Consider the following 57671-nt stretch of genomic DNA (forward strand, 5'->3'; position numbering starts at 1 on the left):
GGAGCCACGCGCAGCGCCCTCTCTTGGGGAGGGCGCAAGCATGGCGAGGACCGGCGCTTGACGCTGTCCGGCGTCCTCTCACGCTGGACATGGTGTTCAGAGGGAGGATCGCCTTCGATCCTCACACTGAACGCCTGCCCGTCGGCGAGACCCGACTGCGCTGTTGCGCAGCCGGGCATCATGGATGCCGAAGTCGGCAACAGCCGACTTCGGAGGGGAGCGCGAGGGGGGGAACTCCCCCTCGCCGCGGCGCTCCAACCGGAACGACGCCACGGATCCGGCACGGGGGCGCCGCATGAGCCGCCATCTCAACGTGCCCCCGGAAGCGGATGCGGCGCAGCGGCGGTCGTCGGACCCGGCGGCGTCGGTGTGGGTGTCGGCGAATGCGGGGGCGGGCAAGACCTACGTCTTGTCGCAGCGGGTGGTGCGGCTGCTGTTGTCGGGCGCGCCGCCGCGGACCATCCTGTGCCTCACCTACACCAACGCGGCGGCGGCGGAGATGGCGCAGCGCGTCTACACCGCGCTCGCCCATCTGGCGGCGTTGCCGGACGAGAGGCTCGCGCGGGAGGTCGCTAAGCTCGCCCCGGACGCTGACCCGGCGCTGGCGGCGGCCCGCGCGCGCACCCTCTTCGCCGATGCGCTGGAGACGGCGGGCGGGCTGAAGGTGCAGACCATACACGCCTTCGCGGCGGCGCTCCTCAGGCGCTTCCCGCTGGAGGCCAACATCTCCGGCTCGTTCCAGATTCTCGACGATCCGATGCGCGAGGAGCTGACCGACCGCGCCATCGCCAAGGTGCTGGCGCGCGCGGTGACGGACCCCGCCGGCCCTGTGGCGCAGGCGATCGACGCGCTATTGCCGCACGTGTCCGACTTCAGCCTCGCCGACAGCCTCAAGGCGGCGCTGCGGCAAAGGCGGCGGCTGACGCGCTGGCTCGGCATGGGGAGCTCGGCACAGCGCCTGAAGGACGCGCTCGCCACAGCGCTCGGCGTGGCTGACCCTGGCCCGCCGCTCGGCGACGACGTCTGCCGCCAGCTTCACGATGCGCTGATCGCCAGCGGCGCGGGCAAGGCTTCGGCGGAGCGGATCGCGGCGGCGCTGGGCTGTCCGGCGGACGACCGGGCCGAAGCGTGGGCCGACGTCTTCCTCACCAAGGCGGGCGAGCCGCGCAGCCTCTCCGGCATCGTGCCGAAGAAGGTGCTGACCGGGTGGCCGGAGCTGGAAGACCTCGTCACCGCCGAGCAGGAACGCCTCGCCGTGGCGGCGGACGGGGCGCGGGCGGAGGCCGCCATCGCCGCCACCATCCCGCTGGTGCAGCTCGCCTACATGGTCGAGGAGGAGCTTGCCGCCGACAAGCGCCGCCGCGGCCTCATCGACTACGACGAGCAGATCGAGACGGCGATGCGGCTGGTGCGCTCGGGCACGGCGGCGGCGTGGGTGCGCTACAAGCTGGACGAAGGCATCGACCACGTGATGGTGGACGAGGCGCAGGACACCTCGCCGCCGCAGTGGCAGCTCGTCGAGGCGCTGACGGGCGAGTTCTTTGCCGGGCGCGGCTCCAAGGACGGTGTCCACCGCACACTCTTCGTGGTGGGCGACGAGAAGCAGTCCATCTACTCCTTCCAGGGCGCCGCGCCGGAGCTGTTCGGCACCAAGCGCGGCATTTACCGCGAGGCGGCGGAGGAGGCGGGCGTCACCTTCCGCGCGGTCGACCTCGCCCATTCCATGCGGTCCGCGCCGCAGGTCCTGTCGGCGGTCGACAGGGTGTTCGCGGGCGAGGGTCTGGCGTCTGCCGTCGGCGCCGCGGCGGGCGCGGTGCGGCACGTGGCGGTGAAGGACGGCCCCGGCGGGGTGGACCTGTGGCCGCTCTTCGCCGACGAGGAGGCCGAGCAGCCCGAAGCCTGGGACGCGCCGTTCGACCGCGCGCCGGAGAACGCGGGCGCGGTGAAGCTGGTGCGCGCCATCGCCGACGCCATCGAGGAGTGGACCGACCACCGCGGCACCGGGACGGCGGGGCCCGGCGGCGGCGCCCCGGTGAGGCCGGGCGACATCATGATCCTGTCGCGCAAGAGGGGCGCCTTCGCCACGCTGATGAACCGCGAGCTGAAGAGCCGCGGCATCCCGGCGGCGGGGGCGGATCGTCTGTCGGTGACGGCGCACATCGCGGTGCAGGACATGGTGGCCCTCGCCCGGTGCCTGATCTCGCGCGACGACCTTTCGCTGGCGGCGGTCTTGAAGAGCCCGCTCTTCAACTTCTCCGAGGAGCAGCTCTTCGCCGTCGCCCACGGGCGCCCCGGCGCGCTGATCGAGGCGCTGGGCGCGGGCGACCTCATCGCCCGCTCCGCCTACGACACGCTGGTCGGCTGGCGCGGCCTCGCCCGCACGCTGCGCCCGTTCGACTTCTTCAGCCACATCCTCATCTCCGAGGGGCGGCGGGCCGACTTCGCGGCGCGGCTCGGCACCGAGGCGGAAGACGCGCTGGACGCCTTCCTCGACGAGGCTCTCGCCTTCGAGGGGCGCGACGTGCCGACCCTCGAAACCTTCCTGATGCGCCTGTCGAAGACGAAGACGGAGCTGCGGCGCTCGTCGGACGGCAGCGCCAACGCGGTGCGGGTGATGACCGCTCACGGTTCCAAGGGGCTGGAAGCGAAGGTCGTCTTCCTGGCGGACGTGGGCAGCCAGGTGACCAACCCGTCGCGCGATCCGGTGGTGGCGCTCCCGGCCGCAGCGCCCGGCTATGACGAGGTTCTGGTCTACGCCCCCAACAAGGCCTACCAGCCCGAAGCCGTGCGCGCCGTGCTGGCGGCGAAGGCGGAGGCCGAGCTCGCCGAGCATTACCGCCTCCTTTATGTGGGCATGACGCGGGCGGAGGCGCATCTCGTCATCTGCGGCAGCTACGGCAAGAAGACCCCCGCGTCCGGCATGTGGCACGAGGTGGTGGCGGCGGCGCTCTCGGCGGAGGGCGTGCCGACCGCGATGCCGGGGGGCGAGGGCCTCTCATGGCGCCATCCCGCCCCTGCGCCCGCCCCCGCCGCCGACGAGGAGACGCGCGACGAGGCCGCAGCGCCCGCCCCGCCGCCGCGGTGGCTGACGACGCCCGTCGCCATGGTCCGCCGCACGCCTGAGCCGATCGTCCCCTCCGAGGGCGATCATCTCGCTTCGGCGGGTGTGCCGGTGGTCGGTCGCCGGCCGCTGGACCCGGTGGCCTTCGGCACCATCATGCATGCGCTGCTGGAACGGTCCGAGGATGAGGCGGCGATGAGCGCCCGCGTCGCCCGCGCCCATCCGGCGCTATCCCCTGAGGACTGCGCGGCGATCGCACGCGAGGCGGCGGCCGTGCTCGCCCTCCCCGCCCTCGCCGGATCCGGCCACGTCGAGATCGACGTGATGGGCGACGTCGTCGTGGCGGGCGAAGTGCGGCGCGCCTCGGCGCGGATCGACCGGTTGCAGCTGTCGCCCGGCCGCGCCCTCATCGTCGACTACAAGACCGACCGCGTGGTACCGCGCACGCCCGCCGAGGCGCCGGAAGCCTACCGCACCCAGCTCGCCATCTACCGCGCGCTGGTCGCCGAGATGCTGTCCGCGGCGATGCCGGGGCTCACGATAGAGACAGCGATCGTCTGGACCGCGAATGCGAGCTTCATGCCCATGGATAAGGTGCTGCCCGCTGTGGGCATAGCGCCCGCTGCTTGACGCTGTGCCGGGCACTCCATACGTAGGCTTCACACTTCAGCGCACAGGAAGGTGAGACATGTCCTCCACAGCGGTCACGGACGCGACCTTCGACAGCGACGTCATCAAGTCGGATGAGCCCGTCGTCGTCGATTTCTGGGCAGAGTGGTGCGGTCCGTGCAAGATGATTGCGCCCGCGCTCGACGAGATCGCGGCGGAGATGGAAGGCAAGGTGAAGATCGCCAAGCTGAACATCGACGAGAACCAGGAGACCGTCATGAAGTACGGTATCCGCTCGATCCCGACGCTCATCATGTTCAAGAACGGCGAGCCCGCGGCGACCCAGGTCGGCGCTGCCCCCAAAGGCAAGCTCTCCGATTGGATCAAGTCCTCCATCTAAGGACCGTCAATGTCTGACGAGACGAACAAGAAAGAGTACGAGGGCGAGACCCTCGTACCCGACGCCGCCGAGATCATGGGCGCCGGCGAAACGCCGGGCGAGGCCGATGCCGCGCCCGCGTCCGACGCCGCCCTTGCCGAAGCGCGTGCCGAGGCCGAGGAGATGCGCAATCAGATGATGCGCGCCCTGGCCGAGGCCGAGAATGTTCGCCGCCGTGCCCAGCGTGACGTTTCGGACGCGCGCCAGTATGCGGTGACGAGCTTCGCGCGTGATCTCCTCAACGTCGCCGACAACTTCGCCCGTGCGATGGACACGCTGAAGGACGCCGATCTCGACAGCCTGCCGCCGGAGGTGAAGGGCATGGTCGAGGGCATCCAGATGACGGAGCGCGAGCTGAAGTCCGTGTTCGAGCGTCACGGCATCAAGACGATCGACCCGACGGGCCAGAAGTTCGACCCGAACCAGCATCAGGCGATGTTCGAGATCGAGAACCCGGACATCGCGTCCGGCACGGTCATTCAGACCGTGCAGCTCGGCTCGATGATCGGCGAGCGCGTGCTGCGTCCGGCGATGGTCGGCGTGTCCAAGGGCGGCCCGAAGGCCGCACCGAAGACCGAAGAGGGCGAGGCCCCGGCCGCCGGCGGAGACGCGGCCTGACCGCACGGTCGGTCCTTCTCCTGCAGGGGCCGCTCTCTCCGCTCTACCGCCAGATCGCCCGCCGGCTCGAGGCGGCGGGTGTCACAGTGTACCGGATCAACCTTTGTCCGGGCGACCGTGCGGCGTGGGGCTTCGGCCACGCGACGGCGTATCGCGGCCGCTTGTCCGCATGGCCGGCCTTCGTCGCCGCGTTCATGCAGCGGCACGGCATCACCGACATCGTGATGCATTCCGAACAGCGCCCCTATCACCACGAGGCGGCCCGCGAGGCGCGGCGCCTGGGCGTGCGGGTGATCGTCACCGAACTCGGCTATCTGAGGCCGGACTGGATGACGGTGGAGCTTTACGGCAACTCCCTCGACAGCTTGTTCCCGGCCGACGCCGCCACCATCCGCGCGCTCGCGGCCGACGCGCCGCCGGTGGACACGTCCGTCCTCTACCCGCGTGAGGCGGGGCTGGAGACGGTCGACGATCTGAAGACCAATCTTTCCAACGTCTTCCTCTGGTTCCTCTACCCGCATTATCGCCAGCACGGGCTCTACCACCCGTTCGTGGCCTATGCGCGCTTCCTGTGGCGCGAGGGTCATCTGAAGGCGCGCACGGCCGCGGCGCAGGCGGTGCGTGACAGGTTGGCGGCTCCCTTCTTCCTGTTCGCGATGCAGACGGATACGGATTTTCAGATCCGCACCAACTCGCAATATGCCGACACGACCGAGGCGTTCGGCGAGGTGTTCGCCTCGTTCGCGGCGCATGCCCCGCCGGGCACACGGCTCGTCTGCAAGAAGCACCCCGGCGATCTTGGTCCGGTGAACTGGGCGGCGCGCATGCCGCAGCTTGCGGCAGCGCACGGCATCGCGGACCGGGTGGATTTCGTCGACGGCCTGCCGATGTCGGCGTGGACACGGGACGCGCTCGGCCTCGTCACCATCAACTCGTCCGCGGGGCTCGACGGTCTCGCGGCCGGTATCCCGACGCTCACCCTGTCGCCGGCGATCTACGACGTTCCCGGCCTCACCGCGCAGCAGCCTCTCGATGACTTCTGGACCGCGCCCCAGCGGCCGGACCCGTCGCTGTTCGACGCCTTCCGCCGGGCGCTCGCCGCGTCGATCCAGGTGCGCGGGACGATCTACAACCGGGCGGGCACGCGCGCCGCGGCGGAGGCGATCGCCCACCGCATCGCCACCGGCACCGTCAACGCGCCGGACACCGCCGACCGTCTGCCGCCGCGCCATGGGCGCGCCGCCGCCCTCGGCATCCGCCCCCGCTGACCCTCGTCCTCCTGGTGGCGGCACGGCTACACGAGCCTTCGTCTTTCGCCGAAGCGCCCAGGGTCGGGGTGGCTCGCCGCTTGTCCTTGCGCGCAAGGCGCGGGATCTGCCATGCGCTGCGGGAGGATGGAGGCGCCCGCGCTGCCCATCATCGTCCTCGCAGGGTGAACTACCATGACCATGCTGAATCCCGGCCGCCCGGCGAAGGGCCTTCCCGATGCGGAGCTTCGCGACGCCACCGCCCGCGCGGCGCTCGCCTACTTCTGGGACTTCGCGCACCCGGACAGCGGCATGGCGCGCGAGAGGAGCGCCGGCAGCTTCGGCTATGACGCGGCGCAGGTCGTCACCTCGGGCGGATCGGGCTTCGGCATCATGGCGCTCATCGTCGGCGCCGAGAGGGGCTGGCTGCCGCGCGCCGCTGTGGCGGACAGGATCGCCAAGATCGCCGCCTTCCTGGAACGGGCCGATAAGCACCGCGGCATCTTCCCCCACTTCATGGACGGCACGACGGGCAAGACGGTCCCGTTCTCACCGACGGACGACGGGGGCGACCTCGTGGAAACCTCGTTCCTGATGGCGGGGCTGCTCGCCGCGCGGCAGGCCTTCCCGGAGCGGGAAGATATCGTGATGCCGGTCAACCGGCTGTGGCGCGCGGCGGACTGGGCGGCGCACGTGCGGGCCGAGGACGGCGGGCTGATGTGGCACCGCAGCGAGGCGCATCCATGGCAGCCGACGAGCCTTCCAATCCGCGGCTGGAACGAGAGCCTCATCACCTTCGTGCTGGCGGCCGGGTCGCCCACGCACCCGATCGCGCCCGCGATCTATCACCAGTCGTGGGCGAAGGCGGAAGAGTTCGTCAACGGGCGGGACTATGACGGGATCCGCCTTCCGCTGGGGCCGGAGAAGGGCGGGCCGCTCTTCCTCGCCCACTATTCCTTCCTCGGCATCGACCCGCGCGGCCTGAAGGACGATTACGCCGACTATGGCGAGCAGGTACGCGCCCACGCCCTCGTCAACCGCGCCCACTGCATCGCCAATCCGGGCGGGTTCGACGGTTACGGCCCGGCCTGCTGGGGGCTGACGGCATCGGACTCCACGGTGGGTTATTCGGCCCACTCCCCCACCAACGATATCGGCGTGATCACCCCCACGGGAGCGGTCGCGTCGATGCCGTTCGTGCCCGAGGAGGCGATGGCGGCGCTGCGCCACTTCGTCGACGACCGGGGCGACGCGCTGTGGGGGCCGTTCGGCCTTGCCGATGCGTTCGCGCCGGGGTCGGATTGGGTGGCGCCGGGGACCCTCGCCATCGACCAGGGGCCGATCGTGGTGATGCTGGAGAATTATCGCAGCGGGCTGATGTGGGACCTTCTGATGTCTGCCAGCGAGGTCCGCGCCGGACTGACCAGGCTCGGCTTCACAAGCCCGCGCCTCGCCTCAGCCTAAGGCCCGCCGGGCGTGGAGTGCGGCGATGAAGGCGGCGTGGCTCCACGTGAGGTTACGGCAGGAGCGTGGGGCGCCGGTGTGGCGGTCGACCTGCTCGGGCAGCGCTCCGGGCGCAGGAAAGAGCCGGGCGGCGACGGCGAGGATGGCGTCGCCACGTGCGACGAGGGCGGCCCGGTCAGGCTCGACTGCGGCGCGGCGGTAGAAATATTCCGCGAAACCGAAGCTCGTCGGCAGCCAGGGGTGACCGTCGAAATAGACGTCGCCGGGCCAGCGCCCGACGAGGCCCGCGTCCGCTGCGACGGGAAAGCGCGCCCGCGACCAGGCGGTCACGTGATCGGCCGTGGCGGCGATGCGCGGATCGCCGATACCGAAGGGCGCGGCGGGGTCCGCCTGCAGCAGCGCGCCGAGGACTACGTTGGCGTCGCTCTCGCCGGGCGCGGCTCGGTCGGAGGCGCGCATGTGCGGCGGCTCGTCCACCCACAGGTCGGCGAGCGCTGCGTCGATCCGGTCGACGGCGGCGGCGCGGGCCACCGGGTCCAGCCGTGCCGCCCCGGCCTCCAATGCCGCCCGCTGGGCGATGAGGGTGAAGGCGTGGCGCGCGGCCGGAGGGTCCTCCCATGGGCCGATGGCGGGCTCCGCGGCGTGGGCGAGGACGTGGGCGAGGTCCAAGCCCAGCAGCCGCTCGCCCCCCTCCGGCAGCGCGGCGGGCCAGGAGAGCAGCGAGAGGGCGCGCAGGGCCGGCCCGTCGAACTGCGGGCGGTTCCAGTCCTCGAAATCGGGCCGCCCGTCGGCGTTCACGCGCGGCTCGGCGCGGATCGATGCGGCGCTGCGGCCCGCAAGGTCCGCGTCGGCGCGCAGGAAGCGGGCGTGCTGCGCATCGGTGGTCGCGCGCCAGGGGTTTGGCGCCTCCCAAACGGCTTCGGCGATCCTCAGGCTGAACGCCACATAGTCCGCGAAGCGCCGGTCCCAGGCGGCCGGATCGCGCCGGCGCAGCAGCGCGGCGGCCATCATCACCACCCCGGCATCGCGCGCCCAGTGGTAGAAATAGTCGGGCTCCGGATCCCACCTTGCATATTCGGGCGAGGCGAGGACCGACCCCGGAAGCGGCGTCACCGCAGCGCCGAAGCCGGGGCGCGTGTGCGTCAGGTGGGTGGCGGAGATCGCGGCGGCGATGGCGGCGGCCGATGCCTCCTCCTGCGCGGCCAGCCAATCCTCCATCCGGCCGCCAGGCCAATCCCCTGACCCTTCCGCCGCGGCGTTCACGCGGCGATGAGCCGGTCGAAGGCCTCGCCGAGGCTGAGCCCATAGGCAGCGCCGAGCGGGCAATGATGCTCCTCCGCCAGCACCGAATGCCACACGCAGTTCGGCACCGCCGCCGCAAGTCGCGCGGCGTCCCGCGGCGGCGTCACCGTGTCGATTTCGCCGACGATGACCGCGACCGGCATGGTGATGCCACCCGCCAGCGGCAGAAAATCGTGCTGCGGCCACTCGTCGAAGGCGCCGGGCAGCTCCCCGCGCAGGTGGGCGACGACGTGCGGCCCCTCCGCCTCACGCGCGGCGATCAACGCGGCGCCGGAAACCACCGGCGACACGGCGACGACACCCGTAGCCGCGAACGGCCCGCCCTCCGCGGCGAGGCGCAGGCTGGCATAAGCGCCCATGGAGTGGCCGACGAGGATGCGCGGCCCCGCCGGCTCGGCGGCCAATTCCCCCGCCGCCCACGCGGCGACCGCCCGAAGGTCCGCGAGGTGGCCGCCCATGGTGAAGTCCGCCGCCGCGCCCGCGCTGAGATTGTGAGCCGAAGCGCAAAGATCCGGCGCCACCACGCCGAGACCACGCATCAGCGCCGCGGTGATGATCGGCGTCATGTGCGGCGCGTCCGCCGCGCCGTTGCGGCCGTGGGTGACGAGCGCCCACCCCTTGTGCCCCTCGGACAGGCGGTGGACGTGCACGCGCATCGGCCCGGCCGAACCGTCCAGCATCACCGTGGTGGTGGTGGCGAGCGGCACAGCCGGACCGTCGCTCAATGCTGCGCCGTCTTGATCATGCGGCCGGGCAGAAGCTGGCCGATGAACGTCTCGGACAGCGCCTCGCCGTCCTTCTCCATGTAGGCGCGGACCTCGGCCGGCTCGTCGCCGTCGAGCTCGAAGTCGAAGGCGAGACGCCAGAAGTCGGTGTCGACGATCGGCCAGGCGGCGGGCTCGCTGAGAAGCTTGCCGCGAGCGATGGAGACCACCGCCTTCACGCCGCTGTCACGCGCCAGCCCGTTCAGGATCTCGCCCTCGAAGTCGATGACGAGCTTGTCGCCGTTGCCGAGTCGCCCCTGGCCCGGAACACCCGAATGGCCCTGGCGGGTGGCGATCACCGTGGCGACGTTCGGCACCGGATCGCGCTCGACCCAGTGGAGGCGGTAGGCGAAGTCCATCTCCACGCCCTCGCCGCCCTTCTGCGCCGGCGCCCAATAGGCCACGATATTGTCCATCGTCTCGTCGTCCGTCGGCAGCTCGACGAGTTGGACGGCGCCTTGGCCCCATTCGCCCAGCGGCTCCACCCAGACGGAGGCGCGCCGGTTATAGAACACGCCATCGTCCTGATAATGCAGGAAGTCACGGTCACGCTGGGAGAGGCCGAAACCGCGCGGATCGGTGTCGGAGAAGCTCGACGTGGTGGGGAAGAGCGGGTTGTTGAGCGGGCGCCACAGGCGCTCGCCCGCGCCGGTCGCCAGCGCCAGACCGTCGCTGTCGTGAATCTCGGGCCGCCAGTCGGTGCCGAAGCGCTCGTCACGCTCGGAATACCAGTACATGGAGGTGAGCGGGGCGATGCCGAGACGCTCCACCGCGCGGCGGAAGAAGAGCCGGCACGAGACGGTGGTGGCGTGGCCGCCGCCCACCGCGTCGCGGCGCAGGCCGAACTTGTAGGCGCCCGTCACCGAGCGGCTGTCGAGCAGGGCGTAGACGGTGAGGTCGTCGCCCTCGTCCTCGGGCGCGGCGAGGTAGAAGTGGCTGAAGCGGGGGAACTCTTCGGGCTGCGACAGGCCCGTGTCGATGGCGAGGCCGCGCGCTGACAGGCCATATTGCCCCTCCGGCCCGTCGGTCCGGAAGTAGGACGCGCCGAGGAAGGACACCCAGTCCGGCTTCAGCCCCGGCCGCATGACACGGAAACCGGCGAAGCCGATGGTGTTCGGAAGCTGCTGTGCCGGGCTGTCGTCCGGCATCTCGAAATAGCTCTTGCGGTAGAGGATCTCGCGCGCCTCCACCCCGTCGACGACGAACATGTGGACCGGCTCGCGGAAATAGCGGCCCTGGTGGAAGAGCTGCACCTCGGCCGTGGTGCCGGGCGGGCTGAAGGTGGCGCCGTCACGGTAGCGGATCTGCCAATGGGCGTCGTAGTCGATCGCCTCCAGGACGTCTCCGGCGATGATGTGGGGCGGCTCGTAGGGGCGGCCGGACATCTCACGCGCACGATCCACCAGCGTATCGAAGCGGAAGGTCTCCGCCGCGCCGAGATCCAGCGCATCGGTGCTGTCGGCCGACACGCGCAACGGGAAGGCGCTGGCGCCCAGCAGCGCGAGGGAACCTGAGACGATTGTCCGCCGTGTCGGCATGAGAAGACCCTTCAAGCTGTCGATAGCTCATCCGCATGCCCAAGTAGGTCGCGCGGGGCCATTGGGAAATGCGCGAACGCGCATGTTTGTGTCCGGCCGGCGACCTATCGCGTTAAATTGGGGCGATCCGGCGGACAATGCAGCGCTCGAAAAGGTCGCACGCGCGGCGGAGGCGAAGGGCGGCGCATCGCCGATGCGCCACGCGGCTCAGTCGCCGATCGACTTCACCGCGCCGTCGGCCCGCCCCTTCGCCCAGTAGCCCGCGGCCTTGATCCAGCTCCGCGGATGGCCGCGCTCCTCGATCAGCATCCGCCGAACGGCGCGCGCCACGTCCGCCTCGGCCGCGGCCCAGACGAAGGTGGCCGGCGTCAGCTCCACATCGGCGAGGGCGGCCAGAAGGGGGGCGGGGTCGGCGGAGGCGGCGGCGGGGCGGTGAATCCAGCGGGCATCCAGCGCGGCCTCGGTGGTGAAGGTCTGCTCCTCGCCGGGCCCTGTCACCGCGCCGATGCTGACGACGGGCGTTCCGGGCGCCAGCTCCTCGATGCGCCGCCCCATCGCGGGAAGCGCGGTCTCGTCGGCGACCAGCACCCAGCGCTCGACCGGCCCTTCGATGACGGCCGAGCCGCGGGGGCCGCCGATCGTCACCTCGTCGCCCGCTTTGGCGGCGCGGGCCCAGGCGGCGGCGGGCCCGGCCGCGTGATCCGCGACGTCGACCACCAGCTCGCGGCGCGCAGTGTCGAAGGCGCGGGGTGTATAGTCCCGTCCCACCGGCTCGCCGTCCGGCCCCGGCACGAAGATCTTGATGTGATCGTCGGGCGAGGCGCTGGCGAAGCTGGCGAGATCGTCGCCGGTGAGGCGCAAGCGGATCATCGCCGGTGTGAGGCGGGTCACCGCGGCCACGGTGAGCGTGCGGCGCATCAGCTCGTGCTTCACGCGGCGGATGGCGGGACCCTCGGGGGCGGCGGGAGAGGTCTGAGGAAGATCCAACTGGGGTGTCCTTGTGCGGCCGGCCATGCCGGGGCGGCGGGCGCATCCGCCCTCATGAGGGGCCTGGGTCTCGGGACTGGTGCGGTGAAAGACGGGGGTCAGTCGCGGTTGAAGCGGCGCAGGGTGCCCGTGCGGTCGAACTCAGCCTCCAGCTCGTGGCCGTCGACGGCGTAGCCCTCGATCTCCAGGCCGCCATCATCGTCAATGCCGACTTCGGTCAACCGGGTGAAGTGGGACAGCTCGGGATAGCGGCCGGTGGCATCCTCGACGAAGAGGTCGATCAGGGTCAGCGGCAGGGTCGCGTGCATGCCGCCGCGGACCTCGATGTCTTCGAGGCCGCCCTGGTCGTAGGTCACCTCGACGCGCGTTCCGTCCTTCAGCCGCCCCCAGGCTTCCATGTCGTCATCGTCCATCCGCTCGCCCTCGGCGGCGAAGCCCATCTGGTCGAGCACGGCCGGGCGCGGCGGCGCGGACTGCACCTGCGCCGAGGCGGCCGTCGCCGTGGCGGCGGCGAGGGCTGCGGAAAAGGCGGCGGCGATCAGCGCGGGAAGAAGCGGGCGAAGCTGGGTCAAGGGCTCATCCTCGTGAACGGGGACGGGCCCGCCGGCCCGCCGCGACGCAAGACAAAGGGATCACGGTCCCTCCGCCGATATGGCGCACCCGATCGCCGCTGTTAAGCCGCCGCGACCGACGGGCAGTCTCCCGCCCACCGCAGCCGCAACCTTTTCATTGCACGAGGTCCAGACCGGCGCGGCCCGCCCGCTCAGTCCGCCACGATGGAGGCGATCACCGCGAGGCAGTCGCCCATCTGCACAAGGCCCGGAAAATGGCGCCCGGCGAGGAGGCCGGAGCGGTTGGCGGGCACCGTGAGCGGCGCCTTGCCGGTCAGCGTGGTGGGCCAGATGTTGAGGAGAGGCGCCCCCTCCTCCACCATCTCGCCGAGGTCGACCAGCGGCTCCATCATCCCCGTCGTCTCGGCGAAGTGGAAGCAGCCCGCCGCCGTTGTGTCGATCGCGGTGGACGGCCCGGTTTCCAGCGCGCCCGCCAGGATGCCGGCGTGCTTCAACACGTTGCGCGCCCCCTTGCGGGCGATGCGCGCGGAGCGGGCCGAGGCGGTGCCGCCGCCGTAGATCTCGGTCGAGATGAAGGTCTTGCCGAGGTCCTCGACGGCGGTGTCGAACATGCCCACCGCGTCGATCTCGCGCAGCGTCATCGCGTAGGGCGCGTTGAAGGCCTCCATGGCGGCGACGCAGCGCGCCTGATGCTCCGGATCGTCCAACACATGGGCGGCGGCGAAGGGCACGAAGTCGAGCGTTTTGCCGCCGGAATGGAAGTCGAGCACGATGTCGGCCATCGGCACCAAGGTGCGGATGAAGTAGTCGGCGATCTTCTGCGTGACCGACCCGTCCGGCTTGCCCGGAAAGGCGCGGTTGAGGTTCACCCCGTCGAGCGGGGAGACGCGCGTTCCGGCCATCACCGCCGGGTGGTTCATGAACGGAGCGATGATCACCCGCCCGGTGATCTCCTCCGGCGCGAGCTCGTGCGCCAGCGCCTGCAGGGCGATCGGCCCCTCGTACTCGTCGCCGTGGTTGCCGCCGGTCAGGAGCGCGGTGGGGCCGTCGCCGTTCTTCACCACGGTGATGGGGATCATGATCGACCCCCACGCGGAATCGTTGCGGCTGTAGGGCAGGCGCAGGTGGCCGTGGTGCTTGCCGTCCGCATCCAGCGGGATGGTGGGGACGATGGGACTCGGCGGCAGGCTCATTTGACCACCAGCGCCCGCGGCACGTCGGCGAGGCACTCCGGCCCATCCGGCCCGATGACGATGCTCTCGGTGATCTCGAGCCCGTAGTCGCCCGCCCAGATGCCGGTCATGAAGTGGAAGGTCATGTTCTCTTCCAGCACCGTCTTGTCTCCGGGGCGCAGGCTCATCGTGCGCTCGCCCCAGTCCGGCGGGTAGGAGATGCCGATCGGATAGCCGGTGCGGTTGTTCTTCTCGATGCCGTACTTGCGCAGCACGCCGAAGAAGGCGTTGGCGACGTCCTCGCACAGGTTGCCGGCCTTGGCGGCGGCGAGGCCCTTCTCCATGCCCTCCAGCACCGCCTCCTCGGTGCGCTTCAGCTCGTCGCTCGGCGGCCCCAGCGAGACGGTGCGCGACAGCGGGCAATGGTAGCGGTTGAACACCCCGGCGATCTCGAAGAAGGTCGCCTCGCCCGCCAGCATCGGCCGATCGTCCCAGGTGAGGTGCGGCGCCGCCGCGTCGGTGCCGGACGGCAGAAGCGGCACGATGGCGGGATAGCCGCCGCCCGCGCCGATGGTGCTGTCGAACCGCAGCGAGGCATCGTAGATCTCGGCGACGAGGTCGCATTTCCTCATCCCCGGCTCCACCACCTCGGCAATGCGCTTGTGCATCCGCTCCACGAACTTCGCCGCGGTGCGCATGTAGATGAGCTCCTGCCGGCTCTTCACGGCGCGCTGCCAGTTGACGAGGCCCGTGGCGTCCTTGATCGCGGCGTTGGGGAGACCCTTCTGCAAGGTCACGTAGGCTTTGGCGGAGAACCAATAATTGTCCATCTCCACGCCGATGGCGCCGTTGCCCAGCCCGCGCGCGGCGATGTCGGCGGCGAGCACCTCCATCGGGTGCCGCACCTCGGACTGAACGTAATGGTCCGCGTAGCCGATGACGTTGTCCGCCCCCATGAAGACGGTGCGGTAGGCGCCCTGCGCGTCCTGCTCGCGCCCGAACCAGACCGGCGCTCCGGTCAGCCCCAGGAACACGCACTGGTGGACGTAGAAGGACCACCCGTCATAGCCGGTCAGCCAGGCCATGTTGGACGGGTCGGAGACGATGATGGCGTCGAGCCCCGCCTTCTCCATCGCCGCTCTCACCTTGGCGATGCGCGCCTCGTACTCGTCCTCGCCGAACTGCAGGCGGGGGATGATGTTGCTCGGGTCCTTCAGCGCCCCGTCGCTGACGCCGGTGTTGGGGGCGGTGGAGTCGATGTCTGGCTTGTCGGTCAGGAATGACATGGCGGAAACTTCGATGGGGTCCCGGAGGACGCGGGGGTGGGAGAGAAAGGGCGGTCCGCGCTGTCAGACATGGAGCGGAACGCCCATCGTGTGCGCCGCCGCCCGTTCGAGGGCGAGCGTGGCGATGGCGGTATCCTGTACGCCGGTGCCGGTGAGGTCGGCGAGGGTGATCTCGTCCGGCGAGACGCGGCCGGGCGCCGCGCCCGCACAGATGGCGCCGAGCTCGTCGAAAGGCGCGTCGGCGGCGATCAGCCCGGCGGCGACGGCGCTGCGCAATTCGCCCATCAGGCGCGTCTGCGACAGGCGGTCCGGGACGTAGCGCGCCCGCACGAGGGCGGCGGGTTCCACCTCGCACTTGGTGTGCTGGTCGGACCCCATGGCGGTGACGTGCTGTCCGGGCGCCAGCCAATCCGCCATCAGCACCGGCGCCGTCGCGGGCGTGGTGGTGACGACGATGTCGGCGGCAGCCACGGCGCCCCGCGCGTCGGCGGCGGCGACGGCCTCGCACAACCCGGCTTCGGTAATGCGCCGGGCCAGCCCCGCCGCCTTGTCGGCCGAGCGGCCCCAGATGAAGGCGCGGGTGATCGGCCGCACGAGGGTCAGCGCCTGAAGCTGCATGAAGGCCTGCATGCCGGTGCCGAGGATCGCCGCGGTCGCCGCATCCGGCCGGGCGAGGTGGCGGGCGGCCACGGCACCGGCGGCGGCGGTGCGCACGTCCGTCAGGTAGCCGTTGTCGAGGAGGAGCGCGCGCAGCTCGCCCGTTTCGGCGGAGAACACGACCATGAGGCCGGATGTGGAGGGAAGGCCCTTGGCGGGATTGTCGAAGAAGCCGGGCGACATCTTCACCGCGAAGGTGGAAAGGCCGGGCACGTAGGCGGTCTTCACGTCGATCTCGCCGTTGTGGGGGGCGATCGGCATGGAGAGGACGGGCGGCATGACCACGCCGCCCGTCGCCAGCTTGGCGAAGGCGCTGTCCACGCAATCGACCGCGGCAAGGTCCAGCGGGACGAGGTCCCGCAGCGCCGCCTGGTCCAGGATGCGCACATCGCCCATCAGGCCGCGCCCCGTGCCTTCGCGGCGGGCGCGGCGGCGGCCTCTGCGGCGACGTCCACCGTCTCGCCGCAGGTGATGCGGTGGTGGACGGCCATGTCGATGTTGCCGCCGGAGAGGACCGCCACGGTGGGGCCGCGCGGCCGGACCTTGCCCGCCAGGAGCGCCGCGATGCCCACCGCGCCCGACCCTTCGACGATCTGTCGTTCGGCGAAGTAGGCGTGGCGGATGCCGGCGGCGATCTCGTCCTCGGTCAGCAGCACCACCTCGTCCACCAGGTCGCGCACCATGGCGAAGGTGTAGCGGTTCTTCAGGCCGATGCCGCCGCCGAGACTGTCGGCCAAGGTCGGCAGCTCCTCCACCTCCACCGGTCGCCCTGCGGCAAGGCTCGCATGCATTGCGGCGCCGCGCTCCATGGAGATGCCGACGACGCGGCAGCCGGGCCGCACCGCCTTCACCGCAAGCGCCACCCCGGCGATGAGCCCGCCGCCGGAAAGCTGAACCAGAACCGTCGCGACCTCGGGCAGCGCTTCGACGATTTCGAGGCCCAGCGTCCCCTGCCCGGCGATGATGTCGGCGTGGTCGAAGGGCGGGATCATCACCAGCCCCTCGGCGGCGAGACGGTCGGCCTCCACCTGTGCCTCGTCCTGGCTGCGGCCGTGGATGACCACCTCGGCACCCTCGGCGCGGATCGCCTCCACCTTGTTGGCCGGCACCAGGCTCGACATGCACACCACCGCGCGCACGCCGTTTTCGCGCGCCGCACGGGCGACGCCGCGCCCATGGTTGCCGGTGGAGACCGCGACGACGCCGCGCGCCTTATCCTCCGCCGACAATTTCAGGATGGCGTTGGCCGCCCCGCGCAGCTTGAACGAGCCGGACCGCTGGTGATGCTCCAGCTTCAGATGCACCGGCACCCCCGCCCGCTCCGACAGGCTGGGCGAGGCCTCGACCGGCGTCGACCTGATGGTCCCGGCGATGCGGCGGGAGGCGGCGAGGATGGCGTCGAGCGTCACCGGTGGCGCGGCGCTCATGACGGCGCCCCTTGCGCGAAGAGGCGGCCCGGTCCCGGAGCGGTGACGCCGGCGTGGGCGAGCGCGCGCCACAGGCTCGCCTGGTTGGAGGTGACGACGGGTTTGCCGATCGCGGCCTCGATCCGGTCGATCACTCCGACCGCGGGAAGCGCGGTGCAGGAGAGGAACACGGCGTCCGCGTCCGGAACGTCCACCGCCTCGGCGGCGGCGACGATCGTCTCGTCGCTGACGCGGCCCATGTCGCGGTCGTCCTCCAGCCCCAGGCAGGCGGAGGCGGCGATCTGCAATCCGCGCCCCTCGAAATAGGCGAGCATCGGGGCCGTCGTCTCCGGCACGTAAGGGGTCAGGATGGCAATGCGCGTCACGCCCAGCGCGGCGAAGGCGTCCACCGCTGCATCGGGAGGGGTGACCACCGGCACCCCCGGCCGCGCGGCGCCGATGGCGGCGGCCACCGCATCGTCGCCGATGGTGACCGACGCGGCGGTGCAGCTGAAGATGATGGCGCCGAGCGGCAGGCCCGGCACCAGAAGGTCCGCCGCGCCGCCGAGCGCGCCTTCAAGCCGGCGCAGCGTTGCGGGCGTCGTCGGATTGTCGAACGGCACGCGCGTGGTGTGCAGCGCCACCGTCGGCGGCAGGATCCGCGCCGCGTCCCGCTCGGACGTGAGGTCGGTGGCGAGCGCCACCATGCCGATGCGTGTCACCGGTGCGGTGTCCAGGACGACCTCGACCGGCGAGAGCGGCACGGCGGGGCGGAGCATGGTCGTCATGGTGGCACCTTAAACGAGCAGCACGGGACACGTGGCGAGGCCGGTGACCTTGTGCGAGACGCTGCCGAGGAGATAGCCCTCGATCGACCCGAGGCCGCGTTTTCCGATGACGATGAGATCGCACCCGTGTTCGTCCGCGAAGCCGACGATGCTGCGCGCCACGGGCCCGTTCCTCACGAAGCTGCGCGGCGTCGAGGCCCCCATCGCGATCGCGCTCGCCTTGGTGGCCCGTGCGACCTCCTCGGCATAGGAGCGCATGGCGTCGTCCATTTTGGCCGGCGTATCGGGGCGGACCATGGAGAAGGCGTGCTCGAGGTGGCTGTAGTGACGGTAGACGGTGAGGAGCATGATCTCCGCCCCCGTCAGCCGTTGCAACTCGACCCCTTTGGCCAGCGCCTGGCTGGCGTGATTGGAACCGTCACACGGCACCAGGATGCGTTTGAACAAGGGGGGCCTCCATTCGCTTCTTATCCGTTATGGGGGTCCGGGCCGGTCATTTGCCGAACGCGATGTCACGCAGGAAAAGGGCGATCTGCGGGAAGAAGATCAGCGCCACGGACACCGACAGCAGAATGAAGATGAACGGCGGCGTGCCGCGGATCACCTCCATGTAGGGCCGCTTGAAGACGGCGATGGCGGTGAAGATATCGCACCCGAAGGGCGGTGTGGCCGAGCCGATCGCCACCTGCAGCGTGATGATCGTCCCCACGAGCACGGGGTCCAGCCCGACCGACTGCACCACCGGCGCGAAGATCGGCACCAGGATCAGGATGACGACGATCGGGTCCACGAACATGCAGCCGATGAAGAAGGCGACGGAGATGGTGAAGAGGACGCCGATGGCGCTCATCTCGTCGATGCCGATGCCGGCGAGCACCGATTGCGGGATCTGCGCGAAGGAGATGACGTAGGAGAAGGCCGCCCCGGCGCCGACCAGGATGAAGACGACGGCGGTGATGAGGCCGGTGGATTTGGCCGTGTCCCACACCTCGGCGGGCGAGATGGAGCGGAAGACGACGACCTCCAGGATCAGCGCGTAGAGCACGCACGCCGCCGCCGCCTCGGTCGGCGAGAAGACGCCGCCATAGATGCCGCCGATGATGATGACCGGGAAACCGAGCGGCCACAGTGCCTGCTGCACCGCCTTGGCGCGCTCGCCCCATGTGGCCGGGCGCTCGGTCGGCACGTCGTTCATCTTGGCGTAGATGATGGAATAGGTGGAGAACAGCACCAGGATGAGGAGCCCCGGCCCGATGCCGGCGATGAACAGCTCCGCGATCGATGTGTTGGAGACGACGCCGTAGATGATCATGCCGATGGACGGCGGGATCAGGAACGCGATGTCGGACGCGTTGACGATGAGGGCGAGGACAAACGAATCCTTGTAGCCCGCCTTCAGCATGCGCGGGCGCAGCGGCGAGCCGACCGCGACAACCGTCGCCTGGGTGGAGCCGGACACCGCGCCGAACATGGTGCACGCCGCCGCGGTGGAGACGGCGAGGCCGCCGCGGATGTGGCCGACGAACGCCATCACCATGTCGATCAGCCGGTTGGCGGAGCGGCCGCGGGTCATGATGTCGGCGGCGAAGATGAACATCGGCACCGCGATCAGCGAGGCGGGACGGATGCCGGCGAGCATCTGCTGCACCATCGTTTCGAGCTGGCCGACGCCGCCGAAGATGAGAACGAAGCCGAGCGTGCTGCCCGCGATCAGCGGGATCATCATCGGGAAGCCGATGAGGAGCAGCACGATCATGACGGAAAAGATGGTCAACGCCATGGGTCAGACCTCGATCTCGTCGCTGCCGTAGCCTTCCAGCGTGGAGGTCGACAGGTAGATGTCGGGCTCGATGATGTTCTTGATCGCCGTCAGCAGATATTGAACGCCGGTCATGAAGAAGCCGAGCGGCAGCCAGACGATGGTCCACCACACGGGGATCTGCAGCGCCGGCAGCACGCGGCCGCGGCTCATCTGCGCTTGCAGGTAGGTGAAGGCGAAGTAGCAGAGGCCGAACATGAAGGCCGCGGTGACGAGGGCGATCACCACCATCAGCCATTTGCGCGCGGGCGGCGGAAGCTGATCGTAGATCGCCGACATGCGGATGTGCCGGCCGTGCCGTGCCGCATAGGAGATCCCGGCGAAGGTGATGAGGATGATGAGGATCTGGTTCAGTTCCTCGGAGAAGTAGATGCTGTCACCGAGGATGTAGCGGCTGACGACGTTGGCGACGGTGTTGAGCGCCATGAGGAGCACGCCGAGCGCCAGGAAGACGGATTCCACCTTGGCGATGGCGAGGTCGACGAGGCCGAGCGGGCCGGGCAGCGCCGAGACGTCGGCGGAAAGATCCGGCGCCTTGGGGGCGGGCCCGGTGTCCGTGGTGGTCGGCGTCTGCGTCATCGGCATCGCTCCAACGGCATCGCATAAACTCTGGCTTGAAACATGATACGAAAAGGGCGGCGCAATGTTGCGCCGCCCAAGGTCTTACTCGCCCTCGGCGTTCTGAAGGTCCGTCTTCATCTGGTCGAGGATGGCCTTGCCGCTGTCGCCGGTCATCTCGATGAAGGCCTCTTCGACGGCGGACGCTGTTTCCATGAAAGGCGCACGCTCTTCTTCGGAGAGGATGTTGATCTCCATCTCCGGCTTGGCCTCTTTGATCTTGGCCAGCGACTCTTCCTGCAGACCCGACTGGTAGTCGAGGATGTAGTCGAACGCGGCGGTGATCGCGTTGTCCACGGCGGTCCGGTCCTCTTCGGACAGGCCGTCATAGAAATCCTTATTGGCCATCACCGCGGTGGTGAAGTTGTTGTGGCCGATGCAGGTGATGACGTCCGTCACCTCGTACATCTTCGTCGATTCCAGGAAGAAGCCGGGGTTCTCCTGGCCCTGAATGATGCCGGTCTGCAACGCGCCATAGACCTCGCCCCAGGGGAGCGGCGTCGGCGTCGCGCCGAAGGCCTGGTAGCTTTCGACCAGCAGCGGGTTGGTCATCACCCGGAACTTCACCTCGTCGAGGTCGGCGGGCGAACGCACCGGCTCCTGCGTGGTCATGCAGACCTCGCCTTCCGGGAACATCGTCAGGAGTTCCAGCCCCTGCTCGGCGTAGAGCTCGGGGAACATCTCGTTGATGGCGACGGAGGTCCGGAAGAATTCCTGCAGCGTGTCCTCGTCCTGCGGCAGCAGGTAGGGCACGAAGAAGACCTGCGCCTCGGGGATCAACGCGCCGGTGAAGCCGGGCGACTGGTCGACGAATTGCAGGATGCCCGACTGGGTCTGCTCCATGATGTCGTCCGACTCGCCGAGCGTGCCGAACGGGAAGAGCTGGACCGAATGGTCGGTGTTGGCTTCGATCTCTTCCTTGAATTTCTGGGCGAATTTGCCCTGCACCTCTTCGAGCGCCTCCTCGAAGGCATAGCGCCAGGTGTCTGCCTGGGCGGAGGCTGCCGTGAGCGAGGTGGCGGCCAGGGCAATCGCGAGCGCGCTGGCGCCGCGTCCAAAGCGGCCAAGCAGCTTGGTCATCGTCGTCATCCCTCTGTGATCGTTCGTCGCGGGTCGCATAATCGTGCGGAACGCGCGGCGCCGCTGGGGGCGGGCCGACGCGGCGATGTGACAATTGCGTCACACCGAATTGCAGCCAGCGTTTAACATGACACAATTCATGTCAAATCGTTTATTGAACCATGACAATGTCTAGGGCGTTGAATTTTAGTACGCTAGATGGGCGTGCTCCGGCGCACCTTCGACCAGCCGCGCCAGGATCTTGAGACCGCGCTCCAGGTCCTTCTCGCCCGGCGCCCCAAGGCAGAGCCGCACGCCGCTGACATGGGCGTCGCCGGCAATGGTGAAGGCCGAACCGCCGGCCACCGCCACGTCGCGGTGCCGGGCGAGCGAGACGAAATCCTCTTCGCGCCAGGCCGGCGGAAGCGGCAGCCACACATGCAGCCCGCTGGTCGTCGCGCGGATGCGGTCGGCGCCGAGAAAGCGGGCCGCGACGCGGTTACGCGCCGTCATCGCCGCGCGCTGCCAGCGGACGAGTTCGCTGGCCGTCCCGTCCTTCAGCCAGCGCGTCGCCACCTCCGCCATCACCGCCGTCGCCATCCAGTTGAGGACGAGGTGGCGGGTGCGGGCGGCGGTCGCCTGCCGCTCCGGCGACACCAACCAGCCGATACGCAGGCCCGGCACGCCGCACTTGGTGAGGCCGGTGGCATAGAAGGTTCGCTCGGGCGCCAGCGCGGCCAGAGGCGGCGGCCGGTCCGGCTGCAGCGGCCCCCAACTGTCGTTTTCCACGATCGACACGTCGTGACGGCGGCAGACGGCGATGATCTCGCGCCGCCGGGCCTCTCCCATCCGCGCGGCGAGGGGCCCAAGCCCCTCGGGCATCAGGAAAATCGCCTTCACCGGCCCCGTTCGGCAGGCCCTGTCGAGGGCGTCCGGCACCATGCCCTCGCCGTCCATCGCGAGCCCCGTCAGGCGCATCCCCAGCGCGGCGGTCAAGGCCTTCAGCGTGTGATGGCTGACCGCCTCGGCGGCGATCATGTCGCCGGGTGCGGCCGCCGTCAGAAGGCCGATCGTCAGCGCGCCGGTGCTGCCGTTGGTGGCAACGATGCGCTCGCGACCCGCCTCGACCCCGCAGGCGGCGAGCCAGCGCGCGGCGGCGTCCACATGCCCCGCCAGCGTCGCCATGGGGCGGAACGAGGTGATGGCCGCATCCGGCAGGCTGCCGGCGACTTCGGCGAGGCTCGAGGAAAAGCGGCGCGCGTGCGTCTTGCTGAGGGCCGGGGTCAGCATCGAGAGGTCGACGACACGGTCGGCCCCGTCGATCCGGTGCCAGGGGGTGCGCGGATCGGCGCTGACGGCGCGCACGAAGCTGCCGCGCCCCACCTCGCCGGAGACGATGCCGAGCCGCGCCAGCTCCTCGTAAGCGCGGCTCACCGTCTGCACGCTGAGGCCGAGGTCGAAGGCAAGGGTGCGGTGCGGCGGCAGACGCGTTCCGGGCTTCAACTCGCCGGCCGCCACCGCATCGGCAACGCACAGGGCGAGCGAGCGATAGGCCGGACGCTTCAGCGTCCCCTTTGCAGGCGGCCAGATTGGCATGATTATCTCTTGGATCGTTATGATCCATTTGACAAGCATCACCGCGCGGTTCAACGCTAGCCCATGCTGCAGAACGCCCCGTCCGCCCTCGCGCTCGACGATCGCGACATCAAGATCCTGTCGATCCTCTCCACCGAGGGGCGGATCGCCAAGGCGGAGCTCGCGCGCCGGGTGAACCTGTCGCCCGCGCCCTGCTGGGAGCGGCTCAACCGGATGGAAGCGGCCGGCATCATCCGCCGCTACAGAGCCGACATAGCGCTCGCAAAAATCGCGCCAAGTGTGACCATCTTCGTGATGGTCGAATTGGAGCACCACCGCGCGGCGAGCTTCCAGACCTTCGAGCGCGCCGTGGCCCAGCACGACGAGATCACCGGCTGCTGGGCGCTCGGCGGCGGGTTCGACTATGTGATGACCGTCATCACCCCCTCCATCGACAGCTATCAGCGGCTGATCGACTCCCTTCTTGAGTCGCACATCGGGCTGAAGCGCTACTTCACTTACATCGTCACCAAAGAGGTGAAGGCGGGGGCGCCGCCGCTGGACGCGCTGCTGGCCGGCCGCTGAGGGCTCCGCCGAAGACGCCGAAGAGGACGCCGCGCCGGGCCCGCACCGCCCCCACCAACGATCCGATGGCAAGCCCCGCTCAAGACAGAAGGATCGTTGGCGCATCCGGCGCAAAGCCGAAGAAGCTTCGCCGCGGCAGCGCCTAGATTCCGTCTCGCAACGACGCACACCTCACACCACGAACGAGGCGATCATGATGACGACCGCCGCCGCCCTCAAAAGCGAGGCCCCTTCCCTTTCGCTCGCCGACCGCCGGCTGATGCGCTCCTTCGCCTATGTCGGCGGGCGCTGGACGGGCGGCGCGTCCGCACAGGTCTTCGCCGTCACCGACCCCGCAACGGGGTCCGACGTCGCCGCCGTGGCGCGCCTGACGGCCGCCAACAGCGCCGCCGCGGTGGACGCCGCCGCCGCCGCCTTCCCGGCCTGGTCCGCCAAGCTGCCGCAGGAGCGCGCCGCCGTCCTGCGCCGCTGGTTCGAGCTGATCGAGGACAACGCCGAAGACCTCGCCCGCATCATGACCGCCGAGCAGGGCAAACCGCTGTCCGAGGCGCGCGGCGAGATCGCGTATGGCGCCGCCTTCGTGGAATTCTACGCCGAGGAGGCCAAACGCCCGAACATCGAAGGCGTCACCTCCCACCTGCCGGACGCCGAGGTCGAGCTGTGGCGCGAGCCGGTTGGCGTCGCCGCCCTCGTCACGCCGTGGAACTTCCCGTCGGCGATGATCACTCGCAAGGCCGCCGCAGCGCTCGCCGCGGGCTGCACCGTCGTCATTCACCCGTCCGCCGAAACGCCGCTGTCGGCTCTGGCGCTGGCGGAGCTGGCCGACCGCGCGGGCTTCCCGGCCGGCGTCGTCAACGTCGTCACCGGCGAGGCGCCCGAGGTGGTGGAGCCCTGGCTCACCGACACCCGCGTTCGCGCCCTCTCCTTCACCGGATCGACGGAGATCGGCCGACTGCTCTATCGCCGCTCCGCCGACACCATCAAACGCCTGGTGCTGGAGCTCGGCGGGCACGCCCCGTTCATCGTCTTCGCCGACGCCGACCTCGACCTTGCCGTCGAAGAGGCGATCAAGGCGAAGTTCGCGACCAGCGGGCAGGACTGCCTCGGCGCCAACCGCTTCCTGGTCGCGCGCCCGGTTTACGATGCCTTCGTGGAGAAGTTCACCGCCGCCACCCGCGCGCTGACGCTGGGCCCCGGCGTCGACGATTGCGACCTCGGCCCCCTGATGAACGCCAAGGCCGTCGCCAAGCAGGAGGCCCACGTGGCCGATGCCGTGAAGCGCGGCGCCCGCCTCACCACCGGCGGCAAGGTCTCGCACCTCGGCCCGCTCTTCTACGAGGCGACGGTTTTGGCGGACGTGCCGCTCCAGGCCGCGATCTTCCACGAGGAGACGTTCGGCCCGGTCGCCGCGATCGCCCCGTTCGACACCGAGGCGGAGGCGGTCGCCGTCGCCAACAACACCGAGTTCGGCCTGGTCGCCTACGTGCACACCCAGGACCCGCGCCGGATCTACCGCGTCAGCCGCGCGCTCTCGTTCGGCATGGTCGCGGTCAACCGCACGAAGGTGACGGGTGCGCCCATCCCTTTCGGCGGCATGAAACAGTCCGGCCTCGGCCGGGAGGGCGCACGCAGCGGCCTCGAAGCCTTCACCGATATCAAATACGTCTGCCGCGACTGGGCCTGAACCGGCACCGCGAGAAAGGGAACCTCACATGCTGACCAACGACCAACTCGCCGCCTGGGACCGCGAGTCGTTCTTCCACCCCTCGACCCACCTCGCCCAGCACGCCCGCGGCGAGACGATGAGCCGGATCATGACCGGCGGTGAGGGCATCTATGTCGAGGACCGCGACGGCACCCGCCTGGTCGACGCCTTCGCCGGGCTCTACTGCGTGAACGTCGGCTACGGCCGCAAGGAAATCAGCGACGCCATCGCCGAGCAGGCGGGCAAGCTCGCCTACTATCACGCCTATGTCGGTCACGGCACGGAAGCCTCGATCACCCTCGCTCACATGATCCTGGAGCGGGCGCCCAAGCACATGTCGAAGGTCTATTTCGGCCTGTCCGGCTCGGACGCGAACGAGACCAACGTCAAGCTCGTCTGGTACTACAACAACGTTCGCGGGATGCCGCAAAAGCGCAAGATCATCTCGCGCTGGCGGGGCTATCACGGGTCGGGCCTCATCACCGGCTCGCTGACCGGGCTGAAGACGTTCCACAACAAGTTCGGCCTGCCGCTCGCCGAGGTGATCCACACGGAGGCCCCCTACTACTACCGCCGCCAGGACCTCGCGATGAGCGAAGCCGAGTTCGTCGCCCACTGCGCGGCCGAGCTGGAAGCGCTGATCGAGCGCGAGGGCGCGGATACCATCGGCGCCTTCATCGGCGAGCCGGCGCTCGGCACCGGCGGCCTGGTGCCGCCGCCGGCGGGCTATTGGGCCGCCATCCAGGCGGTTCTGGCGAAGTACGACATCCTCCTCATCGCCGACGAGGTGGTGACGGGCTTCGGCCGTCTCGGCACCATGTTCGGGTCCGACCACTTCGGCATCAAGCCGGACATCATCACCATCGCCAAGGGTCTCACCTCGGCCTATGCGCCGCTTTCGGGCTCCATCGTGTCGGACAAGGTGTGGAAGGTTCTGGAAGAGGGCACCGACCAGTTCGGGCCGATCGGCCACGGCTGGACCTACTCGGCGCACCCGATCTGCGCCGCGGCCGGTGTCGCCAACCTGAAGCTGATCGACGAGATGAACCTCGTCCAGAATGCCGGCAAGGTGGGCGCCACGTTCAAGCAGGCGCTGGTGGACCAGCTCGGCAATCACCCGCACGTCGGCGACATCCGCGGCGAGGGACTGCTCTGCGCGGTGGAGTTCGTCGAGGACCGCGATGCGCGGCGCTTCTACGATCCGGCGCGCAAGATCGGTCCGCAGGTGTCCGCCGCGCTCTTGGCGGACGGGGTGATCGCCCGCGCGATGCCGGAGGCCGACATCATCGGCTTCGCCCCGCCGCTGTGCCTGACCGAGGACGAGGCGGCGATGATCGCCGGCAAGATGGCCAAAGCCGTCACCGCCGTTCTCGGCTGAGCGATCCGGCCGACCTGACGCGCGCGCCGCTGCCTTTGAGCGGCGGCGCGTTCGCGCGTCGCGACCTCGTGGCGGCGCCTTCGCGCCTGCTTCGTTACGACGGCGCCTTCGCGCCTGCTTCGTTACGGCAGCGCCTTCGCGCCTGCTTCGTTACGGCGGCGCCTTCGCGCCGACGGGGCGTTGCGGAGAGGCAGCCCGGCCCTGTACTCATCGGTGATGCGCCCGGTGGACGGGCGATCGTTGCGCCGCGCCGCCTCAAGGGGCCGCGCGGGCCGAGCAGAGGACCCGGACCTTATGGCCGACCACTTCCGCGCCGACGGGCGCATTCCCGTCACCATCCTGACCGGCTTTTTGGGCGCGGGGAAGACGACGCTGCTCCGGCGCATCCTGTCGGACGCGGGCGGCGTGCGTTATGCAGTGCTGATCAACGATTTCGGAGCGCTCAACATCGATTCCGAGCTGGTGGTGGAGCGGACCGCGGACCGGGTGTCGCTGGAGAACGGCTGCGTCTGCTGCTCCATCAAGGACGACCTCGTCGACGCGATCGCCGAGCTTCTGGCCACCGACGATGCGCCCGACCGGCTGATCATCGAGGCAAGCGGGGTCTCCCGTCCGCTGTCGATCGCCGACGCGCTGGAGGATCCGCGCCTCGAGCCGAAGGTGGCGCTCGACGGCATCTTCTGCCTGGTGGATGCGGACGGGTTCGCCGACCTCGACTTCGCGTCCACCGAGCTGGCGCTGGAGCAGGTGGCGGGCTCCGACCTCGTCGTCCTGAACAAGGTCGATCTGGTGACGCCGCAGACCACCGCCACGATCGAGGAGACGTTGCGGGGCGCGCTGCCGCGCCTCCGCATCCTGCACGCGGTGCAGGCGGACGTTCCGCCGGCGGTACTGTTCGGCCCGCGCGAGGCGCCGGCGCACGAGGGGCCGCACGGCCCGGACTGCGGCTGCGCCCATCACGGGGACCACGATCACGACCATGGCGACCACCACCATCACGACCATGGCGACGAGTTCGCCACCTTCCAGTGGCGCACGGACGCGCCGGTCGACATGCTGAAATTCCGGCGTGCGCTCAACGCCTTGCCGACCACGTTGCTGCGCGCGAAGGGTGTCGTGCGCACAGACGGCGATGCGCGGCGCCTCGTCTTCCACCTCGTCGGCAAGCGGCGCGAGATGGCGTTCGAGGAGCATCCGGCGCCTGCGGAAAGCGTCCTCGTCGCCATCGGCCGTCACGAGACGCTGGACCCCGAGGCGCTGGCGGCCCTCTTCGACTCCTGCCTCGCCACCGCCCCGGCCGCCTGACACCGGCGCGCCAAATCTCCGAGTGAGCGCGTGTCGGCGACGCTCAGGCCCCGCGCGACCTCAACCGGCGCACAATCGAGGCTTCGACAGGCGCCCCGGCGGAATGGCCCCACAGGCCCGCCCCGGCCTCGCCCTCCGGCGAACGGCACGGCGGCTCCCGAGCCTGTTTCGCGGAGCCAGCCATCGCAAGGCCGACAGGACCCGGGCGGTTCCGTGGTGCAAGGGTTCAAGCGAAGCGGCCCTTGCGCCGCGGGGCCGGCCGGGTCAGGGCGTGCCGCCGGCGATGGCTGGGTCTGCGCAACAGGCGACCCGCCCTGTTTCGTGGTGAAGCCGGAGCACCCGCGGCGCTCCGGCCTCATATCAGTCGCGCCGAACCTCAGCCCCGCCCCGCCTCAGTCGCGGAAGCGCTGCCGGGTCGCCACGCTGGCGGCGATGGTCAGGAGCAGCGTCGTTCCCATCAGCACGAACGCCACGGCGGCGGCGGACGGCCAGTTGTTGAGCTGGAACTGCGAGTAGATCACCGGCGCCATCATGCGGAATTCGGGGCCGCCGAGCAGCACGGGGGTCGCATAGGCGTTCATCGCCAGGATGAAGGTCAAGATCCCCCCGGCGGCGATGCCGGGCAGCGCCATCGGCCACAGGACCCGGCGCACCATCGTCAGCGGGGCGGCGCCCAGGCTGAAGGCGGCCTCCTCCAAGTTGCGGTTGATCCCCTCCAGCACCGACTGCAAGGTCAGCACCATGTAGGGCAGGTTCACGGCGATGATGCCGATGATCACCGCCGTCTCGGTGAACATGATCTCGGTCGGCTCGGTGGTGATGCCGAGGTCCATCAGGGTCATCGACAGGAAGCCGCGGCTGCCGAACAGCGTCATCCACCCCGCCGCGCGCACCGCATTCCCGACGAAGAGCGGCACCACGACGGCGATGAGGAGGAGGTTCTTGAACCGTGTCTGCGTGCGCGCCAGCACGTAGGCGAGCGGGAAGCCGAGGATGAGGCAGATCACCGTGGTCATCAGCGCCACGCGCACGGTGACGAAGAAGACGGCGAGGAAATAGGGGTCGGTGAAGAACTCGATATAGTTCTTCGGCGTCAACGCGTCGATCATCAGCATTCTGGGATCGAAGTCGTTGAGGCTGTAGCGGAAGAGGATGAGGAGCGGGCCGATCACGCCGAGCGCGACGACGACCGTCGCCGGGCCGATCAGCGAGGTGGCGGAGAGGACGAGCCGCCCTCCCCGCGGTCCTTCGGCGGTGACGGCCGCCATCAGGCGGCCCCCCTCGGCTGGCGGATGGCCAGGATCAAGCCTTGAACTCCCGGTCCCACCAGGTCTTCAGGTCGACGTCGTTTTCCAGCATCGCGCCGAAGTCCATCGTGTTCAGCTGGGCGATTTCCTCGGTGCTGAAGCCGATGCGGGCGTTGAGGTCTGCCGGGATGTCGGCATTGGTGACGGTGGGATTGTAGCCCATGTCCTCGGCGAAGGCCTCCTGGGCGGCCGGCTCCAGCATCGCGTTGAGGTAGGCCCAGGCGCCATCGGGGTGCGGCGCGTTCTTCGGCACCACGAAGCCGGACACGTAGGAGATACCACCCTCGGACGGCCAGGTGGCCTTCACCGGGATGTCGGCGTTCTGCCACTGCACCACGCGGGCCTTCCACATGATGCCGGTGCCGATCTCTTCCGACGCCAGACCCTGCGCGAAGGCCTCGTTGGTCGGATAGATGCGCGCGCCAGCCTTGCGCACGGCCATCAGAAGTTCCTTGCCGGCCTCGAAGTCGGTCACGGTGCCGGTGGCGGCCAGGGAGGCGGCGACGATGGTGTATTGGTACTGAATGTCGATGATGCCGAGCTTGTCGCCCCACTTGGGATCGAAGACGTCCTTGTAGGACATCGGCGCCTCGGCATCCGGCACCACGTTGGGGTTATAGACGGGGACCTTACCGGAATAGATTTGGCCGATGCCGTACTCGTACTTCATCGACGGGATGAGGTTCTCGGCCAGCGGGATCTTCGAGTAATCGATCGGCTGCGTCAGGCCGAGCTCGTAGACCTGGTACATGTTGGGACCGTTGAGGCCCTGCAGGTCGGTGGAGCCTGTGGGCAGGCGCCGCTCGGCCATCATCTTGGCGCGGCGCTCCGGGTCGCCGGCCTGGTCCTGGATGACCTCCCACCCCTTGTCGATGAGGAAGGGCTGCTCGATGTTCTTGTTCAGAAGGCGCGCATAGTCGCCGCCCCAGGTGCCGACGACGGCCGTCCCGGCCGACTGGGCACGCACGATCGACGGCATCCCGAGCGCCGACAGACCCGCCGTCGCCCCGATCCCCTTCAGCACGCCGCGGCGGCCGATCGTGGTGTTGAATTTCGTCATGGCTCACTCCTCAAGGTTTGGGTCGTCCGGCGTGGCGGCCGGACGTCGGACGGATTGGAACTCAGGCACGCATGTCGCTGTCGGCGGGGAACACCGCCGGGGTTGCGGCCCAGCCGACGTGGACGGTGTCGCCCACGGCCGGAAGCGCCGCGCTGTCGTGGTTCGGCACCTGCGCAATCACCCGGTCCTGCGGTGAGAGGCGCACGTGGATGTCGATGAGGCTGCCGAGATAGGAGACGAATTCCACCTCGCCGGGGAAGGTGTTGTCCTGCCCGCTGATCGGCTCGCGGCCGACATAGACGCGCTCCGGCCGCAGCGCCATCACGGCCGGCCCGCTCAGCGACTTGGCGCAGCGCACCGTGAGGCCGCCGGCCGTCTTCATCTCGGCATCCCCCGCCATGGTGCCGGAGAGGAAGGAGGAGCGGCCCACGAAGTCGGCGACGAAGTGGTCGGCCGGGCGCTCGTAGAGGTCCTTCTGACTGCCGATCTGGCGCACCGCACCGTCGCGCATGACGACGAGCCGGTCGGCCATGGTGAGCGCCTCCTCCTGGTCGTGCGTCACCATCACGGTGGTGATGCCGAGGCGCTGCTGCAGCGAGCGGATCTCGACGCGCACGTCGTGGCGCAGCTTGGCGTCGAGGTTTGAGAGCGGCTCGTCCAGCAGCAGCACATCGGGCCGGAAGGCGAGCGCGCGGGCGAGCGCCACGCGCTGCTGCTGACCGCCGGAGAGCTGACGCGGCAGGCGGTCGATCAGGTGGTCGAGCTGCACCAGCTTGAGCGCGTCGAGCACCTTCGCGTCCGCCTCGGCCTTGGCGACCTTGCGCATCTCCAGCCCGAAGGCGACGTTCTGGCCCACGGTGAGGTGCGGGAAGAGCGCGTAATTCTGGAAGACGAGGCCGGTGTTGCGCTTCCACGGCGGCAGCGTGGTGACGTCGCGCCCGCCGATCTTCACCGTGCCCGCGGTAGGCTCGACGAAGCCTGCGATCATGCGCAGCGTCGTCGTCTTGCCGCAGCCGGAGGGCCCGAGAAGGACGAGGAATTCACCCTCGGCCACGTCGAGCGACACGTCGCGCGCCGCGTGGAAGTCGCCGTAGCGTTTGGACAGCCGGTCGAGTTCGAGGCGTGCCATCAAACCACCCTTGAGAGTTTGACGAAACGGTCGGTGATCAGCATGGCGACCGCGATGATGATGATCTGCAGGACGGAGATGGCCGCGATGGTCGGGTCGATCTTCCACTGCAGATATTGGAGGATGGCGATCGGCAGCGTGGTGCGGCCGGGGCCGACCAGGAAGAGTGAAAGCTCCAGGTTGCCGAAGGAGGCGACGAAGCCGAACATCGAGCCGGCGACGATGCCGGGAAGGATGCCGGGCATCGTCACCCGCCGGAATGTGGTGAGGCGATTGGCGCCCAGATTCATGGCCGCCTCCTCAAGCGTTCTGTCGAACCCGGCGAGGCTCGCCATGATGAGCCGCACCATCCACGGCACGACGAGAAGAACGTGGCCGAAGACGAGGCCGCCGAACGAGTTCAGCATGTTCCACTCGAAGCGGATCGCGACCTCCACCAGCATCACGTAGATGGCGAAGCCGAGCACGATGCCGGGGACGATGAGCGGCATCAGAAGGAGGTTGTTCACCGCGCCGCGGCCGAAGAAGCGCAGCCGTGCGAGGCCGAGCGAGGCGGGCAGCGCGATGACGAGGCCGATGAGCGTCGCGAGGATGCCGACCTGGGCGGAGATCACGAAGGCGTCGATGAAGCGTTGATTGCCGATCGCCTGGCCGTACCAGCGCAGGGTGTAGCCCTGCGGCGGGTAGGAGGGGATCTCCTGGCTGTAGAAGGACAGCCAGGTGATGAAGATGAGCGGCGTGAGGATGTAGATGAAGGCGACCAGAGCCGCGGCCTTGAGGGCCCAGCGGCCGGGGCGCAGGCGGAACCCGGGACGGGCCGCCTTGCCGGTGTGCGTGACGGCGGCGCCCGTCAAGCCGCCGCCTCCAGCGCGCTGTCGAGCGCGTTCTTGTAGAAGGCGCCGCCCTTCATGATGACGGGCATGTTCTTGCCTTGTCCTTCCAGAAGGGTGATGTCCTTCGTCGGGTCGCCGTCGACCAGGATGAGGTCGGCCCAGGCGTCGGCGGCCACGGTGCCGAGGCGGCCCGGACGGCGCACGACTTCCGCCGCGATGGTGGTCGCCGCGCGGATGACGGTGATAGGCTTCTGCACCTCGGCGCGGATGGAGAATTCGCGGCTCTGATCCTCGAGCAGCGCGCCCAGAAGGTCGGACCCGTAGGCCACCTTCACGCCGGCCGCCTCGCAGATCTCCAGCGACTTGTAGCCGCCCTCGAGCACCATGTCGTTCTTTTCCAACATGCTTTCGGGCATGCCGAAGCTTGCCGCGCGCTCCTTCATGGCGACGTAGGCGACGAGGTTGGCGACGAGATAGGCGCCCTTCTCGGCCATCAACTTGGCGGCGGCCTCGTCGATCAGGTTGCCGTGCTCGATGGTGCGCACACCGTGGCCGACCGCGCGGGTGATGGCTTCGGGCGAATAGGCGTGGGCGCAGACATAGCGGCCGAACGCCTCCGCCTCCTCCACCGCCGCCTCGATCTCCTCGATCGAGAATTGCAGCGAATCCAGCGGATCGTTCGGGGACGCGACGCCGCCGGACGCCATGATCTTCACCTGGTCGCAGCCCTGGCGCATCTGCTCACGCACCACCTTGCGGACCTCGTCCTCACCGTCGCAGACGATCCTGAGGTAGGCCGCGGTGTTGCAGCACGGGCAGGCGAAGCCCGGATTGGTGCGGCCGCGCCCGTCCGAATGGCCGCCGGTGGGGCCGATGGAACGGCCGGCGATGAAGAGGCGCGGGCCGGGGATCAGCCCCTTCTCGATCGCCGTCTTCATGCCCCAGTCGGTGCCGCCGGTGTCACGCACGGTGGTGAAGCCGCGGTCGATCATCGACTTGATGCGCTTGGCGCCGCGGGCGGCGGCCAAGGTGAGCGGCACCTCCTCCATCCGCCGCATGTAGACTTCGTCGTGCATGCAGTGGACGTGGCAGTCGATCAGGCCCGGCATCAGCGTGCGGCCGCCGCAGTCGACCACGGTGGCGCCGGAGGCTTTGATCGGCGTGTCGGAGACTTCGCGGATCTTCTCGCCTTCGACGAGGACTTCGTAGCCCTCCCGCGGCTCGTCGAACGCAGGGTCGAGGAGCTTGAGGTTCTTGAAGAGGAACATGGTCAATTCAACGTCCTCTTGTGGAAGGCACCGTCTTTCATGATGACCTTCATGTGCTGGCCTTGCCCTGCGAACAGGGAGAGGTCTTTCAGGGGGTTGCCGTCGATCACCAGGAGGTCGGCGAAGGCGCCGGGCTTCAGGCAGCCGAGCTTGCCCTCCTGGCGCAGCACCTTGGCGGCGATGGTGGTGGCCGAGCGCACGATGTCGAGCGCGGGGACGACGTTGGACCTGAGCTCGAATTCGCGGCTCTGGTCGACCTGAAGCTGGCCGAGGAGGTCCGACCCGTAGGCGACCGGCACCCCGGCGCGCTTGCAGATCTCCAGCGACTTCAACCCGCCTTCGATGACGACGTCGTTCTTCTCCAGCATGTCGGCGGACATGCCGTAGTCGGCCGCACGCTCCTTCATCGCGTAGTAGGCGACGAGGTTGGCGACGAGGAACATGTCCTTCTCGGCCATCAGGGTGGCGGACGCATCGTCGATCAGGTTGCCGTGCTCGATCGTCCTGACGCCGGCGTTCGCGGCGCGGGTGATCGCGTGCGGCGAATAGGCGTGGGCGCAGACATAGCGGCCGAAGTTGGTGGCCTCTTCCACGGCCGCCGCCACCTCGCCGAGCGAGAATTGCAGCGAGTCCAGCGGGTCGAACGGGGATGCGACACCGCCCGACATCATAATCTTCACGTGGTCGCAGCCCTGGCGCATCTCCTCGCGCACGGCTTTCCTCACCTCCGCCTTGCCGTCGGCGACGCCCATGCACCAGGACAGCGCGTTGCAGCAGGGGCAGAGGCCGCCGGGGTCGGTCCTTCGGCGCATGTCCGAATGGCCGCCTGTGGGGCCGAGCGCACGGCCGGCGATGAAGAGGCGCGGTCCGACGCAGTAGCCCTGGTCGACGGCGGCCTTCAGCCCCCAGTCCGCCCCGCCGGTGTCGCGCACGGAGGTGAAGCCGCGGTCGAGCATGCCCTTCATCGCCGCCATGGCGTGGGCGCTCATCAGCGTCAGCGGCTGCGTCTCCAGCTTGGAGATGAAGACCTCGTTCAGCACCACGTGGACGTGGCAGTCGATCAGGCCGGGCATGAGGGTGCCGCCGTCGCAGTCGATCACCGCCGCGGTGGGCGCGGTGATCGGCGTGGCGGACACCTCGCGGATCAGGTTGTCTTCGACCAAAATCTCGTGACCGGGAAGGATTTCATCCTGCTCCGGGTCGAGCATGCCGAAGTTTTTAAAGAGGATCTGCCCCAAGGAGCCGTCTCCTGTTAGTGAAGAGCGAGAAAATGGCACGCCCGTTGCGCACAATGAACCGCATATGCTCTCGGATCAAGGCGGTGGAATGCCATTTTTTACGTATATTTAGGCGTCGTAACCGAACGGATCGTCCACAGTGTGGCACGGACCCGAGAACCACTTCGGCCCATCGTCGGCGATGTAGGCGCAATCCTCCAGCCGGATGCCGAACTCGCCATAGATGCAGATCGTCGGCTCGATGGAAAAACACTGCCCCTTCGTCAGCGGCGCCGTGTTGCCCTTCACCATATATCGCTCCTCGTGCACCTCCAGACCGATGCCGTGGCCGGTCCGGTGGGGAAGCCCCGGCAGTGCATAATCCTTGCCAAACCCGGCCGCCTCGATCGCGCCGCGTGCCGCATCGTCCACCGCGTGGCAGGGCGCACCCGGCTGCGCGGCGGCAAATCCGGCGAGCTGCGCCGCCTGCTCGATCTCCCACACCTCGCGCTGGCGCGGCGTCGGATCGCCGAAGACGTAAGTGCGCGTGATGTCAGACCGGTAGCCGCCGACGAAGCAGCCGAGGTCGAACAGCACCATGTCGCCCTTCTTCAGCTCCTGCGGGTAGTCGACGCCGTGCGGATAAGCGGTCGCCTCGCCGAACAGGATCAGCGGCGCGGACGATGTCGGCACGGCGCCCAGACGCCGGTGCGCCTCCTGCACGAAGGCCTGCGCCTCCGTCGTCATCATGCCCTCGTAGAGAACGCGCGCGGCGATCCGCTGCACCTCGGCGGTGACGTTGAAGGCCTGCTGCATCAGCGCGATCTCGGCCGACGACTTCTCGGAGCGCAGCTTGGCCGTCACGTCCATGCCGTTGCGGAAATCGTAGCGGTTGCCGTGCCGGCGCAGCCCGTCGAAGGTGAAGAAAGGCGTCGCCGGGTCCACCGCCACGACACCGTTCTCGTAACCCAGCGAGGCGATGGTGTCGGCCACCAGCGCCGTCGGGTCCTCGTGCTCCTCCCAGCAGCGGATGTCGTCGCCGAACTTCAGCATGGAGCGCGTCTTCGGCTCCTCAAAGGCGGGCGACAAATAGGTCACCTCGCCCGCCGCCGGGATGATCGCCCCGTGCAAGCGCTCGGTCGGCTTCAACTGGATGCCGGTGAAATAGAAGAGGTTCACCGAGGTATCGAGGTAGAGCGCGGAGATGCCCTCCGCCTTCATCAGCGCCTGCGCCCGCTTCACGCGCTCCTGATGCTCGTCGATACCGATGGGAACGCGGCCGCCGGTGATCGGCTTCAACTTGTCGAGTTCGTCCTGCGCGGAGGACACGCCCACACCGATGGTCATCGAGCCACTCTCTCGACTAACTGACGCGCCATTATTTGCTCCAATTTTTCTTCAGTCTTGCAGACACTTAAGACCAGGCTGGCGTAGTCTGAGGCAGGGCGGCCCTCGCCGCCGAACCGAGAGGACGCTTCATGGACGTTTCGGCCTTCACCCGCGCCATCGCCGAGCCCGACCAGCCCGCGGCCGCCTTCGCGGCCCTCGCCGAAATGGCCGCCGCCGGGCCGGGGGTGAAACTCTTCACCGCGCTCACCATCGACCAGACGGCCGGGCTGCTGCGGCGCAGCTTCTCCAACATGCCGGACGCCTACCCGGCGGGCGGCACGAAGAAGATCGCCGACACGACGATCACCGACCTGATGCTGAACGGGCGCAAGAGCGTCCTCAGCGACGGACCGGACGCTGTGAAGGAGAATTTCTACGACCACGAGCTGATCTTCTCGCTGGGCTGCGAAAGCTGCCTCAACGTTCCGGTGGTCGTGGCGGACGAGGTGATCGGCTCGATCAACCTCCTCCACGCGGCGGGGCAATATACGCCGGAGCGTATCGCCATGGCCGAGGCGCTGATCCCCTTCGCGGCGGCCGCCTTCCTGATCGAGCGGCAGCACGGCGGCGCCCTCGCCTGACCGGCTCACGCGGCCTTCCCCGAAGGCTGCGGCGCGACGAGCTCCTCCGTCGCCGGAAGCACCGTGACGGAGGCGCCCTCCACGCGCGACGCCACGCTCTGCCGCACCGCGGCGCACTGGGCGACCACCGCCGCCCAGTCCCGCCCCTCGCGAAAGCCGAGCGTGATCTCCACGATCGGCACCCCGCCCGACCGCCGCGTGCGGATCGCCAGGATGTCGTCGAAATCGTCGAACCGCTCGGCGAGGCCGCCCAGGATGAGAAGCTGAACCTCCTCCTCCAGCGCCTTGTCGGCCAGCTCCCAGAAGGCGTTGTGGAAGGTCTGATAGGCGGTGAACAGCATCGCCCCGGCGATGATGAAGCCCGCCACCGCGTCGCCGATCGCAAGCTGAGGCACCATGGAGGCCGCCGCCACCAGCACCATGGTCACCGACAGGCCGACGACGTCGATCGCCTGCGCCCGCCGCCAGACCTTCACCACGCCGGACGGTTCGCGCGCGAGCGGGCGTGACGCCAGCCACAGCCCCGCCGACTGCACTACCAGAATGCCGGTGACGATGAGCGGCCCGGTCACGTTCTCCGGCTGCGGCGGATCGAGCGCCCGGTAGAGGCTGACCGCGCCGATGCCGAGCCCCGACAGCGTGAAGGACACACCGAGAATCGCCCCGGCGATCGCCTCGATCTTGCCGGTGCCGTAGGGAAACACCAGAGCGCAGGCGCGCCGCGCCGCCCGCATCGTCAAAAACACCAGCACCGAGAAGAGGATGTAGATGAGCGTGAACAGCGCGTCGCCGATCATGCCGATCGACGTCGACCCGAAGGCGGCGATGATCTGCGGCCCGGCGATCACCGTCGACAGCGTGATCGACACGAGCTGCAGACGCTCGAAGGAGAGGCGCGGCCGTCCGGCGGACGCGCAGGGGAGGCTGGATTGGGTCAACCGCTCGCCTCACCGGCCGCCCTGCCCGCGCGGGGCAGCGTCCGCCGCCAGCGCGACCGGCGGCTTGGGCGGCCGCTCGGCGATGAGGCCGGACGGCTTCAGCCGCATGATGAGGATGAGGAGCGCGCCGATCACCATCTCGCGCAGCGCCGCGCCCTGCGCGCCGCCGAGCCCCGGGACAACCCCCTCCATGAAGCGGCTGCCCTCCAGGATGAACATCACGATGACCGCGCCCACCACCGCGCCGGTGGCGTTGCCCGTGCCCCCCGCCGTCAACGACAGGAAGATGTAGATCGTCAAAAGCGGGCGGAAAATGTCCGGCGCGATGTAGCTGGTGAAGTGCGCATAGAGCACCCCGCCGAGGCCGAGGGCACGTGTGTGACAAGGAGCCGGCGCAGCGGGCGCAGGAGGTCGCGGCGCGGCTAACGTTGTTCTACGTGCTCGGCAACGTCTCCAGCGACCTTTCGGGCGGGCAGAAGAAGCTCCTCGAGATCGGCCGCGCCTGATGGGCGGCACCAACCTCATTCTGCTCGACGAGCCGGTGGCGGGCGTGAACCCGTGGCGGGCCGGGCGGAACAGCGCGGTGCCGACATGCTCGCCCGGCTGCGCGTCACCATGCAGCATCAGCGTTTCGTACACGGACAGCTTGGGGAAACCACGGGCGATCTGGAAGGTGCGGACCAGCCCGCGCAGGCTGATCTGATCGGCCCGCCAGCCGGTGATGTCGGTGCCGTCGAAGGTCACGCGGCCGGCCTCGGGCGGGATGACGCCGGAGATGCAGTTGAAGGCGGTGGTCTTGCCCGCTCCGTTGGGACCGATGAGGCCGGTGATGGACCCGGCTTTCACCGCAAAGTCCGCGCCGCGCAGGGCGTGAACTCCGTAGAAGCTGCGGGTCAGCCCCTCGACGGTGAGGAGGTCTGCCATTCGTTCCCCTTCGAGCTACGGCAGACACGAGCCGCGCAGATGTGACGCCTTTCCGAAAAGCAATTGGAATGCCAAGAAAATTTGCCTGCACACAAATGAAACAAGCTGCACCAATGTGTGAAATTTCTGACGTATTTTCGCGCCGCGTCAATGGCTGAATGCCATTTTGCCAGGCATGGATCGGCGGATCGTGTGCCGATCCTGCGAGCGCGCCGCCCGGTTTAGCGGCTGACCGGCTAGCGAGTCAGGGACTTGCAAACCTGCACGACGGCCTCACGCGACTTCGCTTCGACCAGGGGACGCAGCACCGGCTCCCACACTTTGCGCAAAATGTCGGCACCCGTGCCGTGGAAGGATTGCGCCTCGACAGACAGGCTGCGCACCGCGCAATCGGCGAGACCGACCTCCGCGCGCGCGGCGATCTCCATGCCGGCGGTGGCGGCGATGGGCGCTTGCTTCCCGGTCGCGCACGTCAGGCTGCCGGTGACGCTGGCGTTCATCGTGTCGCCCACCACATCGAGCCGGATTCTGCCGACCTCGACATCCTCCAGGCGCCGGAGCGTCGGGAAGTCGCTGCACGGGTTGGAGCCGATGATCGCGCGCTCCACCATGCTGTGCGTCGAAGTTTGGTTTTGCGCCGCAGCTTGGCCGCCAAGCAGCAACGCGGCGGCAAGCCCCGCCGTGAGCGCCGCCGCACAGGAACCGGAATATTTGCGCATCGACTGCCCCTGAGTGTGGCGACGTAGCGGTCCCGATGCGGGTGCCGCGCCGTGCGGCGATTCGACCGGGACGCCGCGCCGTGCGTCGCATGAGGCCGTGCTGGTTCGCCATTCCGTTCTCATAAGGCACAGTTATGCATACCCGGCGCAGCGTGCCAAGCAGCCCATCCCAGGCGTCGAACCGGCCGAAACGCGAATGGTCTAGCAAGCACCGGCACCACGCAGGCCGCCCTGGGATCACGACGATCGCGCCCGCGTTGCCCGGCCCGCCGCTTGCGCATTCCACTTGATTCCGCTGCGAATGGGTGCAGGTACACTCAACAGTCCCCGCCAGTTGCCCGTCAGGACCACCCGTGTCTCGCCCGAACGTCACCGCGCTCATCGTCGCCTCGGCCCTTTTCATGGAGAACCTCGACTCCACGGTGCTCTCCACCGCGCTGCCGACGATCGCCGCCGACATCGGGTCCGACCCGATCCGCCTGAAACTGGCGCTGACCTCCTACCTCATCAGCCTCGCCACCTTCATCCCCATCTCGGGCTGGGCGGCGGACCGGTTCGGCGCACGTCTCGTCTTCCGCCTCGCCATCGCCGTTTTCGTCGTTGGCTCGGTGATGTGCTCGGCCGCCTCGTCGCTGCCGGAATTCGTCATGGCCCGCATCGTCCAGGGCGCGGGAGGGGCGATGATGACGCCGGTCGGCCGCCTCGTCCTCCTGCGCTCGACCGAGAAATCGAAGCTCCTCGACGCGATGGCGTGGTTCACCACTCCCGCCCTCCTCGGCCCGTTGATGGGCCCGCCGCTGGGCGGCTTCATCGCCACCTACTTCGATTGGCGCTGGATCTTCTGGATCAACGTCCCCGTTGGCGCGATCGGCATCCTCCTCGTCAGCCTGTTCATCGGCGAGGTGAAGTCCGAGGACCGGCCGCCGCTCGACGTCGTCGGCTTCGTCCTGTCGGGCGCGGCGCTGTCCGGCCTCGTCTTCGGCCTCTCCACGCTGGGACAGGCGATGCTGCCGGTTCCGGTCGCGCTCGCCATGGTGGCGGGCGGCCTCGTCTGCGGCGCGGCCTATCTGTGGCACGCCCCGCGCGTCGCCCGCCCGCTGCTCGACCTCGGCCTGTTGAAGACGCCCACCTTCTTCATCAGCACCGTGGGCGGATCGCTGTTTCGCATCGGCATCGGCTCCATCCCGTTCCTTCTGCCGCTGGCCCTGCAGCTCGGCCTCGGCATGAACGCCTTCCACGCCGGCAGCCTCACCTTCCTCGGCGCGGCGGGGGCACTGCTGATGAAGATGACCGCCAAGCCCATCGTCGGCCGCTTCGGCTTCCGGCGCACATTGATTGCCAACGGCGTCATCGCAGCGGTCTGCGTCGGGGCCATGGCGCTCTTCACCTACGACATCGGCGCCATCGCGATCGCCTCGATCATCCTCGTCGGCGGCTTCTTCCGCTCGCTGCAGTTCACCTGCCTCAACGCGCTCGCCTATGCCGACGTGCCCTCCGCCCGCATGAGCCGCGCCACCAGCCTCTCCAGCGTGGCGCAGCAGGTGTCGCTGGCGCTCGGCGTGGCGCTCGGGGCCTTCGTGGTGGAGATCCAGCGCCTCGGCCGTGCCGACGACACCATCCTGGCGAGCGACTTCGTGCCCGCATTCCTAACCGTGGCGGCCCTCGCCCTCGGCGCCATCGCCTTTTACGTCCGCCTGCCGGGCGATGCGGGGGCCGAAGTCAGCGGGGCGGCGGTGCGCGCCTCCCGCACCCCCGTCGCCAGCACCTGAGCGCCGGCGCGGCCGCTCACGGCGCCGCCTCGCGCCATCGTGTCCGCCCTCCGTTCCGCCCGGCGCTTTGGCCGCGCGCCGCATCCTTGACGTGTGCGGCCCGCCTCGGCACCGTCCCGCCGGTCTGGATCAGAGGTGAACGATGACACGGCGGATGAACGCTCACGGCATGAGACGCACCCTCGCGGCAGGCGTTGCCGCCGTCCTTGCCGCGCTCGCCCCTGCCCTCCCCGCCGCCGCGCAGGACACCCGCGCCGTCATCATCGACGCCGCATGGGACACCCGCCCCTTCATCGACGACCTGCGCCAGAACGGGGTTCAGGTGATCGGCCGCTACCTCGCCCGCTGCCCGCAGCCCGAGCGCCACATTCCCGAGAAGCGGCTGATCGACCAGGGTGGCATCAACGACCCGAGCAGCGAGGTGCGCCGCATCCTCGACAGCGGCATGGCGGTGCTGTCGATCTACCAATACAACAACGATTCCAAGAACAAGTTCGTCGGCCGCGACCGTGACGGCAAGCCGCTCGCCGGGGCCGACTGCCGCCCCACCAATCGCGAGCGCAGCCCCGCCCAGGAGGCCGACCTCGACGCGCGCGCCGCCGTGGAGCAAGCCAAGGCGCTCGGACAGCCGCGCGGCTCGTCGATCTTCTTCGGCGTCGACATCGCCTTCTCCAAGACCGATGTCGCCACCAGCCGCGCCATGGTCGCCTACTTCGAGGAGGTGAAGCGCACGGTGACCCGCGCGGGCTACGTGCTCGGCGCCTACGGCAATGGCGATGCGCTGGACGTGCTGCTCGACCGCCGCCTCATCACCTACGCCTGGCTGTCGGCCTCGCGCGCCTATCCGGGCTCGTCGGACTTCCACAATTCGGGCCGCTGGCACCTCTTCCAGAACGGCGTCAATCTGGAGTGGTTCGGCGGCACGCCCGGCCAATGCCGCCGCGGCCTGCCGCTCGACACCAACGTGAAGAACGCCCGCTTCGCCGACCAGGGGCTCGGCTTCTGGACCCGCCGCGGCCCGGCCCGCATCGACCCGAACCGCGTCAAAGCCGTCTACGCCGCGCGCCGCTTCGCCTGCGACGGTGACGCGCGCATCCGCAAGGCCGCCTCGTCCGGCGCGCGGGACCTCATCTCGTCCGTGCCGCGCTGCCAGGGCGGGCGCACGGTCACCCACCCGTCCACCATCGACTACGCCAATTCGGCCCGCATCGGCCGCACCAGCGGCGATCTCGTGGAGGTCGACCACGACGACGACGGCAGCTTCGACGGCTGGACCGCCCGCTCCAACCTGACGCCGCATTTCGGCGTGAAGCCGCAGTGGATCCACAGCCGCGGCCAGCGCGCGGGTGCCCGCTGCCCCTCGTAGACGCGGCCGTTGCATGGCGCGGTGGGGTGACAATAGCGGGCGCTTCTCCCGCTCCTGTCTGCCTCGCCCTGTCAAGAACCATCTGGCGCAAACCGGACCGCAACGGATCAAATTTGAGCCGATGCAAAATTTTATTCTCGTTTGGCGGACTTCTACGCTAACTTTTGGCCCGAACTTGGCCGGCTGACCGGCCAGCACGTCGAGGTATTTTGAATGGCTTTTTTCTTTACGGGCGACGAATATGACGGGATCACCTTGCTGCGCAGTGGTGATCTTTGGATCAACGCCGGCGGAACCGCGGTCACCAACACCGGCGTCGGCTTCAACTTCGCCGGATTCGGCAATTCCGCCCTGTGGGTCGGCGGGTCGATCTCCTCCAGCGGCAGCGATGCCGTGCACCTCGGCATCGGCGCCGACTCCAGCGTGATCCTGGTGACCGCGGACGGCGAAGTCACGGGCGCCGAAGACGGTATCTCATCCGACGCCTTGGCGCTCACCATCATCAACGCCGGCAGCATCACCGGCGCCGGCAGCATCGGCGTCGATCTGAACGGCGGCGCCAACTCGATCGTCAACACCGGGATGATCAGCGGTCTGACCAGCGGGATCGACTCCACCGGCGGTGGCGACACGATCCTGAACACCGGCACGATCGAAGGCACGACCGGCATCGGCATCGGCATCTGGGACACCGGCTCGGTGCTGACGAATTCCGGCACGATCAGCGGCGACCTCGCGGGCATCTTCCTCGGCACGATCGAGAACGGCGCCACGGTGGTCATCAATTCCGGCACCGTCGCCACCGGCTCGGCCATCGCGATCGACGGTTCCCTGAGCGACGGCGCCGACTACATCGTCAACTCCGGCCTGATCGACGGGGATGTTCTGCTCGGCGGCGGCAACGACGGGATTTCGATCTTCAACTCCGGCATCGTCAACGGCCTCATCGACATGGGCGCCGGCAACGATACGGTCGTCGGTTCCTCCATTGCTGACGAGATCTATGGCGGTGACGGGAACGACATCATCGACGGCGGCCTCGGCGACGATCAGATCTTCGGCGGCGCCGACGGCGACATTCTGAGCGGCGGCAGCGGCAACGACGAGATCCTGGGCGGCGAGGGCGACGATTCCATCGTCGGCGGCGATGGCGGCGACACGCTCGGCGGCGACGAGGGGTCCGACTACCTCACCGGCGGGCGCGGCTTCGACATTTTCACCTACAATCCCGGCGACGGCGCCGATACCATCACAGACCTGCGCAACGACCAGGACGCCATCGACCTCTCCGGCTTCGGCTTCGAGTCGGTGGACGAGGTGATCGGTCTCGCGACGGTCACGCTGCGCCAGATGACGGTCACCTTCGACTTCGGCGACGGCGACATTCTGGCGGTGCAGACCACGAACCCGCTCGACTTCGCCGACGACATCATCATCTGATCCGTCCAGCCTCCCGAGGTGCGGCGCCGGCACGGTCGCGTACGTGCCGGTAGCGCCGGCTACCGGCTGCACAAGATGCCTCGCCACGGCGCAACTGGTCGATCATTTGCCTTAGACCGAGCGAGAATGGCTATGCGGCGCGGCGCACAGCGCGCGGCGCGGGTGGTGCGGACGCGTGCAGCGCCGCGGTCAGAGCGGGCAGCGGCGCACAGTTCCGCTGAGGGCTGTGTAGGTGTCGGTCACCGGGTCATAGGAGCGGAAGCGGGCCGAGCATGCGGCCACGTGCTCGGCGGACAGCCCCTCGACCCCCGGCGGGCGCTCCGGCACGATCACGCGGATCACCGGCCCGGCGATGTTGCCGACGACATTGGCGCCGAGCGGGCCGAGAAGGTCCCGGCCCTCGTTGGTGGGATAGCCGTAGCGCTCCGGCAGACCGTCCAGCGGCCAAGGCCCGGGAACGGCCTTATAGTCGGTCCACAGCGCGCGGCGGGTGGTGACGGTCTCGTCCGCCGCGGCCGGCCCCGCAGGGACGGTCACCATCGCCGCCAGCGCCAGAACCGCCCAACATGGCGCGCCCCGCCGCGTGCCGCGCCTGAAAAGCGCGCGCGAATGCCGCTCGGTGGTTGCGGCACCTGCACGCGCCGTGCCTGAGGCAATGCCGGTGGGCCGCGGCTGCATACCTGTTCGATCCGCCATGGCCGCCGCCTCCCGTTTCATGCGCGTTGCAGGATACCAGACATAGGAACGCCCCGGCGCACCTGAAAGTGCAGCCGGGGCGTTCCATGTTCATCGCAGGCTGGCGGGGCGGGGCGCCATCGTCCCCGCCGGACGCCGCCGGTCAGTAGACGCGCTTGGCGGGGGCGATGTACTCGATCGCGTTCGACAGCGTGTAGGTGTGCACCGGGCGGTCCTCCAGAACGACCTTGTAGTCGTCCTTCAGGAAGGCCAGCGTGTGCTTCATCCAGTTCTCGTCGTCGCGCTCGGGGAAATCCTCGCGGGCGTGGGCGCCACGGCTTTCCTTGCGGTTCAGCGCCGAGTCCATCGTCACGACCGCCTGGCCGATCAGATTGTCGAACTCCAGCGTCTCCAGAAGGTCGGTGTTCCAGATGAGGGTCTTGTCCTTCACCTGGATGTCCTTCACGCCGCCGGCCACCTTGTGGATCAGCTCGTGGCCCTCTTCCAATACCTCGCCGGTGCGGAACACGGCGCAGTTGTTCTGCATCGTGCGCTGCATGTCGTCACGCAGCTCCGCCGTCGGCGTGCCGCCGTTCGCATGGCGGAAGTGGTCCAGACGGGCGATCGCAGGCTCCCAGGCCGAAGCCGGGCACGGCGGCAGCGAATCGCCGGGCACCACCGTCTCGGCGCAGCGCAGCGCCGTGGCGCGGCCGAACACCACGAGGTCGATGAGCGAGTTGGACCCCAGGCGGTTGGCACCGTGGACGGACACGCAGGCCGCCTCGCCGATCGCCATCAGGCCCGGCACAACCTTGTCGGGGTCGCCGTCCACCTTGGTCAGCACCTCGCCATGGAAGTTCGTCGGGATGCCGCCCATGTTGTAATGCACGGTCGGCAGCACCGGAATCGGCTCTTTGGTGACGTCGACACCGGCGAAAATCTTCGCCGACTCGGAGATGCCCGGTAGACGTTCGGCCAGAATCGCCGGGTCGAGGTGCTCGAGGTGAAGGTGGATGTGGTCGGAGTTCTTGCCGACGCCGCGGCCTTCGCGGATCTCCACCGTCATCGAGCGCGAGACGACGTCGCGCGAGGCGAGGTCCTTCGCGGACGGCGCATAACGCTCCATGAAGCGCTCGCCGTCGGAGTTGGTGAGGTAGCCGCCCTCGCCGCGCGAGCCTTCGGTGATGAGGCAGCCCGAGCCGTAGATGCCGGTCGGGTGGAACTGCACGAACTCCATGTCCTGCAGCGGAAGGCCGGCGCGCAGCACCATGGCGTTGCCGTCACCCGTGCAGGTGTGGGCCGAGGTGCAGGAGAAGTAGGCGCGGCCGTAGCCGCCGGTCGCCAGAATGGTCTTCTGAGCGCGGAAGCGGTGGATGGTGCCGTCTTCCTGGCACATCGCCATCACGCCGAGGCACTGGCCCTCGTCCATGATGAGGTCGAGCGCGAAATACTCGATGAAGAATTCGGCCGCGTGGCGCAGCGACTGGCCGTAGAGCGTGTGCAGGATCGCGTGACCCGTGCGGTCTGCCGCGGCGCAGGTGCGCTGGGCGGTGCCCTTGCCGAAGTTCGTCGTCATGCCGCCGAAGGGGCGCTGGTAGATCTTGCCCTCTTCGGTGCGCGAGAAGGGGACGCCCCAGTGCTCCAGCTCGTACACCGCCGCGGGGGCGTTGCGCACGAGGTATTCGATCGCGTCCTGGTCGCCCAGCCAGTCCGACCCCTTCACGGTGTCGTACATGTGCCAGCGCCAATCGTCCTCGCCCATGTTGCCGAGCGCGGCGGAAATGCCGCCCTGGGCCGCCACGGTGTGCGAGCGCGTCGGAAACACTTTGGTGATGCAAGCCGTGCGCAGGCCCGCCTCGGCGCAGCCGACGACGGCGCGCAGGCCGGCGCCGCCGGCGCCCACCACCACGACGTCATATTCGTGGTCGACGATATTGTAGGCCGGGCCCGTTCCGTTGCCGTTCACAGCCATGTTCAAGCCCCCGTCTCGACGCCGCCAGCGATGACGGCGAGCATGATTTTCACGATGGCGAAAAGTGCGGTCGCCGCGATCGCCACGGAGAAGAAGGTGGTGGCGAGCATCAACACGATGCCCGCCGCGCCGTGCACATAGTCCTCGATGACCGTCTGCACGCCGAGCTTCATATGGATCGCGACCGAGATGATGGCGAGTGCCAGCGGCACTGCGACCCAGGGCGAGCCGACCAGAGCCACGGCGGACGCATAGTCGCGCCCCGACAGGCAGATGGCGACCACCGCCAGAACGACGATCAGAACGAGGTTGGCGACACCGGTGATCCGGCTCTGGATGAAATGCTCGGTGCCGGCGCGCGCGGAGCCCAGATGACGGATCGTCTTCAGCGGCGTGCGGTCGTTGCCGAACGCGTCGCCGGAGCTGTGAAGGGGGCTGCGCATCAGATGTTCTCCAGAACCACGACCAGCGCCCACAGCGCTGTGGTGATGAGGACGGACCCGACGATGGTCGCCCACGCGAGGTCGTAGCGGGCCTCGCCGACCATCTTGCCGAAATCCCAGATGAAGTGACGGATGCCGCCCAGGGCGTGGTGGATCAGCGACCAGGTGAAGGCCACCAGAACGATCCGCCCGAGAATGGACGAGTAGATGCCGTTCACCCACTCGAAGCTTTCCGGCCCGGCCGCCAGCGCCAGAAGGTAGGCGACGACCAGAACGAGGCCCGCGATGTTCATGATGCCCGTCGCCCGGTGCATGATGGACATGACCATCGTCACAATCGGCCGGTAGATGGAAAGATGCGGCGAAAGTGGCCGCGGCCGACGGCTCACCTCGGTGTCTGCGCTCGCCATGGTGGTTCCCCTTAAATCCCGCGCCATGAACTAGCGTTGAATGCTTCTAGGGTCAAAGCAAAGTCACGTTCGACGGGTCGATTGCATGGCAGGACACATAACTTGGCGGACCAGCTCCGCCGCACCCGGCCGCAAAAATGCAGACGGCGCGGGAGCCCCCGGGTGGGGAGGCCGCCGCGCCGCAATCATGAGCTGCGCTTGCCTGCGCGGCCCTGCTCAGGCCGTCTCTTTGGCCAGGAAGTCCGAGATCTGGGCGATCGACACGTCGCTCACATAGGACCCGTCCTCGATGAACAGCGACTCGAATGGAAGCCCCTTCTTGCCGAGCTTCTCCTCGATCGCCACGCAGAGCTGAACGATGTCGATGGACTCGAAGTTGAGGTCCTCGATCAGCGTCGTCTTGCCGGTGATCTCGTCGTCGAGGTCGAGGTCCCAGTCCTGCACCGCCTCCGAGATCACGGAAATCACCATCGTCTCGAGTTCGTCGCGGTTGCTCATGCGTCAATCCTTCAGTGAGCGCGAAAATGAATGGGGTCGCACGCGAGGGCAGGCTCAGGCCTTGGCCTTCACGCGCTTCTTACGCTGCGGAATGGGCGCGACGACCTGGTTCACCACGAAGGCGTCGCGCGGCAGCTCCAGCATGTAGGTGATGAAGAGGCCGAGATGCTCCGGCGTCAGCATCGCCCGCGGCTTCAGGGCCGCCGTGCCGGACTGCGCCCAGATGCCGGTGTCCACCGCGTCCGGCAGCAGCGATTGCACGCGCACGCCGTCCCGCTGCACCTCTTCGGCGAGGCTCTCCGTCAGCCCGATGACGCCGAATTTCGACGCCGAATAGGCCGAATCGAACGCCCGCCCGTGTTTGCCGGAAACCGACGAGATGTTGATGATGTCGCCGCGCTTGGCGCTGAGCATCGCCGGCAGCACCGCGCGGTTGGCGAGGAAGGTGCCGGTCAGGTTCACGTCGACGACCTTGCGGAACTCCTCGTAGGGCATCTGCGCCAGCGTCTTCAGCCCTTCGGACGCGCGCAGGATGCCCGCGGCGGCCACCAGAGCGTCGATGGCGCCGAACTCGGCGAGACAGGTTTCGGCCATCTTCGCCATGTCGTCCTCGGACGTGCAGTCCGCCGCGAACGCCACCGCACGGCCGCCGCCGGCCGCGTTCACCGCCTCGGCGACAGGCGCCAGACGGTCCGCGAACAGGTCGACGACGAGGACGTTCGCGCCCTTGGCCGCGACCGCCTTCGCCGCCGCCGCGCCGATGCCGCCCGCCGCCCCGGTTATGATGATCGCGCGCCCCTCGAGGCTCTCGGTGAGGTCGGTCATTTGGTGTCCTCGGAGGCAGTCGCCGGGGCGGCGCGGGGCTGCGGCACCGGCAGGAAGAACGGTTCGGGGATGCCCATCTCGCGCCCCAGCTCGATGAGGCCGACCAGCGCCACCGCCACGCTTTCGGGCGACATCTTGCCGCCATAGGCCATGCCGAGCGAGGTGTTGGCGATCAGCGGCGTGTCGATCGCGCCGGGGTGGAAGGCGTGGACGCGGATGCCCTCCTCCGCCAGCTCCGCCGCGATGGTCTTCGAGTACGCCGAGATGGCGAATTTGGACGCGCAATAGGCGGGCGCCATGGGCGTGCCCTTCAAGCCGTCCGGCGTCGTCGAGGAGGCGATGTTGACGATGTCGCCGTCGCCCTGCTCCAGCATCATGTCGATGCAGATCTTGTTGGCGAGGAAGACGCCGTTCAGGTTCACGTCGATCTGCGTGTTCCAGTCCGCCAGCGACAGATCCTTGGTGCGCGGCGGAAATCCGGGGATCTTGGCGACGGCCGAGGCGACACACACCTCCACCCCGCCGCGCTCCGCGAGTGCCGCCTTGACGCGCTCCATGTCCGCCTCGCTGGCGACGTCGGCGGCGATCGCGGCGTGGTTCGCATCGCTGATGGCGGCGAGCTCGGCCTTCAGCGCCGCCAGCCGCGCCGGGTCCCGCCCGACGCCGACCACCGTCGCCCCGCGCCGCGCCAGCTCCAGCGCGATGGTGCGGCCGATGCCGCTTGTCGCCCCCGTCACCAGGGCGACTTCGTCCTCAAAGCTCACGATTGGGGTCTCCGGCGCGTTGGGCCATCCTGGCGCGCCCCGCGAAGATGCGCCGGGCGCCGGGCCGGGCCGCCCGCGCCGCGAGACGGCTCTCCTCGAAGCTCGGCGGCAGGCCGTCGCCGTTTTCGACGCCGGCCAGGAACATGCGCAAGGTCAGCGCGAAGAAGCGCGGCTTGGCGATGGGGAAGAAGTGCCCCGCCCCCGGAACGATCACCCGCCGCGCCTGCGGCAGAAGCTCCAAGAGCTTGTCGGAGGTCGGCAGGCAGTGGGTGGTGTCGCCGTACATCAGGAGCACCGGCATCGTGAGGCCGGAGAGCCGCGCGGGGGCGATCATCGCCTCGTCACGGAACTCGGCCTTGGCGGAGGTGGTGGTGAGGAGCTTGTCCCACTTCTTGGCGCTGCGCGAGCCCATCTGACGGGTGCCGAGATTGAGCCCGCCGCGCCGCGCCGCCATGCGCTGGGCGAGAGGCCCCGTCCCAGCGGCACCGCCGCGCGCGGCCGCCAGCGCGGCGAGGCGCGGCCGTTCGGCCAGCGCCGGGTTCGTCGCGGCCGGGTCCACGGCGCCCGCGTCATCGCCCTCATCCGCATCACCGGCGGCCACCGCACCGCCTGGCACCGCAGCGCCCGCCACCGCGGCACCGCCGCGCGGGCCGAGCTCGGCCAGCATGGAAAAATCGATCTCGCGGTCCTCGTCCGGAAAGGTGGTGACGCCTTGGGCCTGAAGGTTGGCCTTCCACTTCGGCCAGCCGGCCCAGTCCTTCAGCTTCATCGGCGGCTGCAGCGCGTCGATCTGCGTGTCGGCCAAGGTGAGGCTCGCCACCTTCTCCGGATGGTTCAGCGCGAACGCCAGCGCCACCCGCGCCCCGTGGCTGTGACCGACGATGTGGACCCGCCGCGCCCCCAAGGTCTCCAAGAGATATTCGAGATCGGCCGCCAGGTGCTGAAGCCCATAGTCCCGCTCCGGCATGCCCGAGCCGCCGTGCCCGCGCAGGTCGTGCAGGATCATCGGCCGCTCGCCGCCCAGATGCCGCACCGCCCCCAGCGCCCAGAAGGCGATGTTGGCGCCGAGCCCGTGAATCAGCGCGACAGGAACAGGCCCGGCCTCCGACACGTCCGCGCCGGAGACCTGGTAGTTGATCTTGTGATCGGCCCGAACCAACTGGGGCATCACTTCAACTCCACGCTGGCGGGCAGCGGCGGCCGCCGCCCGGCCACGCCGTTAGTCCATGTAGCCCAGCAGCTTCATCTGGTTCAGCAGCGCCTCGCGCTCCTCGTCGGACGGCTGGTCGTCGGCCGAGCCGGCATCGCCGCCCGGCGCATGCGTCGCCGCGCCCGTCTCGGCCTCCACGCCATCGGACAGCGCCTCGGTCGGCACGCGGCCTTCCAGATTACGCGGCACCGGCAGGCCGAGCAGCGTCAGCATCAGCGGCGTGATGTCGAGGAGGTTCAGCGCATCGACCTCCTGACCTTTCTTGAAATCCGGCCCGTAGCCCACGAAAATGCCGGCCGGGCGGTGCGTGCCCTCCGCCAGCGCCCGCTGCACGACGATCTCCTCGGCGTTGAGGATCGACACGAAGCCGCCGTCCCGCAGGGTCAGCGTGATGTCCGGGCACGGCTCCACGAAGGGCACGCCGCGCAGCTTGTTGCACTCGGCCTTCACGAACACCTGAGTGCCGGTCTTCGGATCCTTCCACGCCAGCAGCTCGTCCCGCAGCTTCAGCACGGTTTCGAGGTAGTTGTCCGGCGTCACGCCGATCCCGTTGCCGACGTCGGGCTTCAGGAAGATGCCGTTGGACGACGGCGTCGGCGCGAAGGCCGCGGTCTTGCGCCAGTCCACCATGTTGAGGTGGTCACGCAGCTTGTCCGGGGTCAGCTTGTTGCCGGTGTCGGCCTCGGCACTGTCGGACCACTTCAGGTAACCGCGGCGCGCCAGCCACTCGTTGACGTACACCACCTCGGTCGTCGGCCCGAAGCCGTGGTCCGACGTGATGATGATGTTGGTCTCCGGCCCCGCCGCCTCGACCATGCGCTGGATGTTCTTGTCCATGCGCTCGTAGAAGTCGATGCAGGCGGCGGTGATCTTGTCGGTGTCCTCGCCCGGCTCGCCTGCGTAGCACTCGGGGTCCATGTAGCGCCAGAAGAGGTGCTGAATCTTGTCCGGCCCGTCGAGCACCACGAAGGTGAGCTCGGTCGGATCCTCGTTCATCATGTTGCAGGTGACGGTGGTCCACGCCGCATCACGCGCATTCTGCAGGTTGATCCAGCCGTCGCGCTCGTCGTCGGTGACGCCGGAGACGACCTTCTTCTCCTCCGAGTGGTCCATGGCGAGATGGCGCCAGTCATACTCGTTGGAGGCCTTCAGCTTGTCGAACAGGCCCTCGCTCATCGCCCCGCGCAGGTGCTTCCACGGCACGAAGCCCGCGGCGGTGTGGCCGACAACGTCCTTCGGCGGCGGATAGAGGCCGAACACGTTGAAGGCGGACGCGCGCATGCCCTGGCGCGAGACCATGGCGAACACCGACTCGGCATGGTTGTCCCGCCGGTCGTTGACGTTCATGTAGACCGAACCGTCGTCCAGGAAGGCCGGACGCAGGAAGTCGTAGATGCCGTGGCTTTCGGGCGAGACGCCGGTGATCATCGAGGTCCAGGCCGGCGGCGTCAGCGGATTGCGCGTCGACATCAGGTTGGCGACCGTGCCGTTCTCCATCAGCGACTTCAGGAACGGAAGGTGCCCCCCCTCCGCCAGCGGACGCAGCAGCGTGAACGTCGCCCCGTCGAGACCGATCATCAGTACGCGCTTCGTCACCGTTCACCCCACTCGTCAAATGCGCAACGCAAAGCTCAGCTTAACGGCATAATAAATACCGGAAGCGCGGTTCGATTAGCAGTCGCAGCAACCTGCGGCAACAGCGACCCTGGAACAATTAAGCGTGTTGCCCCGCGGGTCAAAGCTCAAAATGCTGCACCGCACAATCGCCGCGAACCGCCGTCCCGACCCTCGCGATAACTTTCTGTCCTAGCAAATCCCGGTCCAGATGAGACGCGATCGGGCCACGGCCATAAGGACCACCATCATGCCGGACGTGACGGGCGTGTGAGAGCAGCGTGATTTCAAGGCCCCGCGTCCCGCGGCGGCGCGTCCCATGCTGTATGATTATGCCAGTTATCTTGTAACGCTGCGGCAAAGGGGGCGTTCCGCTCGACCGGTCCGGCTCAGAGAAGGACCCGCGGCTCAGCCCGACCGGTGCCTCCGGGCACGATGCTAAAGGTCTGTCCATCCACAGCTTCTCGCGCGTCGAGCCCCTCCCACGCGCTGGTGATGTAGAGCGTCGCGAAGTCCGTCCCGCCGAACGCCGGGCACGTGGACTGGTGCGCGGGGACGGCCACCGCACGGTCGAACGTGCCGTCCGGGAAATAGCGCGCGACGCGGCCGGAGCCCCATTGCGCGCTCCAGAGGCCTCCCTCGGCGTCCGTCACCGCGCCGTCGGGGAAGCGCTTCTCTTCCGTCAGGTCCAGGAACACCGTGGGCGTCCCCGCCGGCCAGCCCGCCTCGTCCAGCGGCACGGTGCGGATCATCTGCGTCGGCGTGTCGGCGAAGAAGGCGCGGCTGCCGTCCGGCGCGAAGCAGATGGAGTTCGGGATGGTGATGGTGTCGAAGAGCAGCCGCACCTCGCCCTTGTAGAAGCGCCAGATGCCGCCGTGGCCGGGCTCGGCGGCCTTACCCATGGTGCCGATCCAGAAGCCGCCCGCAGGATCCGCCCGCCCGTCGTTGGAGCGGTTGGCCGGGTGGTCGGCCTCCAGCGGCGCCACCATCTCGCGCGCTCCGGTGATGATGTCGAAGGTGAAGAAGCCGGTCTCGGAGGCGAGAAGCAGCGTATCGCGGTCGATCCAACCCGCCGCGGAGGTGAGTTCACCCATCGGCCATTCCAGCGGCCCATCGGCACCGCGCGACAGCAGGCGGCGGCCCAGAATGTCGAACCAGAAGAGCTGCCCGCGTTCGGGATGCCACAGCGCCCCCTCCCCCAGCTCACAGGCGCGGTCGTCGAACAGCTCAGCGGTCATCTCTTCTCTCCCTCGTCGGCGGGCAGCGGCCGGGCGCGCGCCGGCGGCTCAGTCATCATGATGCGCACCAACGGCTCCGGCCCGCGCACGGCAGGCCGATCATCTACGCCGCGCGCGGGAAGGCTAGGGGGGCGACCAAAACAATGCAGGCCCCGGAGGAGAAGGCCGCAGCGCGAGCGGAACCGCGAGAGCGGGCTGGAACCGCGAGAGCGGGCCGCGCCGGCCTCAGTCGTCCTGCGCGGCGGGGTCGACGAAGGCCGGACCCGTCACCCGTTGCCCCAGCGTGAAGGCGTCGGCGACCAGGACCATCGGACTGAGGTCGACGTCGGACCGGCCGTCCGCGATCAGCGCGGCGAAGCGGGCATAAAGAGCCGGATATTCCCCCTCGATGCCGGGTGTGGTCCACGCCGTACCCGTCGTGCGCGCACCGTCGATGCTCAGCACCGCGCCCCCCTGGTCGAGCACGAGTGTCCCGTCGTCGGTGTGGATGGTCTGGCGCCACACGGGCTCGCCTTCGTGCAGGAAGTCGAGCGCGGCGGCAACGGTGAGGCCCGCCCCTTCCATCGCCACCGTGGCCGCGATCGGTGTCTCACAATTCTCCGGGACGGTCAGCGCCGCAGCCGTCACGTGGACCGGGACGGGCAGGATCTCGGTGAGGATGGAGAAGGCGTTGATGGCGGGGTCGAACACGCCGAGGCCGCCCGCCTGCCAGATCCACCGCTGACCCGGATGCCAGACGCGCACGTCCTCCTTCCACTCGATGCACACGCTGCGCACCGTGCGCTCCGCCAGCCACGCCTTCGCCGCCGGCACGGAGGCAGCGTGCCGCGAATGCCACGTCGCCTGAAGCACCACGCCCGACTGCGCCGCCAGCGCCTCGAGCGCGTGAACCTCCGACAGGCTGGCGCCGGGTGGCTTCTCGAGCATCACGTGGCGCCCGGCGCCAAGCGCCGCGCGGGCGCCCGCATAGCGCACCTGGGGCGGATTGCAGAAGCTCACCGCCGTCACGTCCGGTCGCGCCGAAAGCAGCGCGTCGACGGTGGCGAAATTCTCCACCCCCTCCACCCCGCCGGACCCGCTGACGGTGGCCGCCAGGGTGAAGGCGGGGCTCGCCGCGATCGACGGGACGTGCTGGTCCCGCGCGATCTTGCCGACGCCGACGATGGCGATCTTGATGGGATCAGTGGCTGTCACGGGGCACCTCGTTGCCGCGGCATCCCTTCAGAAAGTCGAAGTCGGCGCCGGTGTCCGCTCCCTCGACATGCGCCACGTAAAGCTGGGAATAGCCGCCGTTCGCGGTACCCGGCGCCACGGGCGCGTGCCAGGCCGCCAGCCGCGCCGCGATCTCCTCGTCGGTGAGGTCGATGTGCAGGCGCCGGGCGGCGACGTCGAGCTCGATCATGTCACCGTCGCGCACGATGGCGAGGGGCCCTCCCGCCGCGGCCTCGGGCGAGGTGTGCAGCACCACGGTGCCGTAGGCGGTGCCGGACATGCGCGCGTCCGAAATGCGCACCATGTCGGTGATGCCCTTCTTCAGCACCTTCGGCGGCAAGCCCATGTTGCCCACCTCCGCCATGCCGGGATAGCCGCGCGGCCCGCAATTCTTCATGACCATGATGCAGGTCTCGTCGATGTCGAGCGCGTCGTCGTCGATCTTGGCCTTGTAGTCGTCGATGTCTTCGAACACGACGGCACGGCCGCGATGCTTCATCAGCGCCGGTGTCGCGGCGGAGGGCTTCAGCACCGCCCCCAGAGGCGCGAGGTTGCCCTTCAGCACCGCGATGCCGCCGGAGGCCGTCAGCGCGCGGTCGGCCGGAAGGATCACGTCCTCGTTCCAGTTCACCGCGTCCTTCACCTCGTCCCACACAGGACCGCCGGAGACCGTCAGCGCATCCTTGTGGAGCATTCCCGCCTCGCCGAGGCGCTTCAGCACCACCGGCAGCCCGCCGGCATAGAAGAACTCTTCCATCAGATACTTGCCGGACGGCATCAGGTTGACGATCGTCGGCACGTCGCGCCCCAGCCGGTCCCAGTCGGCAAGGCTGAGGTCCACCTTGGTGCGCCCGGCGAGCGCCAGGAGATGCACCACAGCGTTGGTGGACCCGCCGATGGCGCCGTTGACGCGGATCGCGTTCTCGAACGCCTCGCGCGTCAGGATGTCGGACGGCTTCAGGTCGTCCTTCACCATCTCCACGATGCGCCGGCCGGAAAGCTGCGCCATCACCTTGCGCCGCGCGTCGACGCCGGGGATGGCGGCGTTGCCGGACAGCGCCATGCCCAGCGCCTCGGCCATCGAGGCCATGGTGGAGGCGGTGCCCATGGTGTTGCACGTTCCGGACGAACGGCTCATCGCCTGCTCGGCGTCGAGGAAGTCCTGCGGGGTGATCTTGCCGGCCTTGATGTCCTCGCTCATCTGCCACAGCGCCGTGCCGGAGCCGACGCGCTCGCCCCGGAACCAGCCGTTGAGCATCGGCCCGCCGGTGACGACGATCGACGGAATGTCGGTCGACGCCGCGCCCATCATCAAGGACGGCGTGGTCTTGTCGCAGCCCACGAGGAGCACCGCGCCGTCGATCGGCTGGGCGCGCATGGTCTCTTCCACGGCGAGCGCGGCGAGGTTGCGGTACATCATCGCCGTGGGGCGGTAGGTGTTTTCCGACGCCGAGAAGACCGGCACCTCCAGCGGGAAGCCGCCCGCCTCCCACACGCCCGCCTTCACCTTCTGCGCCAGCTCGCGCAGGTGGCCGTTGCAGGGCGTCAGCTCCGACCAGGTGTTGAGGATGCCGATCACCGGCCGCCCGTCGAACAGGTCGTGCGGGTAGCCCTGATTCTTCAGCCAGCCGCGGTGGTAGATGTTGTCCCGGCTCGTCCCGCCATACCATTCCTGCGAACGGAGCCGTCGCGGCCACTCGGCCTTCTTGAACATGCGCGTTTCCTTGAGTGCCGTGCCCCGCCCTTTGAGGGGTCAGCCCTTCTGTTTGTTGAGAACGTCGAAGATCACGGCCGCCAGGAGAACGAGCCCCTTGATGACCTGCTGGTAGTCGATGCCGATCCCCAGGATCGACATGCCGTTGTTCATGACCCCCATGATGAAGGCGCCCACGACGGCGCCGACGATGGTGCCGACGCCGCCCGCCATCGATGCGCCGCCGATGAACACCGCCGCGATCACGTCCAGCTCGAACGCGGCGCCCGCCTTGGGGGTCGCCGTGTTGAGCCGCGCCGCGAAGACGAGGCCCGCCAGCGCCGCCAGCATGCCCATGTTGGCGAAGGTGAGGAAGACGAGGCGCTTGGAGTTGATGCCCGACAGCGTCGCCGCCTTCTCGTTGCCGCCGACCGCGTAGATCCGCCGCCCGAAGGTCGTCCGGCTGGTCACGAAGGAGTAGACGGCGATGAGGAGCGCCATGACGATGAAGACGTTGGGAAGACCCCGGAAGTCCGCCATCAGCCACGACATGTAGACGAGCGCGCCCGAAATCAGCGCCACCCGCATGATGAAGAAGGCGAAGGGCTCGTCCACCGCCCCGGTGCGCGCCTGGGCCATCCGCCCGCGCACCGCCATCACGGCGATGAGGGCGGCCACCGCGGTCCCCGCCACGAGGGAGAAGAGGTTGATCTTGGTGGCGCCGAGCATGTCGAGCGTGCCGTCGGACAGGACATCCGGCACGAAGCCCGAGGCGATCAGCCGGAACTCCGGCGGGAAGGGGCCGACCGACTGTCCCGCCAGGAGCCACAAGGTCAGCCCCTTGAAGACCAGCATGCCGGCGAGCGTGACGATGAAGGACGGGATCTTGAAGTAGGCCACCCAGAAGCCTTGCGCGGCGCCGATGAGCGCGCCCACCGCCAGGCACACGACCGCCACCACCGGCCACGGCAGCCCCGCCTCGACGATCATCACCGCCGCCAGCGCGCCGACGAAGCCGAGCACCGACCCCACCGACAGGTCGATGTGGCCGGATACGATGACGAGCAGCATGCCCACCGCCATGATGACGATGTACGAGTTCTGCAGGATGATGTTGGTCAGGTTGACCGGGCGCAGCATGATCCCGTCCGTCGCCACCTGAAAGAAGGCGACGATGACGACGAGCGCGATGAGGATGCCGTATTCGCGCACATGGCGCTTCA

Annotated in this window: 51 protein-coding genes (1 of these 51 only partly in view); 13 read left to right on the forward strand and 38 right to left on the reverse strand. The window is 68.9% G+C overall.

Annotation, left to right across the window (positions count from 1 at the left end; all coding sequences use genetic code 11):
* The first annotated feature begins 295 nt into the window (after nucleotides 1-295).
* The 5 genes from addA (at nucleotide 296) to BIX52_RS07015 (ending at nucleotide 7438) form a co-directional block, all read left to right on the forward strand.
* Nucleotides 296-3691, forward strand: a complete 3396-nt coding sequence (gene addA / locus BIX52_RS06995; protein WP_075220335.1) for a double-strand break repair helicase AddA — start codon at nucleotides 296-298, stop codon at nucleotides 3689-3691.
* Between the two features lie 58 nt (nucleotides 3692-3749).
* Entirely contained in the window at nucleotides 3750-4070 is a 321-nt protein-coding gene (gene trxA, locus BIX52_RS07000; protein WP_075220336.1) for a thioredoxin TrxA, read from the forward strand.
* Nucleotides 4071-4079: 9 nt separating this feature from the next.
* Nucleotides 4080-4727 (forward strand): nucleotide exchange factor GrpE, encoded by a 648-nt coding sequence (gene grpE / locus BIX52_RS07005; protein ID WP_075220337.1) that lies wholly within the window; start codon nucleotides 4080-4082, stop codon nucleotides 4725-4727.
* Nucleotides 4728-4888: 161 nt separating this feature from the next.
* Complete coding sequence (locus BIX52_RS07010) at nucleotides 4889-5995, forward strand: capsular biosynthesis protein (protein WP_139312725.1); 1107 nt, start codon at nucleotides 4889-4891, stop codon at nucleotides 5993-5995.
* Between the two features lie 174 nt (nucleotides 5996-6169).
* A complete protein-coding gene (locus tag BIX52_RS07015; protein ID WP_075220339.1) occupies nucleotides 6170-7438 on the forward strand; it encodes a glucoamylase family protein in 1269 nt (422 codons plus the stop codon).
* On the opposite strand, the gene BIX52_RS07020 is transcribed toward BIX52_RS07015, so the two are convergent.
* The 15 genes from BIX52_RS07020 to ehuR form a co-directional block, all read right to left on the reverse strand.
* Entirely contained in the window at nucleotides 7430-8656 is a 1227-nt protein-coding gene (locus BIX52_RS07020; RefSeq protein ID WP_075220340.1) for a glycoside hydrolase family 15 protein, read from the reverse strand. The genes BIX52_RS07015 and BIX52_RS07020 overlap by 9 nt on opposite strands.
* A 41-nt stretch (nucleotides 8657-8697) precedes the next feature.
* A complete protein-coding gene (locus tag BIX52_RS07025) occupies nucleotides 8698-9465 on the reverse strand; it encodes an alpha/beta fold hydrolase (protein ID WP_139312726.1) in 768 nt (255 codons plus the stop codon).
* Nucleotides 9462-11042, reverse strand: a complete 1581-nt coding sequence (locus BIX52_RS07030; protein WP_075220746.1) for an OpgD/OpgG family glucan biosynthesis protein — start codon at nucleotides 11040-11042, stop codon at nucleotides 9462-9464. Before BIX52_RS07030 ends, BIX52_RS07025 begins: the two co-directional genes overlap by 4 nt.
* A 207-nt stretch (nucleotides 11043-11249) precedes the next feature.
* Nucleotides 11250-12029 (reverse strand): siderophore-interacting protein, encoded by a 780-nt coding sequence (locus BIX52_RS07035; RefSeq protein WP_245803146.1) that lies wholly within the window; start codon nucleotides 12027-12029, stop codon nucleotides 11250-11252.
* Nucleotides 12030-12127: 98 nt separating this feature from the next.
* On the reverse strand, nucleotides 12128-12601 hold the full coding sequence (locus BIX52_RS07040) for a PepSY domain-containing protein (protein WP_075220343.1): 474 nt from the start codon (nucleotides 12599-12601) through the stop codon (nucleotides 12128-12130).
* A gap of 191 nt (nucleotides 12602-12792) precedes the next feature.
* Nucleotides 12793-13794 (reverse strand): N(2)-acetyl-L-2,4-diaminobutanoate deacetylase DoeB, encoded by a 1002-nt coding sequence (gene doeB, locus BIX52_RS07045; protein WP_075220344.1) that lies wholly within the window; start codon nucleotides 13792-13794, stop codon nucleotides 12793-12795.
* On the reverse strand, nucleotides 13791-14972 hold the full coding sequence (gene doeA, locus BIX52_RS07050; RefSeq protein ID WP_075220747.1) for an ectoine hydrolase DoeA: 1182 nt from the start codon (nucleotides 14970-14972) through the stop codon (nucleotides 13791-13793). The genes doeB and doeA overlap by 4 nt, the downstream gene beginning before the upstream one ends.
* Before the next feature lie 150 nt (nucleotides 14973-15122).
* Complete coding sequence (gene eutC / locus BIX52_RS07055; protein WP_075220345.1) at nucleotides 15123-16112, reverse strand: ectoine utilization protein EutC; 990 nt, start codon at nucleotides 16110-16112, stop codon at nucleotides 15123-15125.
* Nucleotides 16112-17143: a hydroxyectoine utilization dehydratase EutB gene (eutB, locus tag BIX52_RS07060; protein ID WP_075220346.1), complete on the reverse strand. Its 1032-nt coding sequence runs from the start codon at nucleotides 17141-17143 to the stop codon at nucleotides 16112-16114. The genes eutC and eutB overlap by 1 nt, the downstream gene beginning before the upstream one ends.
* A complete protein-coding gene (locus BIX52_RS07065) occupies nucleotides 17140-17910 on the reverse strand; it encodes an aspartate racemase/maleate isomerase family protein (protein WP_211098155.1) in 771 nt (256 codons plus the stop codon). Before BIX52_RS07065 ends, eutB begins: the two co-directional genes overlap by 4 nt.
* 9 nt (nucleotides 17911-17919) lie before the next feature.
* Nucleotides 17920-18357 (reverse strand): universal stress protein, encoded by a 438-nt coding sequence (locus BIX52_RS07070; protein WP_075220348.1) that lies wholly within the window; start codon nucleotides 18355-18357, stop codon nucleotides 17920-17922.
* Between the two features lie 46 nt (nucleotides 18358-18403).
* The gene (locus tag BIX52_RS07075) at nucleotides 18404-19690 is read right to left on the reverse strand and encodes a TRAP transporter large permease (RefSeq protein WP_075220349.1); all 1287 of its coding nucleotides are present in this window, start codon (nucleotides 19688-19690) and stop codon (nucleotides 18404-18406) included.
* A gap of 3 nt (nucleotides 19691-19693) precedes the next feature.
* Nucleotides 19694-20308: a TRAP transporter small permease gene (locus BIX52_RS07080; RefSeq protein ID WP_211098156.1), complete on the reverse strand. Its 615-nt coding sequence runs from the start codon at nucleotides 20306-20308 to the stop codon at nucleotides 19694-19696.
* An 84-nt stretch (nucleotides 20309-20392) separates the two neighbouring features.
* Nucleotides 20393-21427, reverse strand: a complete 1035-nt coding sequence (locus tag BIX52_RS07085; RefSeq protein WP_075220749.1) for a TRAP transporter substrate-binding protein — start codon at nucleotides 21425-21427, stop codon at nucleotides 20393-20395.
* Between the two features lie 186 nt (nucleotides 21428-21613).
* Nucleotides 21614-23002, reverse strand: coding sequence for a MocR-like ectoine utilization transcription factor EhuR (gene ehuR / locus BIX52_RS07090; protein ID WP_075220750.1), 1389 nt, complete (start codon nucleotides 23000-23002; stop codon nucleotides 21614-21616).
* A gap of 63 nt (nucleotides 23003-23065) precedes the next feature.
* Between ehuR and BIX52_RS07095 the strand changes: the two genes are divergently transcribed.
* The 4 genes from BIX52_RS07095 to BIX52_RS07110 all read left to right on the forward strand — a co-directional run bounded on the left by BIX52_RS07095 (nucleotide 23066) and on the right by BIX52_RS07110 (nucleotide 27954).
* On the forward strand, nucleotides 23066-23566 hold the full coding sequence (locus BIX52_RS07095) for an Lrp/AsnC family transcriptional regulator (protein WP_075220350.1): 501 nt from the start codon (nucleotides 23066-23068) through the stop codon (nucleotides 23564-23566).
* 196 nt (nucleotides 23567-23762) lie between these two features.
* Complete coding sequence (locus tag BIX52_RS07100) at nucleotides 23763-25250, forward strand: NAD-dependent succinate-semialdehyde dehydrogenase (RefSeq protein ID WP_075220751.1); 1488 nt, start codon at nucleotides 23763-23765, stop codon at nucleotides 25248-25250.
* Between the two features lie 28 nt (nucleotides 25251-25278).
* Complete coding sequence (locus BIX52_RS07105; protein WP_075220351.1) at nucleotides 25279-26649, forward strand: aspartate aminotransferase family protein; 1371 nt, start codon at nucleotides 25279-25281, stop codon at nucleotides 26647-26649.
* A gap of 294 nt (nucleotides 26650-26943) precedes the next feature.
* Nucleotides 26944-27954: a CobW family GTP-binding protein gene (locus BIX52_RS07110; RefSeq protein ID WP_075220352.1), complete on the forward strand. Its 1011-nt coding sequence runs from the start codon at nucleotides 26944-26946 to the stop codon at nucleotides 27952-27954.
* Between the two features lie 392 nt (nucleotides 27955-28346).
* Here the strand turns inward: BIX52_RS07110 and BIX52_RS07115 are convergent, their stop codons facing one another.
* The 7 genes from BIX52_RS07115 to BIX52_RS07145 all read right to left on the reverse strand — a co-directional run bounded on the left by BIX52_RS07115 (nucleotide 28347) and on the right by BIX52_RS07145 (nucleotide 36115).
* Nucleotides 28347-29222, reverse strand: coding sequence for an ABC transporter permease (locus BIX52_RS07115; RefSeq protein ID WP_075220353.1), 876 nt, complete (start codon nucleotides 29220-29222; stop codon nucleotides 28347-28349).
* A 34-nt stretch (nucleotides 29223-29256) separates the two neighbouring features.
* Nucleotides 29257-30321: an ABC transporter substrate-binding protein gene (locus tag BIX52_RS07120; protein ID WP_075220354.1), complete on the reverse strand. Its 1065-nt coding sequence runs from the start codon at nucleotides 30319-30321 to the stop codon at nucleotides 29257-29259.
* Nucleotides 30322-30382: 61 nt separating this feature from the next.
* The gene (locus BIX52_RS07125) at nucleotides 30383-31450 is read right to left on the reverse strand and encodes an ABC transporter ATP-binding protein (protein WP_075220355.1); all 1068 of its coding nucleotides are present in this window, start codon (nucleotides 31448-31450) and stop codon (nucleotides 30383-30385) included.
* Complete coding sequence (locus tag BIX52_RS07130) at nucleotides 31450-32304, reverse strand: ABC transporter permease (RefSeq protein ID WP_075220356.1); 855 nt, start codon at nucleotides 32302-32304, stop codon at nucleotides 31450-31452. Before BIX52_RS07130 ends, BIX52_RS07125 begins: the two co-directional genes overlap by 1 nt.
* A complete protein-coding gene (locus BIX52_RS07135; RefSeq protein WP_075220357.1) occupies nucleotides 32301-33551 on the reverse strand; it encodes a metal-dependent hydrolase family protein in 1251 nt (416 codons plus the stop codon). The genes BIX52_RS07130 and BIX52_RS07135 overlap by 4 nt, the downstream gene beginning before the upstream one ends.
* A 2-nt stretch (nucleotides 33552-33553) precedes the next feature.
* A complete protein-coding gene (locus BIX52_RS07140; RefSeq protein WP_108676454.1) occupies nucleotides 33554-34789 on the reverse strand; it encodes a metal-dependent hydrolase family protein in 1236 nt (411 codons plus the stop codon).
* Nucleotides 34790-34897: 108 nt separating this feature from the next.
* A complete protein-coding gene (locus tag BIX52_RS07145) occupies nucleotides 34898-36115 on the reverse strand; it encodes a M24 family metallopeptidase (protein WP_075220358.1) in 1218 nt (405 codons plus the stop codon).
* Nucleotides 36116-36246: 131 nt separating this feature from the next.
* On the opposite strand from BIX52_RS07145, the gene BIX52_RS07150 reads away from it, so the two are divergent.
* Entirely contained in the window at nucleotides 36247-36738 is a 492-nt protein-coding gene (locus tag BIX52_RS07150) for a GAF domain-containing protein (protein ID WP_075220359.1), read from the forward strand.
* A gap of 5 nt (nucleotides 36739-36743) precedes the next feature.
* Here BIX52_RS07150 and BIX52_RS07155 read toward each other — a convergent pair whose 3' ends face one another.
* The 3 genes from BIX52_RS07155 to BIX52_RS07165 all read right to left on the reverse strand — a co-directional run bounded on the left by BIX52_RS07155 (nucleotide 36744) and on the right by BIX52_RS07165 (nucleotide 39319).
* Complete coding sequence (locus BIX52_RS07155) at nucleotides 36744-37676, reverse strand: cation diffusion facilitator family transporter (protein ID WP_075220360.1); 933 nt, start codon at nucleotides 37674-37676, stop codon at nucleotides 36744-36746.
* A 9-nt stretch (nucleotides 37677-37685) separates the two neighbouring features.
* Nucleotides 37686-38600, reverse strand: coding sequence for an ATP-binding cassette domain-containing protein (locus tag BIX52_RS23215; protein ID WP_075220361.1), 915 nt, complete (start codon nucleotides 38598-38600; stop codon nucleotides 37686-37688).
* 236 nt (nucleotides 38601-38836) lie between these two features.
* On the reverse strand, nucleotides 38837-39319 hold the full coding sequence (locus BIX52_RS07165) for a hypothetical protein (RefSeq protein ID WP_139312728.1): 483 nt from the start codon (nucleotides 39317-39319) through the stop codon (nucleotides 38837-38839).
* Nucleotides 39320-39672: 353 nt separating this feature from the next.
* Between BIX52_RS07165 and BIX52_RS07170 the strand changes: the two genes are divergently transcribed.
* The 3 genes from BIX52_RS07170 to BIX52_RS07180 all read left to right on the forward strand — a co-directional run bounded on the left by BIX52_RS07170 (nucleotide 39673) and on the right by BIX52_RS07180 (nucleotide 43894).
* Entirely contained in the window at nucleotides 39673-41088 is a 1416-nt protein-coding gene (locus BIX52_RS07170; protein WP_245803147.1) for an MFS transporter, read from the forward strand.
* A gap of 169 nt (nucleotides 41089-41257) precedes the next feature.
* Nucleotides 41258-42454 carry a glycoside hydrolase domain-containing protein gene (locus tag BIX52_RS07175; RefSeq protein ID WP_157956211.1) on the forward strand — a complete coding sequence of 399 codons (1197 nt, stop codon included), beginning with the start codon at nucleotides 41258-41260 and terminating at the stop codon, nucleotides 42452-42454.
* 213 nt (nucleotides 42455-42667) lie between these two features.
* Nucleotides 42668-43894 (forward strand): calcium-binding protein, encoded by a 1227-nt coding sequence (locus BIX52_RS07180; protein WP_075220364.1) that lies wholly within the window; start codon nucleotides 42668-42670, stop codon nucleotides 43892-43894.
* 189 nt (nucleotides 43895-44083) lie between these two features.
* On the opposite strand, the gene BIX52_RS07185 is transcribed toward BIX52_RS07180, so the two are convergent.
* The 13 genes from BIX52_RS07185 to mmsB form a co-directional block, all read right to left on the reverse strand.
* Nucleotides 44084-44434, reverse strand: a complete 351-nt coding sequence (locus BIX52_RS07185) for a BA14K family protein (protein WP_157956212.1) — start codon at nucleotides 44432-44434, stop codon at nucleotides 44084-44086.
* Between the two features lie 298 nt (nucleotides 44435-44732).
* Nucleotides 44733-46541, reverse strand: a complete 1809-nt coding sequence (gene sdhA / locus BIX52_RS07190) for a succinate dehydrogenase flavoprotein subunit (RefSeq protein ID WP_075220366.1) — start codon at nucleotides 46539-46541, stop codon at nucleotides 44733-44735.
* Between the two features lie 2 nt (nucleotides 46542-46543).
* On the reverse strand, nucleotides 46544-46984 hold the full coding sequence (sdhD, locus tag BIX52_RS07195) for a succinate dehydrogenase, hydrophobic membrane anchor protein (RefSeq protein ID WP_075220367.1): 441 nt from the start codon (nucleotides 46982-46984) through the stop codon (nucleotides 46544-46546).
* The gene (gene sdhC / locus BIX52_RS07200) at nucleotides 46984-47394 is read right to left on the reverse strand and encodes a succinate dehydrogenase, cytochrome b556 subunit (protein ID WP_075220368.1); all 411 of its coding nucleotides are present in this window, start codon (nucleotides 47392-47394) and stop codon (nucleotides 46984-46986) included. The genes sdhD and sdhC overlap by 1 nt, the downstream gene beginning before the upstream one ends.
* A gap of 216 nt (nucleotides 47395-47610) precedes the next feature.
* The gene (locus tag BIX52_RS07205; RefSeq protein ID WP_075220369.1) at nucleotides 47611-47892 is read right to left on the reverse strand and encodes an acyl carrier protein; all 282 of its coding nucleotides are present in this window, start codon (nucleotides 47890-47892) and stop codon (nucleotides 47611-47613) included.
* Nucleotides 47893-47946: 54 nt separating this feature from the next.
* Complete coding sequence (locus tag BIX52_RS07210; protein WP_075220370.1) at nucleotides 47947-48717, reverse strand: SDR family oxidoreductase; 771 nt, start codon at nucleotides 48715-48717, stop codon at nucleotides 47947-47949.
* The gene (locus BIX52_RS07215; RefSeq protein WP_075220371.1) at nucleotides 48714-49481 is read right to left on the reverse strand and encodes an SDR family NAD(P)-dependent oxidoreductase; all 768 of its coding nucleotides are present in this window, start codon (nucleotides 49479-49481) and stop codon (nucleotides 48714-48716) included. The genes BIX52_RS07210 and BIX52_RS07215 overlap by 4 nt, the downstream gene beginning before the upstream one ends.
* Nucleotides 49471-50649: an alpha/beta hydrolase gene (locus BIX52_RS07220; RefSeq protein WP_075220372.1), complete on the reverse strand. Its 1179-nt coding sequence runs from the start codon at nucleotides 50647-50649 to the stop codon at nucleotides 49471-49473. The genes BIX52_RS07215 and BIX52_RS07220 overlap by 11 nt, the downstream gene beginning before the upstream one ends.
* A gap of 51 nt (nucleotides 50650-50700) precedes the next feature.
* Entirely contained in the window at nucleotides 50701-52287 is a 1587-nt protein-coding gene (locus tag BIX52_RS07225) for an alkaline phosphatase family protein (protein ID WP_139312729.1), read from the reverse strand.
* Nucleotides 52288-52694: 407 nt separating this feature from the next.
* Nucleotides 52695-53543 (reverse strand): SMP-30/gluconolactonase/LRE family protein, encoded by an 849-nt coding sequence (locus BIX52_RS07230; RefSeq protein ID WP_075220374.1) that lies wholly within the window; start codon nucleotides 53541-53543, stop codon nucleotides 52695-52697.
* 225 nt (nucleotides 53544-53768) lie between these two features.
* On the reverse strand, nucleotides 53769-54737 hold the full coding sequence (locus BIX52_RS07235) for a Gfo/Idh/MocA family protein (RefSeq protein ID WP_211098157.1): 969 nt from the start codon (nucleotides 54735-54737) through the stop codon (nucleotides 53769-53771).
* Nucleotides 54724-56469: an L-arabinonate dehydratase gene (gene araD / locus BIX52_RS07240; RefSeq protein ID WP_075220375.1), complete on the reverse strand. Its 1746-nt coding sequence runs from the start codon at nucleotides 56467-56469 to the stop codon at nucleotides 54724-54726. Before araD ends, BIX52_RS07235 begins: the two co-directional genes overlap by 14 nt.
* A 39-nt stretch (nucleotides 56470-56508) precedes the next feature.
* A protein-coding gene (mmsB, locus tag BIX52_RS07245) for a multiple monosaccharide ABC transporter permease (RefSeq protein WP_075220376.1) crosses the window boundary here: on the reverse strand, nucleotides 56509-57671 show its 3' portion. The gene runs 64 nt beyond the window's last position; the window shows 1163 of its 1227 coding nt (coding positions 65-1227); the start codon falls outside the window, past its right edge; it ends in the stop codon at nucleotides 56509-56511.

The sequence above is a fragment of the Acuticoccus yangtzensis genome (genome assembly GCF_001927245.1).
GTDB lineage: Bacteria > Pseudomonadota > Alphaproteobacteria > Rhizobiales > Amorphaceae > Acuticoccus > Acuticoccus yangtzensis.

Coding starts and splice junctions, on each gene's coding strand:
- BIX52_RS07150 (WP_075220359.1), top strand. CDS start 36,247: ATGGACGTTTCGGCCTTCACCCGCGCCATCGCCGAGCCCGACCAGCCC.
- BIX52_RS07100 (WP_075220751.1), top strand. CDS start 23,763: ATGACGACCGCCGCCGCCCTCAAAAGCGAGGCCCCTTCCCTTTCGCTC.
- sdhD (WP_075220367.1), bottom strand. CDS start 46,984: ATGCGCAGCCCCCTTCACAGCTCCGGCGACGCGTTCGGCAACGACCGC.
- BIX52_RS07145 (WP_075220358.1), bottom strand. CDS start 36,115: ATGACCATCGGTGTGGGCGTGTCCTCCGCGCAGGACGAACTCGACAAG.
- BIX52_RS07095 (WP_075220350.1), top strand. CDS start 23,066: ATGCTGCAGAACGCCCCGTCCGCCCTCGCGCTCGACGATCGCGACATC.
- BIX52_RS07180 (WP_075220364.1), top strand. CDS start 42,668: ATGGCTTTTTTCTTTACGGGCGACGAATATGACGGGATCACCTTGCTG.
- BIX52_RS07220 (WP_075220372.1), bottom strand. CDS start 50,649: ATGCCCCAGTTGGTTCGGGCCGATCACAAGATCAACTACCAGGTCTCC.
- sdhC (WP_075220368.1), bottom strand. CDS start 47,394: ATGGCGAGCGCAGACACCGAGGTGAGCCGTCGGCCGCGGCCACTTTCG.
- BIX52_RS23215 (WP_075220361.1), bottom strand. CDS start 38,600: ATGGCAGACCTCCTCACCGTCGAGGGGCTGACCCGCAGCTTCTACGGA.
- BIX52_RS07135 (WP_075220357.1), bottom strand. CDS start 33,551: ATGTTCCTCTTCAAGAACCTCAAGCTCCTCGACCCTGCGTTCGACGAG.
- BIX52_RS07125 (WP_075220355.1), bottom strand. CDS start 31,450: ATGGCACGCCTCGAACTCGACCGGCTGTCCAAACGCTACGGCGACTTC.
- BIX52_RS07015 (WP_075220339.1), top strand. CDS start 6,170: ATGACCATGCTGAATCCCGGCCGCCCGGCGAAGGGCCTTCCCGATGCG.
- BIX52_RS07030 (WP_075220746.1), bottom strand. CDS start 11,042: ATGCCGACACGGCGGACAATCGTCTCAGGTTCCCTCGCGCTGCTGGGC.
- araD (WP_075220375.1), bottom strand. CDS start 56,469: ATGTTCAAGAAGGCCGAGTGGCCGCGACGGCTCCGTTCGCAGGAATGG.
- BIX52_RS07175 (WP_157956211.1), top strand. CDS start 41,258: ATGAGACGCACCCTCGCGGCAGGCGTTGCCGCCGTCCTTGCCGCGCTC.
- BIX52_RS07115 (WP_075220353.1), bottom strand. CDS start 29,222: ATGGCGGCCGTCACCGCCGAAGGACCGCGGGGAGGGCGGCTCGTCCTC.
- BIX52_RS07185 (WP_157956212.1), bottom strand. CDS start 44,434: ATGGTGACCGTCCCTGCGGGGCCGGCCGCGGCGGACGAGACCGTCACC.
- BIX52_RS07075 (WP_075220349.1), bottom strand. CDS start 19,690: ATGGCGTTGACCATCTTTTCCGTCATGATCGTGCTGCTCCTCATCGGC.
- eutB (WP_075220346.1), bottom strand. CDS start 17,143: ATGAGCGCCGCGCCACCGGTGACGCTCGACGCCATCCTCGCCGCCTCC.
- BIX52_RS07230 (WP_075220374.1), bottom strand. CDS start 53,543: ATGACCGCTGAGCTGTTCGACGACCGCGCCTGTGAGCTGGGGGAGGGG.
- BIX52_RS07065 (WP_211098155.1), bottom strand. CDS start 17,910: ATGACGACCATGCTCCGCCCCGCCGTGCCGCTCTCGCCGGTCGAGGTC.
- BIX52_RS07210 (WP_075220370.1), bottom strand. CDS start 48,717: ATGACCGACCTCACCGAGAGCCTCGAGGGGCGCGCGATCATCATAACC.
- BIX52_RS07080 (WP_211098156.1), bottom strand. CDS start 20,308: ATGACGCAGACGCCGACCACCACGGACACCGGGCCCGCCCCCAAGGCG.
- ehuR (WP_075220750.1), bottom strand. CDS start 23,002: ATGCCAATCTGGCCGCCTGCAAAGGGGACGCTGAAGCGTCCGGCCTAT.
- BIX52_RS07110 (WP_075220352.1), top strand. CDS start 26,944: ATGGCCGACCACTTCCGCGCCGACGGGCGCATTCCCGTCACCATCCTG.
- trxA (WP_075220336.1), top strand. CDS start 3,750: ATGTCCTCCACAGCGGTCACGGACGCGACCTTCGACAGCGACGTCATC.
- BIX52_RS07105 (WP_075220351.1), top strand. CDS start 25,279: ATGCTGACCAACGACCAACTCGCCGCCTGGGACCGCGAGTCGTTCTTC.
- sdhA (WP_075220366.1), bottom strand. CDS start 46,541: ATGGCTGTGAACGGCAACGGAACGGGCCCGGCCTACAATATCGTCGAC.
- BIX52_RS07020 (WP_075220340.1), bottom strand. CDS start 8,656: ATGGAGGATTGGCTGGCCGCGCAGGAGGAGGCATCGGCCGCCGCCATC.
- doeB (WP_075220344.1), bottom strand. CDS start 13,794: ATGAGCCTGCCGCCGAGTCCCATCGTCCCCACCATCCCGCTGGATGCG.
- BIX52_RS07120 (WP_075220354.1), bottom strand. CDS start 30,321: ATGACGAAATTCAACACCACGATCGGCCGCCGCGGCGTGCTGAAGGGG.
- addA (WP_075220335.1), top strand. CDS start 296: ATGAGCCGCCATCTCAACGTGCCCCCGGAAGCGGATGCGGCGCAGCGG.
- grpE (WP_075220337.1), top strand. CDS start 4,080: ATGTCTGACGAGACGAACAAGAAAGAGTACGAGGGCGAGACCCTCGTA.
- BIX52_RS07085 (WP_075220749.1), bottom strand. CDS start 21,427: ATGACCAAGCTGCTTGGCCGCTTTGGACGCGGCGCCAGCGCGCTCGCG.
- eutC (WP_075220345.1), bottom strand. CDS start 16,112: ATGGGCGATGTGCGCATCCTGGACCAGGCGGCGCTGCGGGACCTCGTC.
- BIX52_RS07165 (WP_139312728.1), bottom strand. CDS start 39,319: ATGCGCAAATATTCCGGTTCCTGTGCGGCGGCGCTCACGGCGGGGCTT.
- BIX52_RS07205 (WP_075220369.1), bottom strand. CDS start 47,892: ATGAGCAACCGCGACGAACTCGAGACGATGGTGATTTCCGTGATCTCG.